Genomic DNA, 57671 nt, shown 5'->3' on the forward strand with positions numbered 1-57671 from the left:
GCTTCGCATCGGCGCCAGCCGGCGGAGCGGCTATCACTGCAGATTTCCAGTGGCTCTGGCGAGTGCGCTTCGCGCAGGACCAGATCGAATTTGGGAATTTTATGTATTTGCTGTGGGAGTGTAAGAGAGTGGAACTGATTTCGGTCCGTCTTTAATCGTCGTTTCATTGTCATTCCGAACGAAGTGAGGAATCCCTACGGACGCCGATGTACGTGAGGACTCCAAGGCGTACGTTCTGTTTCGGAGCGACAAGCTAAACCGGGAGGCTATCGCGAACATTTTCGTGTCAGTAGGGATTCCTCACTTCGTTCGGAATGACAAAGAAGAGCCATGTCCAACTCACTCTTTCCCGATCTTCGCGGTCTCTCCTGGGCCTACACGCTCACACCCACATTTTCGAGTGGCGTGCAGCAGGCCACGAGCGGACGTGAAGTCCGCGCGGAGTTCTGGAGCGCGCCGCTGTGGAAGATCTCGTTGAGCTACGAGTTCCTGCATGATGATGCCCATCACGTGGATCAGAACGGGAACTCGGAGTTGCAACAGCTTGTCGGATTCTTTCTCGCGCGGCAGGGACAGTTTGATTCTTTCCTGATCGACCTGGCGCAGCTTACACGCAAGCCGCTCGATTCCACACTGAGCGGACAGCCGATCGGAGTCGGCGACGGCAGCACGATAGGTTTCCAACTGGTGCGCAACATCGGTGGATATCTGGAGCAGGTGCAGAATCCGGCCGGTCAGAGCGCGACTGTTTATCTGTCCGGAGCGCGAAAGACGCAGGGTACGGACTACACCATCAGCCATGGCGTCGTCAGCTTCGCGTCGGCGCCCGCCAGCGGAGCGGCTATCACTGCAGATTTCCAGTGGCTCTGGCGAGTGCGCTTCGCGCAGGACCAGATCGAATTTGGGAATTTTATGTATTTGTTGTGGGAGTGCAAGAGACTGGAACTAGTGAGCGTGAGAGTATGAAGAAATCGGGTGATCGGGTGACCCCACCCCAGCAATCGCAACACCGGCGCTTGCCGGGGACCCCGGTGATCGGGTCATCTGGTGAAGTAAGAAGTGTGACTCCAGGGTTTACATCACCCGATCACGCGATCACCCAATTGTGAGAGCAATCGGCGTTCGGCCAGTACGCATTGTTCTTCTTCCCGAAAAGAACCGGTCGCTGGCCGAACGCCGATTGCCGACCGCTGACAGCCATTAGTATGAAAACCGCCGGTCCATCCTTCATCAACTTCCTCGCCGCGAACACAGAGTTCGTGATGGCCGAGCTCTACGACATAACGCTCGCCGATGGCATGCAGCTCCATTACACGACCTTCGACCGAAATCTGGTTGTGGGCGGCACGACATACCTCTCCGGACCACCGAACTTCAGGCGCGGCACAGTCGAGGAGGTTCTCGGGCTCTCCAAGATTGGCACTCTCACCCTCCAGATTCACGCGAATCCGTCCGACACCATCGGCGGAGTGCCGATCCTGCAGAGGATCGCGCGCGGTGACTTCGACAAGGCGCAGATCACGGTGCGTCGTTTGTTCATGGATCCGAATTTGGCGCAGCAGGGAACGGTGATCAGGTTTGTCGGCAACATCGGAGATCTCGACGAACTCTCACGCACGATGGCGAAGTTCACCTGTAAGAGCAAAGTCGAGGATCTGAACATTCAGCTTCCGCGAAATCTCCTGCAACCCACGTGCATTCATACGCTGTTCGATTCTGGCTGCACGCTGACTAAGGCGAGCTTTGCCGTGATTGGAACGGTTCAAGCTGGAAGCACAATCAACAAGCTGCTGACGACTTTAAGCCAGGCAGACGCTTACTTCGATAACGGCCAGCTTGTGTTCACCTCGGGTACAAACAACGGTCATCTGGTCGCTGTGAGGAGGTATCTGAATTCCGGCGGGACGGTGTTGTTCGTTGTTCCGTTACCGGCTATTCCCGGCACGGGAGATACATTCACGATCTACCCCGGCTGTGACAAGACTCAGGCAACGTGCGCGGCGAAGTTCTCGAACCTGGCGAACTTCGGCGGGTTCCCGTATGTGCCGGCTCCGGAGACAGCCATTTGAAATCGGGTGATCGGGTGATCGGGCCATCGGGTGAAGTAAGAACAGAAGCGTCCCACATTTGCTCTATCGCTCGTTCCTGGCTTGGAACTCCTTACCATCACATGGGCCGCGTCAAAGGCGCCGGTGTTGACTGTGCGATGTTTCCTCTGGAGGTTTATCGCGAGGCCGGACTGATCGGCCACATTGAAATTCCGTACTATCCCCCGGACTGGATGCTGCACCGGTCTGAAGAAATTTTTCTCCGCATTGTTCAGCAGCATGCGACGGAACGGCCTGCGGTAGCGGGCCGCGACTTGGAAACAGGGCCCGCCGCTACTCGCACCCCAGGGGCCGCAACTGCGGCGTTCGCCGGGGACCCCGTCGCAGCGGGTTCTGCTTTGCCTGGCGATTTCGTCATTTATCGCTTCGGGCGGTGCTTTGCCCATGGTGCGATTGTTCTCGAGTGGCCCACGGTGATTCATGCGGTCAACGGCAAAGGTGTGATTCTCTCCGACGGCCAACGCGAAGGAATCCTGGTCGGAAGAGCGAAGAGGTTTTTCAGCTTATGGGAATGAAGGAATTCATTGCAGACCTGGAAGCCAGAGCTGTGCTGCTTCCGGCGTCTGTGTTCCCGCATGAGGAATATGACTTCTGCCTGCACTGCAGCCAACCTTTATATAAAGGGCGCTCGAACTTTCTCTCCATAGAACTCAGCTTCGAAGGCCAGTACGTTTGCGAAGTATGCTATGAGTTGCACCAGGTTATGTGGGGACGAGTGCACTTCCTAAAAGCCCAAAATCAGTATTACCTGCAGCAAGGACGCAAAAGGCTGCTTTTTCCAGATAGCAACTACTTCGAAGGGGGATGCTAGAGCAGTTAACTAGCAGCTGAAGAGTTGTCCATCTTTTCGCGCCCCAGGCCGCTCGCAGCCCAAAATACCGTTCTGCATTCCTTGCGCGTGCAGACTGCGGCATATGGGCAGGCGATTCCGATCGTCTATGGGCAGAATCGCATTTCGGGGAAGTTGATCTGGTATGGAGATTTCACGCCGATTGCGCAGAGTTCGAAGCAGGCGAGCGGCGGTAAGGGACTTGGCGGAGGTACGACTCGAACTACGAGTTACACCTACACGGCAGCTGTGGCAATTGCTTTGTGCGAAGGGCCGATCGCGCAGCTTTGCAACGTGTGGGATACGAAGGGCACTTTGCTGCTGGTCTCTGCTTCCGAGAATTTCACTGTGCCTGGCGGAGGTGGAAGCTATCAGCTCTCGCAGCATGCGAACTACTTTGCGCATTACGGAGTTTCGCGGCTCGATGCTTATTCGGTTAGCGCCAATGATTATGGTTCGGATGGTCCGACTACGCTCAGCGGAAGCCAGAGCAAGCCGATGTCGCTGGTGGGATCCTTGCCGGGCGCAGGCCAGTACACGCTCAATCCAGCTAGCGCAACCTTCGCATTCTCAGCAGCCGATGCCGGCAAGCAGGTCTCGATCACCTATGTTTATGGCGTCCCAAATTCGAACTCGAATGGACAGCCGTTACAGCAGCTTGCCCTCACGCTCTTCACTGGATCGCGTCCGCAGACGCCGTGGCCGTATCTGACATCGAACCATCCCGGACAGGATCTCGGTTACAACGGTCTTGCCTACCTCGCCGCGAGCGCGATGGACCTGGGCAGTTCGGGATCGCTGCCGAACTACAGCTACGAGGTGCTTGGACTGCTGCCCTTCGGTGGCGGGATCACCGATGCCGAGCCGGGAGCGATCGTGAACGATCTGCTCACGAATGCGTTTTACGGCGTGGGCTGGCCGGGGTCGCTGATCGCAGATTACTCCAATTTCTCCAGCTACTGCATGGCGAATGGAATGTTTCTGTCGCCGGTGATCGATTCGCAGCAGACTGCGGCGGCGCTGATCGACGATCTTATCGATCTGTCCAATGGCGCAGCTGTGTGGTCGGAAGGTGTGGTGAAGCTGAAGAGTTACGGCGACACCACTGCCGTCGCGAATGGCGCGATCTTCGTTCCGAATACCACACCCGTGTACGACCTGAGCGACCGCGATTTTCTGCGCAAGGACAATGACGATCCGGTGAAGGTGCTTCGCAAGTCGCGTGCCGATATCCTCAATGCGATCAAGATCGAGTTTGTAAACCGCGCCAACAGCTACAACGTCGAGATCGCCGAGGACAAAGACGATGCGAACATCGCGCTCTATGGTTTGAAGGCGGGAAGTCCTCGACAGGCGCATGCGGTCTGCGACGCTGCCGTCGCCAAGAAAGTCGCGAATCACAGGCGGATGCGCTCTGTTTATATCGATGGAGGCAGTGCGTACCGATTTACCCTGGGATGGCAGTACATCCTGCTTGAGCCCATGGACCTGGTCACGATTACCGATTCCAATCTGGGACTCAGCAGGCATCCGGTTCGCATTACCTCGATCAAGGAAAACGACGGTGGCGAGCTGGACTTCGAGGCTGAGGAATTCCCGTGGGGCACAGCTACTCCGACGGCTTATCCTTACTCGGCGGGAGCGGGTTTTGCGCCCAATCAACAGGCCGATCCAGGAGGCGTGAATCCTCCGATTATCTTTGAGCCGAACAACCGGCTCACGGGAGGCGCGCAGACTGGATATGAGATTTGGATTGGCGTTTCAGGGTTGAGTTCCAATTGGGGAGGATGCAACGTTTGGATCTCGCTCGATAATGCGACTTATCGGCGTATCGGTACGATCCATGGCGCCGCGCGAATGGGCGTGCTTACCGCGGCGCTGGCTTCCGGGTCCGATCCCGATACGGCAAACACGCTTTCGGTAGACCTTTCGCAAAGCTTCGGCACGCTGAGTTCGGGTTCGGTTGCCGATGCAGATAACTGGAGAACCGCCTGTCTGATCTATGACGGCTCAGGAAATTACGAGGTCCTCGCCTATCAGACGATGACCCTGACCGCGCCGAACCGATACACATCCAATGCGTACCTCCGCCGCGGAGCGTTTTCAACTCCGATCGGCGCCCATGCGAACGGAGCACAGTTTCTGCGGCTGGATGAAGCGGTCTTCGATTGGTCGTACGATCCTACGCTCATCGGCCAGACGGTTTATTTCAAGTTCACGAGTTTCAACAAATTCGAGCTGATGGAGCAGAGTCTCGCGAATGTGAGCGCCTACACGTATATGGTGCTGGGGCAATCGACCAGCACGGGCCTGATTCATTCGCAGGTCGTCGGATTTTCGGGAAAGACGCTCGCGGCGGGAAGCTACATTGATGTAAACAATTTTTCTCTGGCGGGCATCCAGGCGAACGATCAGGTTGCGGTCGCGCCCATCGGGAATATCGCCGGAACCGGATGGGACACAGTCTCCGTCACGGCACAGGTGCCTGCCGCAGGGCAGTTCAACATCATTATTAATAATCCATCAGGTGTAGCGAAGACGCTGCCGTTGCAGTTGTTCACGTTGCGGTATTTCCATTGATAATCGAAACAGAGCGTCGGAGCGCGGTCGCCTTCGGTGATAGGCATCGCTCCTGGTAAATAGAGGATTCCTCGAACGGTGCCGCCCTTACAGAGCTCTTTTACCCAGGGCTTACGCCGCTGGGCTATCTTCTTTAGCGCCTCCGGCGCGGGTGCACGCCGAAGCTTTGCGTCGGAGTGCCAGCAATTAAGTACCACTGACGGCCGCGCGGCAAGTTTTCGTCATGCGGTGGCCATATTCACTGACCAGCTCTTTACGAATTCTCCCAAGCGATCGAGCGCCTTGGGGAAATTTTCTCCGGCGGCGGCAAAGCCCAGGCGGAAGTGCGACGGGGTATCGAAGCAATCGCCGGGAGCCAGCAGGATTCCACGTTCGGCGGCTGCCTGGCAGAACCTACGGTCGTTCTCTCCGCTTAGCAGCCAAGGGAATGCGGTCATGCCGCCTTGCGGAGGAATCCAGCCGAGTACGTCGCGATGGTTCGCCATGAAGCCCTCGAGGAGCTTGAGATTTCGCGTGGCGGCTTGCTGGGCCTTGCCGAGCACGATGTCACGTTTGCGGATCGCGATTTCCGAAAGAATTTCTCCAGTGGTGGAGTTTGAGACCGAGAAGTAGGCGCGCGCAGTCCAGTATTGCTGGCGTCGCCGGGAGTCGTGCTCGATCATCCATCCCGTGCGCACACCCGGAATCGAGAATGCCTTTGACAGGTCGGAGATCACGGTGGCGTGCGGCAGGCGCGCCGCCGATTTCGTTGGTCTTCCGTGGTAGATGGGATGATAGACCTCGTCACTGACCAACTGGATTCCGCGCTCGGCGGTGAAATCGTGCAGAGCTTCCATCTCGGCGTCAGCGATGGTCGCGCCCGTGGGACTGTGCGGGCTGTTGACCAGGATGAGTTTGGTCTTTGAGTCGGCGAGCCGCTTGATCTCGTCGGGATCGATACGAAAGCCGTTCTCGCGGCGCACACGATAGAAGCGAGTTTCGAGGCCAAGAGATTCCGGGAGCGCCGAGAACGTAGTGAATCCAGGCAGCGGGATGATTACGTTCGCGCCGGGCTCGGCGGCCAGCCACATCAGGGCAACGAGCGCCTCGGAGGCGCCGGTCACGATCTGCACGGCCTCTAGCGGGACACGCTGCATTTCAGCGATGGCTTCACGCAGGCTGTCGGCGCCGGCAGGATGACCGTAGACCAGCTTATGGTTCAGGAAGCGGTGGCGCGCTTCGTCGTCGGCAAGGCCGAGGATCTCGTTTACCGTCCACGTCGGTCCGGTGCTCGCAGCGAGGTTAAATTCTATGTCGTGTTCGTACTGGTCGAGCCAGGCATCGAGCAGAAAGGGTTTGAATCGCATGCGAGCACCTCGAAGAAGAAGTTCGTTGCTCTCATTGATTCTACGACTCGGCGCCGGGATGATTTTTTCGTTTACGAGGGATGAAAATCCAGCGCCTAAAGAAAAACGTAGGTTGGCCGGCCTCAACCCCTTAAATGCGAGGCCGCCAAGCACGTACCGCGAGCATAGATTTGTTCTGGCAGGAAAATGCGGATCATGATTGTTGCATTTGCGTCATAACGGTGCCGCCCCGCTGGGACTCGACGTGTTTTTGGCTGGCATAACGCAGGGCTTACGCCGCTGGGCTATCTTCTTTCGCGCCTCCGGCGCTGGTTAATTGCCGCGATCCGCATTTTCGATTGTTTTCACTGATTCGTTTAGCAGCTTAGGAGCTCCGAAGCTATTTCCCTACGAGCTTGCCGAAAATGCAGATCATGATTGTTGCATTTGCGTCATAGCGGTGCCGCCCCGCTGGGGCTCAACGTGTTTTTGGCTGGATAACCCAGGGCTTACGCCGCTGGGCTATCTTCTTTCGTCCCCGGCGCTGGTTAAGCGCCACGATCCGCCTTTTCGCTTGTCTTCACGGATTCACTTAGCAGCTTAGAAGCTCGGGAGCTATTTCCCTTGATGAACAAAATATTGGGAACATTCGCAGTCGTGTGTCTTGCTGTTGCTGCCAATGCACAGAACTGGACGACGGTCAGCGCTTCCAACATCACCGATCTGAATCAGCAGAAGCTTGCGGCGGGCACTCTGTGCTTCCTGATTACGGATCTGAACGACAACCCTATTAGCGTCAACATTGGAGGCGGTGGGCAGTCGTTGCAGCGTCCTTTTTGTTCGTCTGTCACGAATGGCTCGGCGGCGAGTTTCACTGTTCCGAATCCCGCCAATACGGCTCCGGCGAATATCTCCTATCGCGTGACTGCGACTGACTCAAGCACCGGGCAAATCGTTCTGCGATATACCGAAGTTCAGTTCACGGGTGGAACATTCAATTTCGATAACTACGTTCCCGGATTCAATCTTCCTCTGGGCAGCAGTGCGCCGGTGCTGAGCGTCGGCAGTTTGACCATCACGGGATCGTGCACTGGATGCGGATCGGGCGGAGGGGGAGGGTACGGCACGATCCAGAATGCCGGCACATCGTTGGCACAGCGGGCGACAGCCAATTTCTTCAGCGGCATCAGTTGCACTGATAACTCAGGATCGACGCGAACCGATTGCCAGATTGATCAGAGTTTCAATCCCACCTGGACTGGCACGCACACCTTCAATGGCACAGCAAACATCGCGGGAACATTCCAGATTGGCGGAGCGGCGCCGCAGGGGAAGATCCCAATCGGGAATGGCAGCAGCTATGTGCCTGGCGATCCACTGGTTCAGGGAACCCAAGCGGAGGGTTCGACTTCGACGGCCAATCCTGTTGTGATCGGCGGATACGACACTGCCGGAACGCCAGCTATTCATCGCGCTGTCACTCTGAACGGCGCGCCGGCGGGAACCGAGTACGGCATCGTCACACGTAATATTCCCGGCGGCACGCAGACCGTTACGGGAACGGTCACAGCCAACGTTGGCTCGAGCAACGGGGTCGCGCTCGACGCGACCCTCACCAGCGGAAGTCTCAAGGCGCAAGGCAATGTGGCGTCAGCCAGTGCCGATTCCGGCAATCCGGTCAAAGTTGGCGGTGTTTTCAATGCGACGCAACCGGCGGTCACGAATGCACAGCGGGTCGATGCGCAGTTCAGCAATCGTGGAGAGCTGCTCATCGCAAAAGGCGTAAGCGGCTTCTCCATCGACAATACCGGGTTCAACATAAACAACACTCCGGCCGTGAGCCAGTCTGGAAGCTGGACGGTTCAACCCGGCAATACCGCGAATACCACTCCATGGTTGGTTCAGGGGAACTTATCGAGCAATGGCGCTGGGGCTGGATCCAATCGAGTTGGCACGCTCGATGGTATTGCTCAAACCGATTTCAATAATGGGACGGCGGCAACTCAGGGGCGCGATGTCGCGCCGAACGTTGGCACCGATGGACTGCTTTGGACGGCACAGCTTCCGGCGATGCGTCCGGCCAGCTATGTTGGCAGCGCGAACTTCGCCGGGAGTTCGACTACAGACAACGCGTGTCTGCCAGGAAACGCTTCGAACACGGTGTTGCTGACCAGAGTCAAAGTCTCCTGCACGCAGACTACAGCCGGAATCGTGTTGATGAAGATCATCAAGCGCTCGACCGCCGATTCCGGTGGAACCTCTGCGGCAATCACTGCTGTAGGGGATGACTCGAACTACTCTGCTGCCGTGAGTGCCCCGTTGTCCTATACCGGAACTGGACCGACAGTAGGAACCGCACTCGGGTTTATCGATGAATACTATCTCGGCTGTCTCGCTTTAGGAACAGCCGCGCCCAATGACATCTACATCCTGAATCGTACGCAGAAGCCGATCGTGCTTCGCGGGACGGCACAGGAAGCATGCGTCAACTTCAATAACTCTGCTCTGACCGGCGGCAACTTGAATGTGACGTTCGAGTGGATTGAAACCAAGACGATCGCGCCGTAAGCACATGAAATCCCGATTCTGCCTTTTCGTGCTGTGGTCATCGTGTCTGGCTGCACAAACGTTCATCCAGGCAGCCCAGAATGGTGTGACTGCTTCCACAGCGGTGACCGTCAATATCAACACCAATTCCGGGAATGCTGTCGTGGTGTGGTGCACCCAAGGCGCGAACAACACTTCCACGCTGACGATCACCGACAGCGCCTCGCAAACCGGATGGGCGCAAACATCCAGCGGGTATGCGAGCCAGGGCACGAGCGATCGCTCAGCAATTTTCTACAAAAGCAACTCGGCTGCTCTAACCAGCGTTACCTGCACCTGGTCAGGATCGTTGAGTGCCACGCTGGGTGCGACGGTCTTTGAGCTTGCCGGCATTGCAAGTTCCGGAGCCGAAGATTCCAGCGTAAACAGTGGCCAAGCCACCACCACCACGGCTACAAGCGGTTCGCTGAGTACGACCAGCGCCAGGGACATTCTGTTGTTCGCAGTGCGTTGGAGCGGAGCGGTCACAAGTCCCACTGCGGGATCCGGTTACACACTTCCGGCAAACGCCACTTCCACGCGAACCACGATGGAATACAAGATCGTGAGCACTACGCAATCCGCAGTAACTACGACATTGACGTGGACCAACAGCGTGAACGACGCAAATATCTTCGCGGCATTCAAAGCTGCGACGGTAGCCCCGACAGGATTGAGCAAGCAACGCCGGTACGAGCAGGTGGATCGATGAGAAAGCTGTTCATAACTTTGGCGATCGCGTGTCTGGCGGTCAGCGCGCGCGCACAGAACTGGACTTCGGTTTCCAGCTCAAATCTGACAGACCTCAACCAGCAGAAGCTGGCTTCGGGAACGTTGTGCTTCCTGGGTACCGATCAGAACGATATTCCCATTAGCTTCCAGGTAGGCGGCGGCGGACAGGTGCTGGCGCGTCCTTTCTGTGTCTCTGTAACCAACGGCGCAAGCGCAGCATTGTTGGTTCCGAATCCGCAGAACACGCAACCGCAGGGAATCTACTACCGTGTGACAGTGACGGACTCCGCCACCAGCCAGCCAGTGCTGAAGTACACGGCGGTTACTTTCAGCGGCGCATCGTTCAATCTGGATCAATATGCGCCGCAGTATCCAGGACTCGTGAGCGCTCCCGGGGCAACGAGCACTTCGGGCAATTTTACGGTCAACGGGAATCTTAGTGTGACCGGTGCTGTGAGCGGCACGTACGTGTTTGGATCAGCTCCCTTTTCGGGATTGCCCGGCTCGGCTGCTTACGGCACGCTCCAGGTGGTAAGCGATGAACAGCGCGGCCCGTTCATTCAGAACTATCTTCAGACCCACTGGATTCCGATTTCGCCGTGGCTAAACCTTGATCAGTTCACGAAGGGCGATGCCGTCTATCTGAACTCTGCCTGCAACTCGACCAATGCCAGCTACTCGGTCATTTGCACGGGGGCTAACTTCAGCAGTACCGATGTGGGAAAGCTGGTTGTGCTCTTCGGTGCTCGGGCAAACGGATCAGGCGCAACGGCAACAACTACGCTCTCCGGCGGCGCGATCGCTACGCCGAGTGTCACTGCCGCGGGGTCGGGGTACCTAACGCGCCCGACTGCAACAATCAGCGGCCTGACGTGCACTTATATCCCCGAACTCAGAGTCAACTTGTCGGGATCGAACTATGCGACCGGCAACACCGTGGCATCGATCAGCGTGATCTACGCCGGATCGGGATGCACCGGAACTCCAAGCATCACGATTACTTCTGGTCCGCCTCTCGCGCTGGCAGGAACAATCGCGAGTGTGGCCAACGCGACCACGATTGTTCTGACGACGAACATCGCGCCATCTCTGACCCGGAGCGGCCTTTCCATCCTCTATGGATCGGATGATACCTCGAATATCAACTCGGCTTTGCAGGCACTCGCACCGAACACCGATCAGGGGCTGAATCCCATTTCGGTTTACTGCGGGCGTCTGTACATGACCTCGGCCGCGATCAATATTCAGAACAAAGCGGTCGAGCTGACCTCTCCTGGACCGGGAAACCTGAGTTCTGCGGCGGCGCAACAGGGCTGCGGATTTTTCCTGGTCAATACCAATTATTCCAGCCCGACGGATGCGCTCTATATCGCGGGCGCGCAGTTCAGCAGCCTGAAGGGCATACACATCTTCGGCGTTTCGGGCAACAAGCAGCGCGCGGCCGTGCGGCTGCAGCAGGCTGCTTCGGGCCAGAATCACAATACGCAGTACAACCGCTTTTTCGACAACCTGATTGGTCCCTGGTACACCGGCGGCGCTAACGGCAGCGATCCTGAGGCGAATAGTTGTTTCACCGGCTCGTTCACGCTAAATCAGTGTGCGCAGTTCCAGTATGGCTTCTTCTTCGACCAGCCCAACGCAAATAACGACCAGATGATGTTTGCGAACGACATGGTAGTTGGAGCAGATATCGGCTTCTACCAGTTCGCCAACCAGTCCGCGGAACTGCTGCTCGATCGCTACATGTGTTTCGGCTGCGCCGTCGGAATCAAAGCGAATGCCAACATTATCGTGCGTGACTCGGACATCTCGAATGCCTCTGACTGTGACATCGTGCTTGGAGACACGACTTACAGCGGAACGAATCTGGGAATCGTTCTCGATCTGCAACATTACTCTTCCGAAGGGGGCCATCGTTTTCTTTGTGGGGACGCGCAGACCTCGGCGGTCGATAACATCTCCATCTTCCTTCATGGGCAAATCAACTGGCAGGTAACCAGCAGCACAATTAAGAGCGGCCAGATCATCGACTTCAGCGGCATGAACTTCGGTCCGAACATCTCCGTTGCCGGCGATCAGAACGTGATGCCTAATGTCCTCGGAGTCGTGCCGGCGACGACCGCTCCGATCAACATGAACTGGTATGTGGCGGGAGCAGCGAATGGTCCGAACCTGGTGCAGAACGGAGCGGATGTTTCGGCGAATGTTCCCGATCCACCGATGGCAAATTTCAAGAACCTGCAACTGACGTACCCCGACTTCCGGCATTCGCAGTGGGTGAAGCGCGATTGGACGTTGAACGTCGGACAAGGGCAACGCTGCCACACCGACATGGTTTACTTCGGCGGCGATCCCGATTCGATTGAGTGCAACAACACAACCATTCTGGGAAAGAGTCGGATCTTCGGCGAGCTGCTGGTGAACTCGATTGGCGCGCCGTCTTCGCCGACGTGTGCGAAGCTTTCCGGGTCGGGCACGACCACGTACTTCTACAAGATCGCCGGCCTCGTGAGTGGAATCATCGGACCCGCATCTGCTGAGACGAGCTGTGCGGCTCAAGCGGCATCGCTCTTGAGTTCAGCTGTGAATCAAGCTTGTGCGGTCCCGGTGGCTGGAGCGCAGCAGTACGCAATCTACGAATCAACAACTACCGGCACGGAGAAGTTGCTTGCGACAGTTCCAGCTGACCAAATGGTGCCGGGTCCAAGCAATACGGTTTGCTACAACGATCAGACAGGTAGCGCGGCGGGCGCTAATCCGTTCAATATAGATTCAACTGGCGGCGCGATTTTCCAGGGCCCAGTCACAGCGCAAGGATTGACGCTTACGGGAAGCAACGCGCTTGCGGTTCCCAGTTTGAACATTAACGGCGATGGGAACATGACGAAGAATCCGAGAATCGCATGGAATGGATACCTCGGAGCCACCAGCAATAATCCCAACATCGTGTTCGCACAATGGAGCAACAGCACACCGCTGAAGATCACAACGATCAATGTCATCGCCCTTTCTGCGGCCGCAGGTTGTACGACAGCGACGCAGTTCTTTGTTCATGACGTAGCGGCCAGCAGCAACAGCACAGCGGCAACTGTGCCGAACGGCTCTGGCTCGGGATCTGCTACCGGTCTTAACTTCGCGGTCAATGCTGGTGACACCATTCAGCTGATGTATACGGCTGCCGGCTGTACTACGCAGGCACAGCTGATCAATGCGACAGTCGAAGTCGAGCCGCAGTAAACCAGGGGATAGTCGCAGTGGCAGCTCCTGCTTTGGCGCGACGAATCTGTTTTTCATCTCAGCAAACTTCCTTCCGTAGAAGTCAAAAGCAGATCCCTCGCGCCACAAACCGGCGCTTCGGGATGACAGTAATGTTTTCGGGAAATCAGTGCTGGAGTAATCGGCTGACGCTCTGCTCGCATTTCTTGTCACGCCTCTTGCCCGCTGTGTGAATTTCACGAGGTTAGGAGCTGAAAATGTCCGTTACAACGAGGAAGGATCTATCCAGTCGTGGCGAACGCCGCTTCCAGCTGTTTGGCGGCTGGTTGAAGGTGAATGCGCATACGGTGGTTGTCGTGGGAGTGCTTCTTGGCGGATGGATTGCGAACTTCGCCACGCTATCGGCGCGCATGACCGATGTGGAACGCGTTGAGGGCAGGTTGGAGCAGCGCTTCGATCGCGATGTTGTGCCGCGACAGGAGCAGGAGGTGCGTGATCGCATGCTCGATCAGCGGCTCGAGCAAATGCAGCGCAGCCTTGATGCCATCCAGCAGGAGTTGCGACGACAGTCGCGTTGAACACAAAGCCATGGCGAACTTTGAAGAAGCTCTTGTCTTCGTGCTGCGCAATGAAGATCCGCATTTGAGCGGCGTGGTCACGAACGATTCGGGGGGACGAACGCGCTTTGGCATCGCCGAACGCTTTCATCCGCAACTGGGCGACGAGTTCTATAACGGGTCCTCGGAGTCAGCTGTGGAGCGCGCTCGTGAGATCTACCGATCAGAGTACTGGCGGGCGATTCGCGGCGATGAGATTAGTGACCAGGCGATCGCGACCAAACTTCTCGATATGGCCGTGAACATGGGTGCACGCCAGGCAATCGTTCTCTGCCAGCAGGCACTTAACGCGATGGAATTCCAACTGCGTGAAGACGGAATCTACGGAGCACGCACCCTCGCGGCAATCAATCGAGCGAACGGTGCGCTTTTGGCTGTTCACCTTCGCGAATCATGCGCCAGCTTTTATCAGCATCTTGCAGCCGTACGCCCGGATGCTGAGCAGTATCTTCACGGCTGGCTCGCTAGAGCTAAAGCCTAGGTCTCCTGCTTCACAAACAACGACGTGTTGTGGCACAGCCCCGCCGCTGTGTCCGACGCGCCGTACACAGGCGAGGGCGCCTGTGCCACAAGTTCTGAGGATTCCGATGAACCTTCACAAGCTCTATCTCAGTTTGTTTCTCATTCTCTGTCTTGGAACTGTGATTGTGGGCGCCGCATGGCGCGATCACGTTCGTGAGGATGCTCATCGCGATGCTGTCATCGAAACGCAGCAGTCGGATATCAGCGGATTGGAGCAACGAATTGCGGCCGCGCGCAACGATGCGCTTGCTCAGATCGCCGCGCTGGACAACCAGCGGAAGGCACTTGCGTCCACTCCGCAGCGGGCGCGTGAGGTGATCCGTGAACTCGTGCCCATGCAGTCACCGATTCAGCAAATGGCGCCGCTTACACCGAAGTCTCCGCCGGATGCGCCTAGCGCGCTCCTTACGAAACAGCAGGAGATCGAACTGGCACAGTACGCCATCTCCTGCAAGCAATGCTCCGTGGAGCGAGATCAGATCGAGAGCGAACTCAAAGATCAGCAGGAGATCATCTCGCGCCAGAAGGTTGAGCTCAATGCGGCGAAAAAGTCGGCAAAGGGCGGCTCCATTTGGCAGAGAACAGTGCGGATTGCAAAATGGGGAGCGATTTTTGGCGGACTGGGATATGCAGTTGGGAGGACTCAACGATGACCAAGCTCACGGAAGCAGTTCAGGAATTGCTTGGCACCTTCAACGCCGCAGTGGGAGTGTTGAACGGAGTCCACACGAACGTATGGGCAATATTGCTTGTACTCTCCGCCATGAGTCTCTATCACGAGGGAAAAGACAGCGCTGCTCTGGCCATCACAACCGGAGCATTTGCAATGTTGCAATCAGGAAGGACAGTGTCTGGCGATAAGTAAATGTAATATCTAATAGATATATATTTAGGCAGCCACTACATCTTGTGGATTGACGAACAAAAGGCGAATAACTAAGCTGCTGGTCATGGCGGAGCGCTCCTGGCGAAGCGTTTCGCAGACAAGGCACGCCCAGCAATGCGGTGCAGAACGGGCCGGCGTTCTCTCCGGCCGGAAGGGCAGACCAGACCATGCATGACTCACTCCACCCAGAACTCACCTTTGCCGAAGCTGCCGACGTGTGGCTTAACTCGCGGACTATGTCGCCGGGCAGCCGGGCTCGTTACATCTCTCCTCGAACTCTGATGGACCTGCTGCAATACATTCGAGCGCTCAACCGCAAGTTCGGCACCGTGCCGCTGAACAACATTGATATTGGCTTATTGCGCGAGTATCAACGCGAACGCGCCGAGACATGCGGCGCAAACAAGATCAATCAAGAAGTCGGCACTCTCGTAAGGATCATGAAGCGTGCTGGCGTGTGGAGTCAGCAGCTGGAGCAATGCTATGAGCGGCTGCAGCCCGAGCAAGCTGATGTCGCTCGGGCGATGACGCCGGAAGAGCAGAAGATGTTTCTTGGTGCAGTGTCAAGCCGGGCGGAGTGGCAGTTGGTGTACTGGTATTCGCTGCTGGCGCTTGCGACCTCGGCCTCGAATTGCGAGATGCGCGGCATTCGTCTGGGCGATATCAATCTCTACAGTAAGACCCTGCACATTCGCCGCGAGCACGCGAAGAATCGCTATCGCATCCGCACCATCCCGATGCACGACGAAGCAGTGTGGGCCGTTACCAGGCTCATTGAGCGTGCGCGAAGCCTGGGCGCTGTGAGTCCTCATCATCATTTAATGCCATTCCGTGTATCGCCGATCCGGTGGGATCTCGAGCGGCCGATGTCGAACAGCGGCATCCGCAAGGCTTGGGAAGCGGTGCGGCAGGCTGCGGGGGTGCCCTGGCTGCGAATTCACGATCTGCGACACACTGCGATCACGCGCATGGCCGAAGCCGGCGTTCCCATTCCGGTAATCCTCAGCATGGCGGGACACATCAGCACGCGGATGCAGCAGCACTACACCTCAGTCAGCGACTTCGCCAAACGACGGGCGGTGGAAGCGGCGTTCGGCGCGGGGAATTACATGGTCTCAGGCGGGCGACTGCTTGGCGATGATCCACGGCCGCGATGCACGGCGCCGCGAAGAAGAAAAGTAGAAGCGCAGCATGCTGCTTCTTGCGAGGAGGCGTCCAGGCCCAAGCCTGCGGGGTGCTGCGATTGAGGATGGTAGAGACGCAGCATGCTGCTCTTCTACCAAATGTTTTTCGGCCGTCCGCATCGTGCGGGCGGCCTTTTTTGTTTGCGCAACGATTTACACTGCTGGCGTATGCGCTGCCGTCTTCTGAGCTGCCTTCTGGCTATCCTGCCGGTTTTTTCTTTTTGTACGACCCCGAGCGGCATTCCTCGTGAGTTGGCGCAGGAGCGGGCGCGCCTCATCTCCGATCTGCATTACCGGCTGCAGTTCACACTCGTCCCGCACGCCTCCACGACTGCCGGACATGAGGACCTGACATTCCGATTACAGTCGGCTGCACCCCTGCTGATTGATTATCGCGAAGGTACGGTGCATAAGCTGCTGATCAATGACAGGGATACGCCGATACAGGCGGAGAACGGACACATTCTGCTGCCGCAAGAGAAGCTGCGAGGAGGCGAGAATCACATTGCATTCGATTTCGAGTCACCGGTTGCCCCTGCAGGCAAGGCGATCACTCGATACGAAGACAAGGATGATGGCAGCGAGTACCTCTACACGCTCTTTGTGCCGATGGATGCAAGCATGGCATTTCCTTGTTTCGACCAGCCGGATCTGAAGGGGCGGTTCACTCTAACCCTAGACATTGCAAACAACTGGATCGCTGTTTCGAATACTTCATCCAAAAGCTGGGATCGCATTCCCGGCAATCGGACAGAGATTTTTTCCGAAACCGAGCCGATCAGCACCTACCTCTTTGCCTTCGCCGCTGGTCCGTTCCGCAAAGTGCATGAGACAGCCGGATTGCCTGGCGTCTATGTGCGCAACTCGCAATATGAACGAGCGGTCGCTGAGGCTCCCGAGCTGCAACAGATCACCGCCGAGGGCATGAAATTCCTCGGCGACTACTTTGCTCAGCCCTTTCCTTTTCCCAAATACGATCTGGTGCTGATTCCGGGATTTGCGTATGGCGGCATGGAGCACGCGGGAGCGACGTTTCTCCGGGAAGAGTCTGTCTTGTTTCGCACGGCACCCACGCACAGTGATTTGATTGGCCGCGACCTGCTCAGCCTCCACGAGCTGACGCATCAATGGTTCGGCGACTTCACTACCATGCGTTGGTTCGACGATCTATGGTTGAAGGAGGGTTTCGCGCAGTATATGGCGTATCGCGCGCTCGATCGGCTCAAACCAGAGGAACACGTCTGGCAGCGCTTCTACCTGGCCATGAAGCCCGCGGCTTATGCTATCGATTCCACTCTCGGAACCACTCCGATCTACCAGGACATCGATAATTTGCAGAATGCAAAGTCCGCGTATGGAGCCATCGTGTATTCCAAAGCGCCGGGATTGCTGCGGCAACTCGCCTTCATCGTGGGCGATGAGCATTTCCGTGGCGGATTGCGGATCTATCTGAAAGAGCACCAGTATGGGAACGCCGCGTGGAGCGATCTGGTGAAGGCTCTGGAGAGGGCCTCGGGAAGATCGCTGGAGGAATGGGCGCGCGCCTGGATTCGCCGACGCGGCATGCCGCAGGTGGATGTTTTCTGGAGCTGTAAATCGGGACGAATTGAACATTTTTCTCTCAGCCAGCACGATGTGCTGAACGAGGGCGGTGTATGGCCGATCGCGACCCAGATTCTGCTGAGCGATCACCATGCTCCACCGTTACGCATTCGCGCAGAGCTCGCCGGGGCAAAGGCAGAGATTTCGGAGGCTATCGGCAAGCCTTGTCCTGCGCTCGTTTTCGCCAACGAGGAAGACTACGCATATGGGCGGTTTCTCCTTGATCGTGAGAGCCGACGAATCGTTGAAAACCGAATTGGGAATATCGCAAATCTGTTCGAGCGGACGGTCTTATGGGGATCGTTGTGGGATTCAGTGCGCGAAGTTCAAATGGCCCCCTGGGACTACCTGTCCCTGACTCGTCATTTTCTTCCCGGCGAGCAAGACGAATCTTTAGCCCAGTCGCTCACTGCCCGCACTGTTACTGCACTGCATCGCTATGTAAGTTCACAAACGCGTGCCGAATTCGTTGCAAGCTTCGAAACCATGGCCGCGGATCGAATGCAACACGCGCCGGACCAAGGAATGCGCATTATTTGGTTCCGATTCTTTCGAGCTGTGGCCGAAACTCCATCGGGCCGAAGCGGACTGAAGCAATTGCTCTCCGGGTCCAGCCAGGTTCCTGGTGTGCAACTTCGTCCTCTTGATCGCTGGAATATGGTGACTTCGTTGATCGCGCTCTCGGATGGTGACGGAGAAAAAGTCCTTTTGTCAGAAAAAGAGCGCGACCATTCAGGCGATGGCCTGAAGTACGCCTATGTTGCCGACGCCGCGCGTCCCGACGGGGCAGCTAAAAAGAAATATTTCGACGATTATCTGCACAATGCCAACCGCCCAGAGGATTGGGTTGAGCAAAGTTTGCCGGCATTCAACTACTGGAATCAATCCGAGCTGACGTCGTCGTACTTAAATCCCGCGCTCGAGGCTTTGCCGCAGGTGAAGCGGGAGCGCAAGATCTTCTTCCTGCTCGCCTGGCTCGGAGCATTCATCGGAGGACAGCAATCCGCCGCGGCCGATGCTGAAGTTCACGATTGGTTGAAGACGGGAAGCCTCGATCGTGATCTGCGGTTGAAGGTGCTTGAGGTAGTGGATGAGCTCGATCGCACCGTAAGGATTCGCCAGCGGTATCCGTAGCCTGGATCTTCAGTTGGGCTGTGGAAATGCGGGTGAAGTTTGATTTCTAGAACAACGGATTATGAGACCGTCGCTCTATGTTGGCCAATCCGTTGCTCTAGATTCGCTTCTGCTTAGCCACGCGATCGAGGTAATTGGTCGCAGGCATCATCACGCCAGGAAAAGGGCCGCGTCAAGCATGCATCCGTCGTTCGCTGTGGAAAATGTCCAAGACCGCAACCTCCTGCAATCGGATTAAAGTCGCAAATACCCCCATGATGGCCAGTAAACCCCAAATATGTTGGAAATCCAAGGGTTTGCGCCCTAATTGGTCGCGCCTCTAGTGCCCCTCTGCACGCGGAAAAGGTTGAGTTCACGTAAACTCACCCCCTAGGAATTCGTCCATATCAAGTGACAGGGAGTTCATCCGAAACGATGAATATGCTGCAAGCGGCGGCGCCGGCGGGGGCGAAGACGGAAGCGGAGTCGCCATTCGCCGATTTTGACGAGGTCATACGCTTGTACCAGCAGAGGGTGTACCGCCTTGTGCTGGCGCAGACGGGGGAGCCTGACTTGGCGGAAGAGCTTACGCAGGAATGCTTTATCCGCGCTTTCCAGAAGCAGAAGGGCTTTCGCGGCGAGTGTCAGGTATTCACCTGGCTGGCGCGGATTGCGATCAACCTCGTCCGCGATCATTTTCGCAATCGCCGCTTTGCGCTATGGCGCAAGCTGATTCGCTTTGATGCTTCTGAGACGGAGCAGAACCAGGCCGAACAGGTGCCGGATCCGGCTTCGACGCCAGAGGAGCATCTGCTTCGGCGCGAACGCCTGGAGCGCGTATCGCAGCGCGTTCAGCGACTCACTACGCCGCAACGCGAGGCACTGTTGCTAAGTGCCGTAGAAGGAATGTCCATCGAAGAAATCTCCCAGGCCACGAACCGCCGACCTGGGACAGTGAAGTCCCACTTGCACCGCGCGATGATGAATATGCGCACTTGGCGGGAAGGAGAATAGCAGTGATTTCCATTCACCTCAGCGACGAAGAGCTTACCGCGGCAGCAACCGGCGAACGGAATCCGCGGACTGCGGGTCACCTGGAGATATGTTCGGAGTGTTGGGAGCAGATGTCTATCTATCGCGAGAAGCTCGCGAGCCTCAAACAGGACGTTTGCTACAGCGGAGGCCGCTCTGCCCTTGATTGGGGACGGCAGTCGCGCAGCATTCAGCAGCGAATTCTAGAAGCCCAGATCAAAAAGACCGCCGGGCGGAATATCGGTTTTGCGCTGGCGACTTCAGCGCTTGCGCTGATTCTCGTAATCTTCCTGGTTTTGAATTTCAGGAGCGCCCCAGCAACAGACTCAGCATCTGCGAAGCCCACGATTTCGGACGCAGCATTGATTAGCGACATTGAAGCCCGGCTCGATCAGGATTTGCCAGAGGCGCTGCAACCCGCCAGCCTGCTGGTGGGCGAGATGGGCGGCCTCGACGAAGGTACGACTCACAGCACTTCTCACGCACGCACAAGGACCCAACAATGAAAAAACTGTCTTACTTTTTAAGCCTGGTTTTGCTAACGGCTGCAATTGCTGTCGCTCAGACGGAAAATCCAGGACCACCCGATAAGGGCGTCCGCGAACACAAAATGGGGATGATGGGCATGGGCGGTATGCCTGGCATGCCGGCCTTGGGACATGATTGGTGGCGCAATTCCGAGATTGCGCAGGCTATTAATCTCACCGACCCGCAAAAGCAGCAGCTCAATCAGATCTTCGCCAACCATCGCACGAAGTTGATTCAGGCTCGGGGTGACGTCGAGATCGAAGAAGGAAAGCTGAGCGACCTTTTAGAGCAAGATCAGCCAGATCAGGGAGCCGTGCTTCAGCAGCTTTCAATCCTTCAGCAAAAACGCAATGCAATGGAAAACGAATTTACCGTGATGTCGCTCGCGTTCCGCGGTGTTCTCCAGCCTGACCAGTGGAAAAAATTGCAAGCCGTGACAAAGGAAAGAATGCAGAAGATGTTCTTCAAGCACCATGAAGGCGAGCCGGGACCAATGCCGCCGCCACCGCAATAGACCAAGTTTGCACTGCCCCTTGGCCCTGCCTCGCAAGCAGGGCCGTTTTTATTGTCGAATACAAACAGCGCGGCGCTACGTTTGTCGAAACTGTCATTCAATCCAATCCATAGACCTCGTCACGGCTTTTTTCCAATTGCTGTAGAGGTTTTCGCGAGTGCTGGAGTCCATCTGCGGATTCCAGCGGCGGTCGATGGACCAGGTGGCGCGAAGTTCGTCAAGATCTTTAAAGAATCCGACCGCGAGTCCTGCGGCGAAGGCCGCACCCAGGGCGGTTGTCTCCCTTACGCGGGGCAATACGATCTCGCGATTCAGGATATCGGCCTGGAATTGCATGAGCAGGTCGTTCGCCACCATGCCTCCATCCACCCGCACAGTGTCGACCAGCTTTCCGCTGTCCTGTTCCATGGCTTCTACGACTTCGCGAGTCTGAAAGGCAGTAGCCTCGAGTACTGCGCGCGCAAGGTGACTCTTGTTGGCGTAGCGCGTGAGCCCGGCGATTACGCCGCGGGCGTTTGCTTTCCAGTAGGGAGCAAACAGACCGGAGAAGGCGGGTACAAAGTAGACTCCGCCGTTGTCGTTTACGGTGCGCGCAAGGGTTTCGATATCGGCGCTGGACTGGATCAGCCCCAGGTTGTCACGCATCCACTGCACCAGAGCGCCTGTAATCGCCACGCTGCCTTCGAGGGCGTATCGTGGCGGTTCCTTCCCCAATTGGTACGCAATGGTAGTGAGCAGCCCGTGCTTGGACAATACGGGTTCTGTGCCGGTGTTCAGGAGCAAGAAGCATCCGGTGCCGTAGGTATTTTTTGCCTCGCCGCGACGAAAGCAGGTTTGGCCGACGAGCGCCGCCTGCTGATCGCCGAGAACTCCGGCCAGCGGGACTCCGTCGAGGACCTTGAAGCACACTGTGCCGTACTGTTTCGAACTGGGACAAATCTGCGGCAGGATTTGCCGAGGGATATCGAACGTCTGAAGGAGTTCGTCATCCCACGCACACGTACGCAGATTCAGCAGTTGCGTGCGGCTGCCGTTCGTGACATCCGTGATGTGTGTGCCCCCGTGAGCTCCGCCGGTCAGGCGCCATGCCAGAAATGTGTCCACGGTGCCGAACAGAATGTCCCCTGATGCAGCCCTGCTACGCAGGCCTGCGACATTGTCGAGCAGCCACCGTATTTTCAGGCTGCTGAAGTAGGTTGAGAGCGGCAATCCCGTTTTACGCCGGACCGAATCCTCGCTGGCGGCGAACTGAGCGAGATATTGCTCCGTGCGCGTGTCCTGCCAAACAATCGCGTTCGCTACGGGAGCGCCCGTCTTGCGGTCCCACAGCACGGTGGTCTCACGCTGATTGGTAATTCCGATTCCAGCGAAGTCCTTGGCGCGCAGTGCGCGTTCGGCCATGGCTTCTTCGATCACCTGCAAAGTGCGGCGCCAGATTTCTTCAGCGTCGTGTTCGACCCACCCTGGCCGGGGGTAGATCTGTTCGTGCTCTTTCTGCGCCGAGGCAACGATGCGTCCGGAGCGGTCGAAGACAATGAAACGGGTGCTCGTCGTGCCCTGGTCGATGGCACCGATGTAGTTGGACATAGTGGGACAGAATACAACCAGGATTAAGGACCGACTCAGGCTGAGTTGGCGGGAGGAGCCTAATTTCCTTCTTGGCCGAATCGCTGCAGCAGTCCCAGTGGGGCGGGCACAACGGCTCCACGCGGCCTTTTGTAAAAGGCCCAGAGAAGCGAAGGCTGGACATACTTCACCGGCTTAGCAGAATCGAGAGGGCGCGATCCAACCATTACCAGAGCTTCGAATCTGGTGCCATTCGTAAATTCAATATTGGCCTGTGCGCAAAGCGGAATGGAGTCGCTGTACCTGCGACGAGTGCGGCAGTCATTCACTTCCCACCGCAATCGGGAGTAAGCACCCGCCGCTCGTGGGATCCAATATCCAGCCGATTGATGAGGGAGCGAGGAATCGAGCATCGAAACCGGCGCACTCTTTGCGTAATTGATGATCTCCCTTTCGTCGGCAGAACGGTCCCTCGGGGTTATCTCAAAGGCGATTCCAGAGGCGTTGTTTTCAGGGAGGGGAGATGCCGCAGGAGTTGGCGGAGGAGCGCTGGCGTAAGTTGGAGCTGCGGCGCTTGCCTCTGCGGCACTCGACTGACCACTGGCCTGACGCAGCATGAATATACCGACGGCAATCCCCACTACGGTAAGCGCCAGAAGTGTTTGATCGCGACTCACAGGGATGATTATTGTGCTGTTGCTCGGAGTGACGGAAGTTACTAACGGGAATCGTCGAGTATGGCCGGTACCTCTATGGGAACCTGAACCTTGGGGTATTCATTTTAGTGAAATACCGGCCAATTTTCGGATGTTCGCGGACCTGTCCGCCCGCGGGTGCTCCATATTTTTTAGGGGTGTAACTTTCTTGTTACAGGCAAAATCGCGCCGGAGCAGCGCTGAACAAAGTGGCTCGCACGGCGCTCGCTTAATCAGCTTGAGCCGTTGCGACTGCGCCTCCGGAACGTTCTTTCTGCTCGTCGATCGACGCCAGCATCGCCTCATCCTCAGAAAACTTGAACCATGCAACGCCTCTGGCACGAGCTTGTTCTTCTTCCGCTTTCGCCAGGTGCTCGAGGTCTGACTTGCCGACAACGCGAACGCCCTTCGATTCAATCGCCCGCTTGATCTCAGCGGGAGTGGCCGATACCTTTTCGGGAACGCCTTCCAGGTATTTGAGGACGTGTACTGCGCCGACCTCCGCGTCATGTCGTGCGATGCCGACTAATCCTTCGCTGGCTTTGCGTGCCCAACCTACGACGTAAATGCCTTCCATCGCGCAGCTCCGCTCCTGGTCATAAACCTCGTAAGCAGCGCGGTGTGGATCAGTAGTATCGGGATTGATGAGATATCCTTCAGGTCCACAGGGCAGGCCAACACCAGGATCTGCGGCATCTCCGATAGCGAAAATCATCGTGTCCACATCGAGATCTGCAGTTTGTTCGGTAGCCTTGCAGGCCATGTTGCCATCGCGCTGAACTAAGATGTTCTCGGTTATCCGGAGTCGGTCGATTCGACCATTCGCGTTGGTATGGATCGAGGATGGTGAGCTCAGGAAGCGAAACAGCAGTCGACTTGATCCTGGAGGGTCGGCATATTGTTTTGCCAAAATGGGAAACGTCTCTTCAGCAACTTTGTTGATGTCCTGACCTACGGCTTCCAGTTGAGGCTGAATTCGAAGCAACTCCTGCCGGAAGGCTTCGCGGTCGAGATATTTATCTACAAATGCGAACTCTTTCTGGTCGAACTTCGCTTCGAAGGGCCCTCGCCGCGCTACGATGATCGCCTCATCCGGTTTCTCGGGTGCGTCGACAAGAAACCAATGGGCAAGATCGATGGCTACATTTCCCATGCCGATCACCGCGACGCGTTTTCCGGTCGAGAAGTCCTGTGACGCAAATGGGGGTAGCTGGTTGTAGTAGTAGACGAAGTCTTTGGCAGAATACACGCCGCGCGCAGAACTGCCCTCAAGCCCCAGCTTTTTCGTTCCCTGCGCACCTACCGCAAAAACTATCGCCGAGGGATTGAACTGGCGGAGCTCATCGATGCAGAGGCACCCGTGCTCGGCAACACAAACATGCCCGAGGTAGTGCACATTGGGCAGAGCCAGCACTTTGGCAAACTGCTTGCGCAGCCCAACTTTCATCTTGTCTTTGGTGGGATAAATTCCGTATTCGGCCAAGCCGCCGGGTTTGATGTCGCGGTTGAGGATTACAACCTGATGCCCAGCTTGCGCAATTTTTTGTGCCGCGAAGAGTCCTGCCGGTCCCGCGCCTACGACGAATACCGTCTTCATTCGTGGGTTTTCCTTGGTCAGCCTACCCGTTGGTTCGTAAGAACGTGCTTTGACGGTATTGTCACCGATCTCGACTGCGTTTTTCCAGCGAGACGCTTCGCAAATTATCTACGTTCCATCGCCAGCCGCAGCCCAAAAACCACCAAAACCGCGCCGGTAAATGCCTCAAGTTTGCGTCTCACCGAAGGTCGGGTGAGCACCGCGCTCATTCGGTCCAGCAACATCGCGTAACTGCAGAGCCAGGTCAATCCCATAAGAACGTGAATGCTCGCGAGGAACAGCGACTTGTGGAGCACGTTCTCTCCCGGTGCGATGAACTGCGGCAGGAAAGTCAGATAGAAAACGGCAACTTTTGGGTTCAGGAGGTTGGTAAACAATCCCTCGACGAAGCTAACCCAGACTCCACGGCGTTCCTTAACTGCGAAGGCGATTCCATGCTCGACACCATAAGGCGTCCGCGCTGCCCACAGAGCTCGAGCTCCGATGTAGACCAGATATCCGGCGCCAATGAGCTTTACCCACTCATAGACGCGAGGGGATTCACGAAGTACAACTGACAACCCCAACGCAGATGCGGTTGCGTGGCATAGGCAGCCTAAACAGATACCGAAGGTCGTAAAGAATGCAGCAGTACGCCCGCGCGCGATTGCGTTTTTGGTGACTAGCCCGGTGTCGGCTCCCGGAATGATGGTCAGCAGGGCGGCGATGCCAAGGAAGGCTAAGAAGCGAGAATCCATTCAGGTTTTTCTCGACTACCCGACAGTGGATGGTCAGAAAAGCGCTGGAGCTTCTTTAATTGTTTGTGGAACGCATTGCCGCGATATCAGCTCTGTTTAGGTTTCCACGTGTCGAGGAACCTTACGATCACTTGAGGATCGGTACTCCGCGCCGACTCGAATTCGCCGGTGGTGTACAGTGTGTGGCCCTTGGTGTCGAGGACAGCCAGCGAGGGTATGCCTTTCTCGATCGGTATGTTGTACTTCTTCACAAGATCTTCGTTCTTGTCGTTGCGGCCGATGTCCACGTGCACGACGTGGTAGTTCTTGTCCAGGATCGGCTGAATCCCCGTCTGGTGGAAGCGGTAATCCAGGGCAAAGCAGTCAAAGCACCAATTGGCGCCGAAGACCAGCAGCACGTGCTTGTGGTCCTTAGCAGCCGCCGCAAGCGCTTCGGCGATCTCCTTCTTTGCATCGGCATTCTCGGGATAGAGCTCCCGCAACTTTGACGACACTTGGTCGTTGCTAAAGGGCTGGGACTGCTGTGCCGCGGCCAAACTGGAAACGAGAAGCAGAAGAACGCCGGCAATTCGAGTTATGGGCATGCGAACAATATAGATGCAGAGAGGCGGCAATAAGCAACAGGTGAGACGCAATAGGCAAAACCGATTGTGCTCTTACCCTAGCGCCTGCTGCATGTCGCCTGTTGCCCTATACTAACTTGTTCCCCATCAACAGCGATTTTCATCTGTTGTGGCGACTGAAATGAGCAGCAGCACGTCTACACCAGCGAATAAGGTTTGGAGTCTTAGGTTCAAGGCTTTGCCTGCCTTTCGTAGCGGGGAGCTTTGGTACTACTTCGGACCAGCATTCGTTGCTAGCGTCGCGTACATCGATCCAGGAAACTTCGCCACCAACATCGAAGGCGGGACGCGATTTGGGTATTCGCTGCTTTGGGTATTGCTGTGGTCGAACGCCATGGCGATTCTGATTCAGTACCTATCGGCAAAACTTGGCATCGCCACCGGACGAACGCTTCCCCAGAACTGTCGGGACAATTTCTCTTGGGGAATGAATCTGTTTCTGTGGGTTGCGGCTGAGCTGGCGGCGCTAGCCACTGACCTGGCTGAATTCCTAGGAGCTGCGCTGGGATTTTACCTCCTCGTCGGACCTTGGCTGCTGGCGCATGGCCTGGAAAAATCTACTGTTCTGATGGTTGCGGCACTTGCAACCGCGGTTCTCGTCTTCCTGATACTGGCTTTAGAGCTCTATGGATTTAGGAAGCTCGAGATGGGGATCATGACATTCGTCTTTGGCATAGCCGCCTGTTACGCCATCGAGATCTTCCTGGCAAAACCAAATTGGGCACAGGTGGGCTATCACATCCTTGTGCCGCAGATCGGGTCAGAGAGCATTTACATTGCAGTGGGCATGCTGGGGGCGACGGTGATGCCGCACGTGGTGTATTTGCATTCCGCATTAGTGCAGGACCGCGCGCGCAAGGCGCTCGAAGGATGTCCGACCAGCCAGAGACTGCAGCGACTGAAGCACCTGCAGTTCGAAATCATCGATGTGTTTGCCGCGATGAACGGTGCATGGCTGATCAACACAGCGATGATCGTGATGGCTGCTGCAGTGTTCTTTACGCATGGCCAGCATGTAACCTCCATCGAAGACGCGCACCAGACACTCGCCCCGCTCTTGGGTGGAGTCTCGGCCATGGCGTTTGCTTTGGCTTTGTTGCTCTCCGGGCTCTCGTCATCAACCGTAGGAACGATGGCAGGTCAGGTAATCATCGAAGGCTTTCTGAACATTCGCTTCAGCGTCTTCCTGCGCCGGCTGATCACGATGATCCCCGCGCTGATTGTGATTGCCATGAAGCTCGATCCGCTGAAGATCCTGGTGCTCTCGCAAGTGGGGCTAAGTTTCGCGTTGCCGTTTGCGCTGGTGCCGCTGATCCTACTCACGCGGCGCACGAAGGTTATGGGAGAGCTGGCAAACGGCCGCAGCACAAATGTGCTGGCCTATGCGACCGTCACGGTGATCATTGGGTTGAACCTGCTGCTGATTTATCAGTCGTTCGGTGGAAAGTTTTGAAGAAAGCTTCGAAGCTGCGCAGCTTTGAAGCTTCGTAGCTTCTCTTGGAACATCTAATTGCTAGGTGGTAATCATGAATTCATTTGGCGCGCGCGCAACTCTGCGCGTTGGCGATCGGCAGTACGAGATTTACCGGATCAACGTTCTCGATAAACAGTGCGGATCGACGCAGCACCTTCCATATTCTCTGCGCGTATTGCTGGAGAACCTGCTGCGTACAGAAAACGGCAAGTCAGTCACGCAAGATGACATTCGCTTTCTCGCGCAGTGGCAAGCGACGGCTGCGCCTTCGCGAGAAATCGCCTTCACTCCTGCCCGCGTGTTGATGCAGGATTTTACCGGCGTGCCTGCAGTTGTTGATCTGGCTGCGATGCGCGATGCAATGAAGAGGCTTGGGGGCAATCCAAACGCGATCAATCCCTTGCAGCCTGCTGAATTGGTGATTGACCACTCTGTGCAGGTGGACGAATTCGGAACTCCCAACGCTTTCCATACGAATGCGCTTCTTGAGTTCGAACGCAACCGTGAGCGCTATGCCTTTCTCCGCTGGGGACAGACAGCGTTCAACAATTTCTCCGTAGTTCCGCCCGATATGGGAATTGTCCACCAGATCAACCTGGAATACCTGGCGCGCGTCATCTTTTCGCAAGTCGTTGATGGAGTCCAGCAGGCTTATCCTGACACTCTGGTTGGCACCGATTCGCATACCACGATGGTGAACGGTCTGGGAGTGCTCGGCTGGGGAGTAGGCGGAATTGAGGCAGAGGCGGCGATGTTGGGTCAGCCAGTATCGATGCTCTTACCGCAGGTCGTCGGGTTCAAACTCATCGGCAAACTCAAGGAAGGCTCGACCGCTACGGATCTAGTCCTCACGGTCACCCAGATGCTGCGCAAGACCGGCGTTGTCGGAAAGTTCGTGGAGTTCTTCGGCGAGGGCCTATCAGAGCTGCCTCTCGCCGATCGCGCGACGATCGCAAACATGGCGCCTGAGTACGGCGCAACTTGCGGTATTTTCCCGGTTGACGGAGAAACACTCCGTTACCTGCGCATGACCGGGCGCAGCGATGAGCAAATCGCGCTGGTCGAGGCTTACTGCAAAGAACAGGGCTTGTTCCATACCAAAGGGTCACCGCAGGCCACCTATTCCGAAGTCGTGGAGCTTGATCTCTCGACCGTTGAGCCCAGCGTCGCCGGACCCCGCCGTCCCCAAGATCGCGTTCGCCTCTCGCAAGCGGCGGAGAATTTCAAGCATGAGTTGCCGTCATTGCTGGGACCGGCAGTTGCAAGAGCTGCGGCAAGGCAAGTAATGCGGTGGGAAGGTGAAGGCGGCAATCCGACAGCAACCGGCTCTGAAGGCACTAAGCCAGATGTGGCGGAGCCGGTTGCGGCAAAGCACCACGTCGATGTCAGCAAATATCTTGACCATGGCTCCGTCGTCATCGCTGCCATCACGAGCTGCACGAATACTTCAAACCCCTACGTGATGATGGCGGCCGGAATCCTGGCGAAGAATGCGGTCGAGCGTGGTCTCTCGACGCCGCCCTGGGTGAAGACGTCGGTTGCTCCCGGATCGCGCGTCGTGACCGAGTATTACAAGAAGGCTGGGCTGATGGAGTTCCTCGACCGTCTCCGCTTCAGCATCGCCGGATATGGATGCACAACCTGCATCGGCAATTCCGGCCCGCTGCCTGCAGATGTGTCCAAAGCCATCGACGATCATCAGCTCGTGGTTGTCTCGGTGCTTTCCGGCAATCGCAACTTCGAAGGGCGCATCAACTCTGAGGTTCGCGCTAACTACCTGATGTCGCCGCCACTGGTCGTGGCATACGCGCTGGCCGGACGCATCGACCACGATCTGCTCACCGAGCCTCTTGGTAAAGACCATCAGGGGAAGGAAGTTTATCTTCGTGATATCTGGCCGAGCCAGAAAGAAGTCGATGAAGTTGTGCGCAAATGCATAGACTCCTCTATGTTTCGCGACAACTACGCAAGTATCGCCGAGGGCGACGAGCACTGGAAGAGGCTGAAAGTCCCGAAAGGGGACACGTACGCGTGGGAGAAAGACTCAACCTATATCAAGAAAGCTCCATACTTCGACGACATGCCGGTAAATCCGCCTCCGGTGAAAGACATTGTCGGAGCGCGCGTGCTGGCATGGCTGGGCGACAGCGTGACCACTGACCACATCTCGCCAGCCGGCTCGATTAAGCAGAACAGCCCTGCCGGCAGGTATCTGATTGAGCATGGCGTGAAGCCGCACGACTTCAACTCCTATGGTTCCCGGCGCGGGAATCATGAAGTGATGGTTCGCGGAACCTTCGCCAACGTTCGGCTTCGCAACAAGCTCGCCCCCGGCACCGAGGGCGGAGTCACGCGCTATCTGCCGACGAATGAGGTGATGTCAATCTTCGATGCCTCGATGAAGTACCAGGACGACGGAGTGCCACTCATCATTCTCGCCGGAAAAGAGTACGGATCGGGATCGTCGCGCGACTGGGCCGCCAAAGGACCAAAATTGCTCGGTGTTCATGCGGTCATTGCGCAGAGCTACGAGCGCATTCACCGCTCGAACCTGGTAGGAATGGGAATTCTCCCGCTGCAGCTCCTGTCCGAAGAGGATCCCGAGGCGCTTGGTCTTACTGGGGAAGAGATGTACGCGATAACAGGGTTGCGCGAGCTACTCGATTCGAAGTTCGCTTCGGGACGTCATGTGAGCGTGCATGCCCAACGAGGCGACGGCACGATCAAAGAATTCGAAGCTAGCGTGCGCATCGATACGCCGCAAGAGATTCTTTACTATCAACATGGTGGGATTTTGCAGTTTGTTCTGCGGCAATTGCTGGCAGGATGGGAGAGGCCTCACGTGGTCAGTCGTGGGATGAGTACTGTGGCTGATCCGAGTACTGGGAGCAGTATTACGTAGCAGTTCTTTGTTCTGTCATTCTGAAGGGCCGTTTTTGGGGCCGAGGAATCCCTATAGTGCCGACGAGTTTTCGTGGATCGATTGTCTCATTACGTAAAGAACAATGGAGTCGGTAGGGATTCCTCGCCGCAAAACCGCGGCCTCGGAATGACACAAAGAACGAAGAACTAGATCCCCACGCCGTATTCCGTACCGTTGAGCATCCGATCTTCGCCGGCGTGGCTGTAGCTCTCATAGGGCATGCGCTTCGCTAGACGCTGCTTGCGAAGTTCGTTTCCAAGATAGAGCGCCCCGGCGATGACGCCGAGTCCGATGCCTGTCCACATGAGTATCAAGAGTGGGCGACGGATAGTGAAACTCATATCAGCGGTCCTTCCCTCCATCTTTACAGGAACTACCCTCTTCAAGAATTCCAGCCGTCTCACAAGCGCTAGAGCCATCAATAGTAGGATGCTCCGACATGCCCGACGTTTGCCGAATTTGTTCAGAGACGAGGTTACCAAAGTGAGACGTTGGGGACTAGCTCGAAAAGATGTGAAGCTATTGCACCAGCAGAGGCGCAGCATGCTGCGTTTCTACGGTCGCGGGATTAAGCGGGAAGAGAATGGCTCTCGCTGCTCGCATCTGGCGTCGCGCGAATCTCCTTCACGCGCTCACCCACGGCATATTTCAGCTTTTGGATCCCTTCACCGCTTACCGCCGAAATGGCCATCAATGGCAGCTTACGGCGCGAGCAGAAGCGTTTCAGCCTGGCCAGCTTTTCGGAATTGGCACTGTCGATCTTCGAGGCAACAACAATCATCGGCTTCTGCTCAAGCCCCGTGCCCCAGGTTTCAAGCTCATTCATGATTACCTTGAAGTCCTGCGTGGGATCGGGGCGGCCGCTCGCGTCGGAGACATCGATGAGGTGCAGAAGGAGCCGCGTACGTTCGATGTGGCGGAGAAACTGCGTTCCTAGCCCATGGCCCGAACTGGCGCCCTCTATCAAGCCAGGGATGTCGGCAACTACGTAACTGTCGTCGTCCGGAAGCTCACCGACGCTTACCACGCCTAGATTCGGCTCGAGCGTGGTGAAAGGATAGTCGGCGATCTTGGGTCGCGCAGCTGAGATGCGCGAGATCAGAGTGGACTTACCTGCATTCGGATATCCCACCAGGCCAACATCGGCCAACAGCTTCAGCTCCAGCCTGTAGTTTCGCTCTTCCCCCGGACGTCCAAGTTCGTGTTCGCGCGGAGCCTGGTGAGTGGGAGTAGCGAAATGCTGATTGCCACGTCCGCCACGTCCACCGCGCGCGATTACGAGACGCTCATCGGCACGTGAGAAATCGTGGATGCGTTCACCAGTATCCGCGTCGTACAGAATTGTTCCGACAGGAACCTTCAAGATGACATCACTTCCTTCCTGTCCCGTTCGGTTAGAGCCTTCGCCGTGCCGCCCGCGTTCAGCTTTGTATTCCGGATTGAAGCGAAAATGCACGAGCGTGTTGTGACGCTCGCTGGATTCCATGACGACGTCGCCGCCCCGTCCGCCGTCGCCGCCCGAAGGTCCCCCGCGCGGGACAAACTTCTCCCTCCGAAAGGCCATGCAGCCATTACCGCCGTCTCCGGCTTTTACGCGAATTTTGGCTTCATCGATGAACATCAGCTTCTAAGCTGTTAGCTACTAAGCTTGGATCCCCCACACGACTCGAGATTGCAGCAACATTCTTGGATCTTGGTGCGCCGAAAACAAGAAGGCCCCGAAGCTCGGGGCCTTGCCTCTAAGCAATCTTCAGGGAACCCAAAAAGCCTAGGCTTCTGCGGGTTCCACGTGCACGAAACGGCCCAAGTTGCCGCGATCGACAAATCGAATCACACCATTGACCTTCGCGAAGAGCGTGTCGTCTTTGCCGCGACCAACGTTCTTGCCGGGTTTCAGACGCGTGCCCCGCTGGCGGACGATGATCGAGCCACCGCTCACAAGCTGTCCGCCGAAGGCTTTTACTCCAAGCCGCTGGGCATTCGAGTCACGTCCATTTTTGGAACTACCTAACCCTTTTTTGTGTGCCATATCTTTGAGTATCCTTAACTGCTTGTTCGGGCTCTGATTTAAGCTGCGCGACCTCGAAGCTTCGCAGCTCCGAAAGCTACTACTTCTTTTTCTGCGCGGCGCGAGCGGTGCCCTTATCCGTGCGCTTCTTGCTGCTCTTGGACGCCTTGCCTTCGGCTCCAGTGCGGGCCTTCTTACCTGCCTTCTGCTCCGTCTGCTTGCTAGCCATCTCTTTCTTCTCCTTTTTCGGCTTGGATGCCGGCAGGTCAGGAGCGGTAAACTTCTGTCCGTCGAAAGAAATTTCGGTAATGCGGACGGCGGTGTAGGGCTGGCGATGTCCCTGGAGCTTCTTATACTGCTTCTTGCGCTTGAAATGGAAGACCAGGATCTTGTCGCCGCGGCCTTCCTCTACTACGCTACCAACGACGCGGGCACCGCTCTGCGGCTTCACGATGGTTCCAGGCTCGCCGGAAACCGCGAGCACATCGGTAAACTCGATATTGCCGTTCTCAGCCGGCTTCTGGTCAACTTTGATTACGTCTCCGGGTGCGACGCGAAACTGCCTTCCCCCGGCGCGGATCACCGCGTACATAGGCTTTTCCTTCTTTGTAGAAGTTGCTTGCTGATTCCTACCAGCCGCTCAGAAGGCGACCGCAATCCTCAGACGAGGACGACGAGGACAGACAAACTCAATAATTTTAACGTGTTGCATCCAATGCGGTCAATTCCGCACGGGATCGCTGAGGAGCTCCAGCAATCGGGTGATCGGGCGACGTAAAACCGATCTGCCAACACTCTATATCTGAGCAGCCCGGGTTTCGATCAGACCTCGAACGCGCGCGGTGAAATCGTCAACCTTCATCTTGCCTTCATCACCCTTGCCCCGAACCCGAACGCTCACTTCTCCCGCTTCAGCTTCCTTATCTCCCACCACGAGCAGGAACGGCACCTTCTGCAACGTGTGTTCGCGGATCTTGGCATTCATCTTTTCGTTCCTGGCATCTACGTGGACGCGTACTCCGGCGGCTTTTAACTTCTCGGCCACCTGTTCCGCATACGCAGCGTGGCGCTCGGAGATTGGGACCATTACTGTCTGCGTTGGTGAGAGCCATACCGGGAAGTTGCCGGCATAGTGTTCGATCAGCACGCCGAAAAAGCGCTCGATCGATCCGTAGAGTGCGCGGTGCACCATTAGCGGCTGCTTGCGCGAGCCGTCTTCAGCCACGTATTCGAGCTTGAAGCGCTCGGGAAGCGTGAAGTCAAATTGAACGGTCGAGAGTTGCCACAGCCGGCCAATCGCGTCCACTAGCTTCACATCGATTTTTGGACCGTAAAACGCCGCCTCGCCAGCAATCGTTTTGTAAGGAATGTTGCGGCGCTGCATTGCTTTTTCCAGCGAGGCAATGGCTTGCTCCCAGTTCTCTTTGGATCCGATGTATTTGCTGGTGTCATTGGGGTCCCAGATTGAGAGTTCGACTTCGTACTTCTCGAAGCCATAGGTATTGAGCACGGTAAGGGCAAAATCGATGCAGCTGACGATCTCGTCTTCGATTTGCTCAGGCGTGCAAAAAATATGGGCATCGTCCTGAGTAAAACCACGCACGCGCAGCAGGCCGTGCATAACTCCCGAACGCTCGTAGCGATAAACCGTGCCAAGTTCGCCGAGACGCACTGGCAGGTCGCGATAGGAACGGAGCGTGTTCTGGTAGATGAGGATGTGCCCGGGACAGTTCATTGGCTTGAGCTGGTACTCGGCATCGTCGAGTTCCATGGGTGTGAACATGTTCTGCGCGTAATAGCCCGTGTGGCCGCTGGTCTTCCACAGATCCGTGCGCATTACGTGCGGCGTGAAGACCAGCGAGTATCCGCGCTTCAGATACTCTGAGCGCAGCCAGTCTTCCATCTCCTTGCGAATGATTCCGCCTTTGGGATGCCAGAAGATCAGGCCTGGTCCTGCCAATTCCTGGATGGAGAAGAGATCGAGCTGCTGTCCCAGCACGCGATGATCGCGTTTCTTCGCCTCCTCGATCGCCTTGAGATACTGCTCGAGGTCCTTCTTCGAGTAAAACGAAGTCCCATAAATCCGTTGGAGCTGCGGGTTCTTCTCGTCATTCAGCCAGTAGGCGCCGGCGAGGTTCAGGAGTTTGAAGGCCTTGATTCGTCCCGTACTAGGAATGTGAGGTCCCCGGCAGAAGTCGACGAACTTGCCGTTGCGATAGAAAGAAACCTGGTTTTCACCTTCAGTGTGCTTCTGAATGAAGTGCACCTTCATCCAATCGTTTTCAGACTCGTACTGACGGATCGCCTTGTCTCGCGGCACGTATTCACGGACAAACTTCTCGTCCCGATCAACAACCTCCTGCATGCGCTGCTCAATGCGCTGCAGGTCCTCGGGAGTGAACTGCGTTCGACGATAGAAGTCGTAGAAGAAGCCGGATTCAGTCGGTGGACCATGCCCAAGCTTCGTCTCGGGGAACAACTCGGTGACGGCGGTTGCCAATACGTGAGCCGAGGAATGCCGGAACACCTCAAGCGACTCGGGATCCTTCTCCGTGAGAATCCGCACTTCGGCGTTTTCTTCGATAGGCCGATTCAGATCGACGACTTTGCCGTTCACCTTGGCGGCAAGAGCGGCATCGGAGAGGCGAGGCGAGATCGACTTGGCTACATCGTATGGCGTCGTCCCACGGGGCAGTTCACGCGAGGATCCATCGGGCAGAGTGATCTTTAGAATGCTGGGTGCTTCTGCTACGTCAGGCATTGATTGAACCTGCTTGAGACGTTGTAAACATTCAGAATAACGCAAGCATTCAGGTTCTCGCCTGATGTGCGCGGCTGAACAGTTCCTAAGTCACTCCGCTTGGGCTGCGAACAATTCTAGAGGCTGACTAGGCACATCCGCCTAGTTACAGCTAAGCGAGGCTGCGGAGGACGCGGAGAGACGGGCGGCGTAGCGATGCAATCCAACGCAGCAGATGTGGCGTTTTCCCTGTTAATGCGATAACAGCGAATTTAACAGCGAATTTAACAGCGAATTTTTTTACCCGGGACAGGCGAGCAACGGATATTCCGAGTAACTCCCGGTCTGGCAATCGCTTGCAACAGTCGATCATTTTCCAGCACAGTCCGGAACAGTGAATAACAGTGAATAAGCAGTGAATTGTGCCGCATTCAATCCGTTGCTCGCCTTCAGCACTTTTTCTGAAGGGACCGTCGCACCCGGCACTCTCGTCTAAGAATTGTTTGGCTCTTGCTCACGATCCGTGGTAGCAGCGAACTATGTTCGCTGCGAGCTGCTACTTATTGTGCTGCGATACCGACAACACGTTCCCATCCGGATCCTTGAACCAGGCAACGCGGGCCTCGCCGGGGAAGGTGCAGATTCCGCTTTTATCCTGCGGCATTCCCGGATAGCGCTCGAAGACTACACCTCTGCGCACCAGTTCGGCGACGGCCGCCTCGATGTCTTCCACTTCCCATCCCAGCACGGTGAACTGTGCTGGCGTGAACTGCTTCAGCTTGCTCACCCGCAGCATGGTCCCATGCGCGTCGAAGACCAGAGCAAAGCCGTCGTCTTTCACGAAAGGAAAGCCGAGTGTCTTGGTATAGAAGGCCTTCGCTTTTTCCGGTTGAGTGGTGATGGTGAATCCGACGATTTTCGACAATCGGAAGGTCGATGCTTTCTGTGGCTTGGGAGCAGGCATCGGAAACCTCCTTGGTAGGTTGGGGAGTGTAGCACTGTCGGTACTGATTTCAATGCCGCGCGATGACTCGCGCCATTTCGCGTGGATTTTTCAAGCGGCGCTGTTGACCAGGCCCGAAGGGCCGAAAGAAGCCGAGCCCAGTGGCGTAAGTCCTGGGTGGAATCCCATTTCGATGAATTGTGGCACAGCCGCCCTCGGCTGTGGCTCTTGACTCTTGTTGCTTGGCCCTTACTCTCTCCACAGCCATCGATAATCTTCAGGGTATTTGCACAAGCCAGCATCGATCGGGTTCGTAAGGATATAGAAGCGTCTGTTGTTCATCTCCTCGTCAGATTCGATTACGTGATCAAAGGACTCATCCTGCCAAAGATGGCCGCTCCGCGCGAGCAATTTGTTGATGCTGTGAGCTGAAGGTCCTTTGATTCCGTTCATGATTTTTGCAAGACGAAAAGATTGACCGTCTTTATCTCGTAAAGGCGTGAATAACAAGTGCACATGCGTGGGCATGATCACAAAAGAGTGCATGTGAACCAGCACCATGTGATCGTGCAAGCAGTGCTGGTACGCGAGATCTCGCGCTTCAGGAGGAAGGACGAAATCTTCGTAGGTGCGGAACGTGACGAAAACCGGAGTGTCGTCTACCTGGAAGTGTGGCAGGTTTCGGCGGTACATGAAATGTACAAGACTGCCACAGGGCAGCGCACTGTGCACTGGAATCCACAGCGTGACTCGCCGGCGGCTTGAGAAACAAAAGTCAAAAGCCACAGCCGAGGGCGGCTGTGCCACAATTCATCAAAATGGGATTCCACTCAGGGCTCACGGCACTGGGACTACCCGAGTTCCGCGCTTCGCGCTCACTTATCGGCTCCGCTGGTCTTCGGTCTGTCCTAAATTTATCGTCCTCCACTTACTTGCGTCTGAGGCCGCTCTCCATGCAACGCGATCGCCGGTCCGGCGTACAGCGTGTTGGCTCCGGTATCTGCCGCCATCTTGTTGAATTTGCCAACGTCATCTGACAACAGGGCATTGAAGCTGCGCACTTGCTCGTCTACCTGACTCCGCACCGCAGCCATTTCGCTTGTCTGCTCTTCCGAAGGAGCGCGGTCGTAGTCTTCGTTGATGCGAGAGAGCAGGCGCTGCATGCGGTCGTTGAGTCTTGCCAGATAATGCAGGTAGTACTTGGGATCATTCTGGACTGCGGGGTTGTAGACCGCTTCCTGCCACTTGCTCAGCTTTCCATCGAGCTGTTGGGCGCTGTCGAGGAGCTTGGCGTAGCGATCGCCATCCTGGCGCTCGGGGCCGCCGAGGACCGTTCTCATTGATTTGATTTGCGCTCGCAGTTCTCCGTTCCGATTCAGGGCCTGGTTCAGCGCTGAGAGTTGGTCGCGCACTTCGAGCGCGGCACGGAGTTGCGCCTGGGCTGCCTGCTGATCGAATGGGAAGCGTGGATCAGGACCGACTTCTACATTGCGTGACTCGGTGTGCCCATTCGCGGTGAGCGTGACTTTGTACGTGCCCGGCAGCGCCGTTGGTCCGCCGGCGCGGCGGAAGCCTTCTTCGCCGCCGCTCTCGGTGGCGCCTTCATTCTCGCTTTCACCGCGCCCGGTGCGCAGCGAGGTCGGCGGATCCAAGCGCAGATCCCAGGCGATGCGATTCACGCCCGCGCGGGCTGGGCCGTGCAGAGTGCGGACTGTTTGGCCATCTGGCCCTGTAATCACGATTTTGACCGGCGGCATCGTGGGCTGGCTGTCGGCACTCTTCCGGCTCTCGATCGATTGCTTCAGGTAGTAGTTGATCAGAGCTCCCGCAGGACGATTTGGTGCTGAAAATCCGCCACTGCGGCCGTAACGGCTGAACATGCTCGACAGGTGCGCGGGCGTTACTTCGAAGAGGTGCAGGTCGGCGTTTTGCACTTCTGCCGTCAATTGCTCGAGAGGACTGATGTCGTCGAGAACGAACAATCCTCTGCCATGCGTGCCGATCACAAGGTCGTGCTTCCGCTTTTCAAACTTCAGGTCATAGACCGGAGTCGCCGGGAAACCGCTCTTCAGGGCAGTCCAATGCTCGCCTTCGTCTACGGAGTAGTAAAGTCCCGTTTCGGTACCAAGGACCAGGAGGCCGCGCCGGTTCGGGTCCTCGCGCACGACATGGGCTGCCTGACTCGGCAGGCCGCGATTGATCGCGGTCCAGGTCTTGCCGAAATCGTGCGTTTTGAAAACATAAGGCCGGTGATCGTCCACCTCGTGGAAATCGACAGCGACGTAGGCTGTTCCGGCGGTAGCAGGTGACGCCTCGATCTGCCGGATTCGTCCCCACTGCGGCAGCTGCGCGATATTGCTCGCGACGTTCGACCAGTGCTGTCCTCCATCCTGCGTGACTTGAATGTTGCCGTCGTCAGTGCCGACCCAGATCACTTTTGCATCCAGCGGCGAAAGCGAGATCGCCAGGATCGTGTCGTAGTTCTCGGCGCTGCTGAGGTCTTTGAGAATGTCGCCGCCAGTGACAACCTGCTTTGACTTGTCGTTGCGCGTGAGGTCGGGACTGATCGGCGTCCAGTGCTCGCCGGCATCAGTGGAGTGGAACAGTACGTTAGCCCCGAGGTACACATCTTTGTCGTTCGCAGGTGAGACCGCGATGGGCGCAGTCCAGTTGAAGCGGTACTTTAGTTCGGAAATGGGCATATCGCCCTGATTGTGCAGATAGGGACGAATATGCCGCTGCTGTCCGGCTTCGCGGTCGAGTACTTCGATTTCGCCATCCTGCGAGTCGGAGTAGATCAACTTCGACGCAGTCAGGCCAGGAACGACGTATTGACCATCCCCGCCGACCGTAGTCCACCATTCGTTATTGGCAATCGGACCGCGCGCGAGCGTGTGTGATGGTCCACACCATCCACTGTTGTCCTGCAGGCCGCCGCAGATGGTGTAGGGCACGCGATCGTCGAGGGCTATGCTGTAAAACTGTTCGATCGGGAGCGAATCGCGAAATTGCCAGGTTTGGCCGCCGTTCCAGGAGGTGTAGACGCCGCCATCGTTGCCTTCGATCAGGCGATTGGGATCACGCGGATCGATCCACAATGCGTGATGATCCGGATGTACGCCGCGGCTGATGATGCGCGCGGTCTTGCCCCCGTCGTTGGAAAGCACGACGTCGAACGAGAGGAAATAGATCTTGTTCTCGTCATTGGGCGCAACCAAGAGATGCCCGAAATAGAACGGACGCGCGTTCAGCAGGTAGTTGTCGCTGACCTTTGTCCAATGCTCGCCGTAGTCGGCGGAATCCCACAGCACTCCTTCTTTCGATTCGACCAACGCATACACATGCTTGGGATTGCTGGGTGCAACCGCCAACCCAATTCGTCCGAGCGGCGGCTTGGGTAAGCCACCACTCAGCTTCTGCCATGTCTCGCCGCCGTCGCTCGAGCGGTAGAGTCCGCTGCTGTTTCCGCCGCTGATCATCATCCAGGGATAGCGCTGCGCCTGCCACATGCCCGCGTACAGGATCATCGGATTGGCAGGATCCATGACCAAATCGCTGGCGCCGGTCTTGTCGTCGATGTACAGGACTTTTTTCCACGTGCGACCGCCGTCGGTGCTGCGGAAGACTCCGCGCTCGGCGTTGGGAGCCCATGCATGTCCGAAGGCAGCGACGAAGACCACTTCGGGATTCGCGGGGCTCACGATAATGGTCGCAATCTGCCCGACATCCTGAAGCCCCATCGAACGCCAGCTGGCGCCCGCATCGGGAGAGAAGAACACACCACCTCCGGGTGAGATGTCATTGCGCAGATTCGCCTCGCCTGTTCCCACCCAAACCAGATTGGGATTGCTTGGAGCGATCGCCATAGCGCCCACCGAGGGCACCGGGACCTGGCTTGAGACATACCTCCATGTCGTCGCACCGTCTTCTGACTTGAACACTCCACCCGCCGCAGAGCCGGCATAGTAGATCTCAGGATGGTTCGGCACGCCGACCACGGCAGTAATGCGTCCGCCAGCGACGGCGGGGCCGAGGTTGCGGAATTGAAGGTTGTTCAGATACTCGTTCTGGGTTGCAGATGGCGCCGTGCTTTGAGAGAACGCGCTCTTGCCGGTTGCGACCTGTGCGGCTGCGCCAAAACTGAAGATGATCAACGCTGTGAGTGCGAGGCGAAGAAGGATTTGGGTGCGCATAATGCTCCTGCCGAATGCGCGATGCTGGGTTCATCGTGCGGCAAGAGTATAGTCCGAGGCTTCATTTCGTCGCGAGTCAGGGGGCTGGCCTGCGAAGAGAGTGGAATTCAGCTTTTTGTCATTGGTGCCGGGAGGGGGGGTCGAACCCCCACGAGGGGTAAACCTCGGCGGATTTTGAGTCCGCTGCGTCTGCCAGTTCCGCCATCCCGGCTTTAGGTGGGCACAATCAGGTTAGCATGCGGCGAGGAGTTCGCTGAAATGCGACACTGCTCTGACCCGGGAAAAACGCTCAAGAGAGCGACAATTTTCAGACTGCCATGCCTCGCGCTCTTGCGCGGGGGATTTGCTGTTCGGTGACTCAGAAACAGCAGGTTCCCCACTCCGCACTGGAATTATTCACACTTGAGACAGCTTCGCTGCGGAGTGAGGATGACAGCGTTTTGGCAAAGCAGAGTCCAAGGTCGAAGCGAACGTTAACGCGAATCAGCAGCCACGATCACGAATTCGATCTTCAGTTCGTCTTTTGCCTTAACCGTGCCTCCGGCGGCGCTCACCGGCTTAATGCCGAATTGGGACTGCCTGATGACGGCTTGTCCGGCGTAAGCGTTATTTCCAACGTGAACGTCCGCGGTCACCGGATTGGTTTTCCCATGCAGGCTCAGATTGCCTGCCACCGACCACGTACCCTCAGCGATTTTTCTGATCGCGGTGGACTCGAAGCGGATCTGTGGAAAGGTTGCGATCTCAAGAACCTTCTCCTGCATGTCTTTCTGAACAGCAGCCTGATCCTTTTCGGGAAGCACTTGCATCTTCGCCGTCTCCACGCGAAACCAAACGCGGCCGACGCCGGAGTCGTCGAATGCTCCCTCCGCAATCGGAGCGCTGACTTCATGTTCGTGGCCTGCAGCCGAAAACAGGCCACTCTTGCCGACGTGAATCGTGATCTTGCTGCGCGCCGTGTCGATAGCATGATCTTTGCCGAGAAGAGCAGGAGAAAAGAGCAGCATTAACACAATGGCAATAAAGGTCTTGTGCATGGGACTTCGACTCCTGTCATTTAACTCACCGTACATCGTACATTCGTGTTACGCGGACGCAACTTTCACACCGGCGTAGCGTTTCACTCACAAGTAGAGTTCAGCAGAGTTGAGCTCTTCGAGGAGAGACATGGGTAACTTTAGATTAGAAGCGGCGGCCACCAGCATCCTGGCCAGCCTGCTCGTATTCGGCAGTGCTGCAAGCGCACAATCTACAGGCACTTCAGCAACGACTCCCACCCCAGCTAATCAATCCGATATCAAGAGCGATCGTCGCGATCTGCGCCATGACAAGCGCGATGTTCGCCAGGACCGCCGGGATATCGCAAACGACAAACAAGACATCCGCGGCGACCGCAAGGACGTGCGGCAAGACCAGAAGGACATCAACCAGGACCGGCATGACCGCAATCAGGACGTTCGCGAACTGAATGCAGATCGCCGCGACCGCAACAAGGACGAAGGCCAGCTGGACAAGGCGCAAGCCAAGTACCGCAGGGACCTCAAGAGTGGCGACACGGACGATCTGGCGAAGGACAAGGCCAGAATCGCGAAGGATCGCGGCGAGCTCAAAGAAGACAACAAGGAGATTGCCGGCGAGAAGCGCGACATTCGTCACGATCAGGCCGACATCAATCATGACAAGGCCGACATCCACAACGATCGCAAGGACTTGCGGAGCGACTACCGCGGCGTCCATCACGATCGCAAGGACGTCAAGGCGGACAAGAAGGACATCCGCCACGATCGCCGGGATCTGAGACGGGACAAGCGCGGCAAGTAGATGAGATTTTGCTCAATCGCGAGCCTTCGGGTTCGCGATTTTTTTGTCCGATCAGGTAAACGAGTCCAGGGCCGATGGGAATCAATTTGCGATGGAGGGCCGCCGCCGGTCCCGCAAGTCATGACAAATAGCTTCGCGGTACTCGCTTGCTGATATTGCAGAGAACTTCGTACGCGATGGTTTGCGTAGTTGCAGCCAAGTCGGCCGCGGAGAGCTTGCTCCCATTCTGCTCACCGATCAGCAGGACTTCATCGCCAATCTGAGCGGTAGGAATTTTCGTTACGTCGATGGTCGTCACATCCATGGAAACCTTGCCAACGATCGCAGCGAACTCGCCCCGTATAAGAACGCGGCCTTGGTTTGAAAGCGCGCGATTCAGGCCGTCACCATAGCCAACCGCCAAGGTAGCAATGCGCGACGCCGCGCCGGCTACGAAGGTGAGGTTATATCCAACTCCCTGGCCAGCTTCGATGTCGCGGATGTCGATGATGCGAGTCTTCCAGGAGAGCACTGGCTTCACCGAAGGTCGTTCCGTTTCGGAAACGGCGCCAGCAGCGGTGACGAAAGGCAAATAGTAGCCATATAGAGAGATTCCCGGCCGAACCAGCGCTGTCGACTGGTTCAGGTGCTGCCATGACTCCCTGCGAACAACGATGGCGGCGCTATTGGCGAGATGTAAACACGCAGGTCGGATGTGCGCCGCAGCGAGTTGCTCGAGAGCCCGCTTGTATGCCGCCAATTGAGCCTCGACCTCAGGTGCATCGACCACCTCCGCCGACGCAAGGTGCGAATGCAGTCCTTCGATACAGATTGATTTCGCCTTGCGTGCAGCTTCCAGCACATAACCAAGATTCGCAGCGGAAACACCCTGCCTCGCCATTCCGGTGTCGACCTCGATATGCACGGGGAATCGCTCTCTACGCAGTTTTTCTGCCGCGTTATTCGCTTCGGAGATCTGCTCGGCACTCCACACTGCCGGCGTGAGGCTGTGCTCAACCACCGCTTCTCCTTCTCCGCGCCAGATTCCACTCATGAGAAGGATGCGTCCGGCGATGCCTGCACGCCGCAGCTCAATACCCTCGTCCGCCGATGTGACTCCGAACCATGAGGCGCCCGCGACCTCTAACGCGCGAGCGCACTCGATGGCGCCATGTCCATAAGCGTCACACTTCACAACCGCACAAACCGTCGCGTGCGGAGCAACGAAATCACGAATCAGTTTGTAATTGTTAACCAGAGTGGGGAGCGAGACCTCGGCCCAAGTGGGTCGCGTCGGCATGAGTTCAGTCTAGCGGGAAAGCGACTCTGGGCGCGAGAAACCGGCTGTCGGCGCGAGAAACCGGCTGTCGGCACTCGGCACTCGGCTTTCGGCTCACAGCCAAAGCAACAGCAGATTCCCAGCGCCAAAATGAGACAAGAAGAACGACAGCATTTGAAGAGGAGGAATGACGGTTTTTAAAGAGAATGAGAATGACTTCGAGAATGGAGGGTTCTTAGAAACTGTTGGCTGGCCGAAAGCCGACAGCCTCTTTCAATCCTCATCCAGCTTCTTCAACCGGCGGCTCTCCGCCAGTAGTCCCATGTTGTGACTTAGGTTCTGAAGTGTCACGATGCCGACCAGTTTCTGCTGATCGACTACCGGGATCATGGTCAATCCTCGAATTGTGATTTTGCGGAAGGCGGTCGCGAGCGATTCGCCTTTCTGGCACACCTCGAGTACGCGGTTCATTACCGACTGCACGTAGCCATTGCCTTCTGTCCGAATGGCGTCCAGGATCTTTTGTCGCGTAATGGTGCCGACCAGGTCACCGCTACGCACGACGGGGAAGTCGTCTTGCAGAGTATGCAGTGCTTTCTCGAGGGCATCCTGCAGGGTGTCTGCCGGAGAGAGCACGGCAAAGTCGGTGAGCATGATTTCTTCCATGCGCACGCTGGAGACAACCGACTGGAACAGCATGCTGCGGTCTTCCAGATGAGCCGCGATGAAGACGCAGAAGCCCACGACGATGGCCCAGATGTTGCCCGCGAAGAAACCCATCACGGTGAGCAGCATTGAGAAGCCTTGTCCGTAGCTGACGGACTTGCGCGTCGCTTCCTCCCAGGCGTTGGGCACGTCCTTTGCTGAGCTTTGCGCCAGCCATACTCGCAGCACGCGGCCGGCAGCCAACGGATACGCAGGAACAAGGTTCAGCAATCCCAGCAAGACATTGATCCAGACCAGACTGCGTGCCAAGTGTCCGGAATGAATGTAAGGCGAGACAATCAGTTTCTGCTGTGCCACCGTAACCAGAATTGCAGCGGCCATGCCGGCAACCAGCAGGTTGGCAACCGGTCCGGCCAAAGCGCTTCGTGTTTCTTGTGCGACCGTGGTGTGCGAGGTGGCGCCGTGTTCGGAGGTTTCGCCCAGCACAACGCCGCCGATGGGCAGCAAGACCAGACGCTGCAATCGATCACGCTTGCCATGCCTGAAGAGCGCGCGTGCCGTCTCCTGCACTACGACCGCCGCCAGCATCATGAAAAACAACGCCACGCCCCGAACCGGGTCCATTCCTGCCTGCTTCGTCTGTGTGACCAGCAGAGCCAGCAGCAGGAAAAACGTGAGATGCAGACGCACCTCTGTGCCAAAGAACCTGCCGACCGGAATGGACCAAGCGCGAATCAATGATTTGAAAAGTATCCTCTGAGGCAATTCTTCATTGTAAGAAATGGATTCGGGTTCTGTACATTGAGGTTTCTATGCGTGTCATAGCCGGGCAGTATCGCAGCCGCAGATTAATGGCACCTCCAGGCACAGATACCCGTCCGACCTCGGACCGGCTGCGCGAAACGCTGTTCAATGTCCTCTCAGCTGGAATCCCCGAGAGCGTCTGGTTCGACCTCTTTGCCGGCTCTGGCGCTGTCGGAATCGAAGCCTTAAGCCGCGGCGCACGCATGGTGTACTTCGTCGAGAGCGCTGCAAGGGCCGCCCAAACAATCCGTGCGAACCTTCGCAATCTGTCGATCACCGAAGGATTTGAAGTGCAGGAGCGAGAGGCGTTTCAAGCGTTGCGTGCGCTCGACGCTGCCGCGGTCGTCTGCGATTTCTGCTTTATCGATCCTCCTTATGCCGAAGAAGCAGCTTACGAGCAGAGCCTGGGCTTCCTGTCTCAATCGAGGCTGCTGACGCAGAAGAGCATCGTGATCGCAGAGCATGACAAGCACTCCGATCTCGCGGAGCGCTATGGAGCATTGCAAAGATTTAGGCGATTGCAGCAGGGAGATGCGGTGCTGAGCTTTTACAGGCTGGGATAGAGATGCTGGAGCTGGAACCTTGGAACAAGTTGCGTTTCTTCCCTGAAGCCATGCCCCTTCAAAACGCTTTTCTGTAAGCGAATTTGTACAACAGACGCAGTCCACGGCAGCGGATGTCTCTACCCTGCACATTCGGGGAGCGAAGTCTCCTACATGAACAATTCGCGCGTCGTGTTTGCGATCGGATGCTGCATTACGTCGAGCTCGTTTTTCACCATATTGAGCCCGCAGACGCAATCTTCGAAGCGCTCGGCGAGTTTGCCGAATAGCGGCGCAGCCCCGGCGTATTCGTAAAGATCAAACTTGGAGACAATGTAGTAGCTCTCTTTGCCTGCCTTAATGAAGTCAATCAGGCTGTCGAGGCGCTGACGGCGCAGTCGCGTCGAGTTCAGGCTGTCGGGAAACATGCCGGCAAAGAATAGGGTGTAGTCGCCGATGTGTTTGCGAATTTCGCGCTCACGGTCAAAGGAAGGAGCAGAGCCAAAAATGGGATCTGACTCGAGGAGCATCTCGCCAACGTCCGCCAGCGGACGTCCGGCAGCATTGCGGATTTTGTACAGCTCCTCAGACTGGCAGAAATTTGCCAGCATCTCTGAGATGTAGTGGGTTAAGCCGGCATCTCGAAGTCCGATCGTCGAGGCAAACGTCTCGGTGATCAGACCGCCAAAGAAGTCCTGCAACAGCTTCGATCCTGAGTTCACCTGCACTCCTCCCCACGATCCGCTGCTCACTTTCAGTACGCGTTCGCGGCTACAGTTGGACGGCTGTAAAGGAAGTACTGTTTATAAGAACACTACTTACAACGACAGGTTTCCTTGTGCAACTGCAAATCGTGCAGGTACCAAAGTTTGTTAGCAGTCCCACATCGAGAGTGCGAATCAGCGAACTGCTAGAGCGAATGTGAGTTGCGGGCGCGCGAGCGTTTAGAATGGCGTGCCACCGACAATGTCACGCACTAATTACTCAAGTGGTACACCTTGGGAGCCGGTCATCGGCTATTCGCGCGCAGTGAAAGTTGGCCGGCAGATCTGGCTTTCCGGAACTACTGCAACAAACGAAGCCGGAGAGATCGTTGGACTGGGCGATGCGCCTGCTCAAGCTCGCCAGACGATTCGCAATATCGAGCGCGCGCTGCAAAAGGCAGGAGCCTCGCTCAAACACGTCGTGCGCACGCGCATGTTCGTCGTTCGTCATGAAGATGCCGAAGCAGTAACGCTCGTACACGGCGAATTCTTCGCAGACATTCGACCGGCTACATCTCTGCTCGTTATTAAAGCGCTGCTCGATCCCCGCATGCTGGTTGAGATCGAAGCGGAAGCCATACTTCCCGAATATTCGGAGGCAAAAGGATGAAATGTCTGCAAGCGCTGTTCTTGCTAATAGCAGTTGCAGGTATCGCTCAAACCGCTCCCACAACAACCGGCACGATGGGAACGCACGCCACGTCGGAAGCTAAGACCATCGTCATACGCGCCGGCACACTGATCGATGGGACCAGCGCACAACCGAAACGGAACCAGGTAATCATCGTTCGCGGCAATCGCATCGTCAGCGTCGGCGATGGCACTTCAGCGCAAGCTCCGGCGGACGCGCAGACGATCGATCTGAGTCGGGCAACCGTCCTTCCCGGATTGATCGACACCCACACGCATATCTTCCTGCAAGGCGAGGATCCGGCCGAAGGCGGATATGACATCCAGTTGCTGAAGTATCCAGCGTCTTTTCGTGCAGCTCGCGCGACGATGTCTTGTAGACGCGCGCTCGAGCAAGGCTTCACCACTCTGCGCGACCTTGAAACCGAAGGCGCAGGCTACGGCGATGTTGGGATCAAGGAAGCTATCGAGGGCGGATACATTCCCGGTCCGCGCCTGTTCGTGGTCACCCGCGCGATCTCAACGACTGGAGGATATCCGCTGGAGGGCTATGCGCCGGAGATCAACGTTCCCAAAGGCGCACAGTTGATCGACGGTCCAGTGGAAGCCCGCAAAGCCGCGCGCGAGCAACTCGACAACGGAGCGGACTGGATCAAGGTCTACATGACGCATCGCTCCTGGCTCGACGACAAAGGCAACCTCGTCTCGCAACCCACTCTGACACTGGATGAGATAAAGGCGATCGTCGATGAAACTCACGGCTGGCATAAAAAGGTCGCATGCCACGCCTACAACGGCATTGGACTGCAGCGCGCTCTTGATGGCGGATGCGATTCCATCGAGCATGGTCTCGAAATCAGCGACGCGCAGATCGCGCAAATGGTGAAGCAGGGAACATGGTATGTGCCGACGATGTCGGTCTACTACTCCCATTGGGCTCCGGAAAACACCGATGATGGACGCCGCGATCGCAAGCGCGCCGCCGTCCACGGCACCTCCTTCAACAAAGCCTTGAAAGCCGGAGTGAAGATGGCTTTCGGCACCGACGCCGGCGGATTCTCCTGGAACCAGCCCATCGCAGAGGAGTTCGCCCGCGAAGTGGAGTTCGGCATGACTCCAATGCAGGCCATTCAAAGCGCCACCTCGCGCGCCGCCGAGTTGCTCGACAAACAAGGCAAGCTTGGAGTGATTGCACCCGGCGCGTACGCAGATGTAATCGCCGTGAATGAAGATCCTCTACGCGACGTGAATGCACTGAAGAATGTCACCTTCGTCATGAAGGATGGAGAAGTGTACAAGCCGACGCCGACGAGTCGGTGATAGATTTCCAGACAAGGTGATGCAAACGGTTCTTAGATAACGTAGTGAGCTTTAGGGAAGGCACCGGCTTCAGCCGTGCCGTAAATGGTCGAGTCGCACTGGGCTGTAGCCCTGCGGTCGGTGGAGTGTACGAGCAACTCTGACCCCAGCGGCTAAAACCAACAGACGTTCCGAGTTTGTTCGGCCCGGCTGAAGCCGCTGCCCCTCCCTACGCCATTGCTACTTACAAAGCTTCGAAACCGTATTCCCCATTACATGTCCGCCTCCAAAAAACTTCGCGTAGGCGTGCTCTTCGGTGGTCGTAGCGGAGAGCACGAGGTCTCGCTGCTCTCAGCAGCGTCGGTGCTGAAGGCAATTGATCGCAATAAGTATGACGTGGTTCCCATCGGCATTAATAAAGAAGGTCGCTGGCTAACCTCCGGCGAATCGCAGAAGTTGCTGGGCGGCGACGGATCGCAAGGCAATCCACGGCATCTTCGCGCTGGCGATCCTGAAGACACGGTGGGAGCGGCTGTGCTTGCGCGCGGCGATGCCGTCATCGTACCTCCGGAGCCGAGGGGACAGCATCACTCGCTGATTCCATTCGAAAGCGGATCCGCGCCGGAAGTTCGCCAAGCACACCAGGCAATTGATGTCGATGTGATCTTCCCCGTGCTTCATGGAACCTTCGGAGAAGACGGGACTATTCAAGGCCTTCTCGAACTCGCCGGAATTCCTTACGTCGGCGCAGGAGTGCTCGGCTCCGCTGCCGGCATGGATAAAGATGTGATGAAGCGTCTCTTCGCCGTCGCGGGCCTGCCGATGGTGAAGCATGTAACCGTACTCCGCAGCCAATGGCAGACAGAGCCCAAGAAGGTTACAAAAGAGGTTGAGTCCAAGCTGAAATATCCCGTCTTCGTGAAGCCCGCGAACCTCGGCTCGTCAGTCGGCATTTCCAAGGCGCATGACCGCAAGGAACTCGGCCCAGCCATGAATCTGGCCGCCAGCTATGATCGCAAGATCATCATCGAGCAAGGCGTTGGAGGGAAGAAGAAGAAAGCCCGCGAGATCGAGTGTTCCGTATTGGGAAACGATGATCCGCAGGCCAGCGTTGCCGGGGAGATCGTCCCAGTGAAGGAGTTTTACGATTACGCAGCCAAATATCTCGACGAGGGCTCGGAGCTGCTGATACCGGCCCAGCTGTCGAAGAAGCTTAGTAAGGAAGTGCGGGAGATGGCGATTGCTGCGTTTAAAGCCATCGATTGCGCGGGACTGGCCCGCGTCGATTTCCTGCTCGATCCGACCAGCGAAAAGCTCTACCTGAACGAGATCAACACTATGCCTGGCTTTACCGCGATCAGCATGTATCCAAAACTGTGGGCAGCGACGGGATTGGAGTATCCCAGGCTGATCGATCGCTTGATCGCGTTGGCACTAGAGCGCCACGCGGAAAAGAGCAAGAACACGTATAGCCGGTAATTCGATCTTAGAGATGATTTGATTACGTGGTTCCAGCCCTCGGCCGGTACAGAGCGTGCGATTCCCATTGCGATTGCGTTCACTATTCAGACTGAAATTTTAACTTCGAATCCACAAAATCAACTGCAAAGAGCCTGGCCGAGGGCGGCCGGAACCACGCACACAAAATCGGCAGAACGTGAATCCCAGGTTGGGACAAATCAAACATTCTTCTTCCCCGAGACGAACGCATTCCCGGCAATCAGATATCTCAACGGCATCTCGTGTGATTTGGTGATGCCGATGCGCAACGTCTCGCGAATCTGGCCCACGCGCCAACCATCATCCAAAATCTTTAGAGGCGAATCGCCCGTATAGAGCCTTTGACCGTTCAATTTTGGGCGCGTGATCTCTAATGCCTGGCATACCCGCCCGGGACCGCTCGTCAACATTTTCAATCCCGAAATAGAACTCAATCGCTCTGGCGACAGTCCACGCGCTGCGGCCATTTCCTTCAGGCCTTCCACTGGTTCAAGAGCCCGCAGCAGCACACACCCTGCCTGTCCTTCAGGCATACAGGAAAAATTCAGGCAATAGTGCACACCGTATATGAAATAGACATAAGCATGACCGGGAGCACCAAAGAGCACCTGGTTCCGCTCGGTTTGGCCCGCAGCCGAGTGTGCAGCGAGATCGCCTTCCCCGAGATAGACCTCAACTTCAACAATCCGCCCCGAGAGTCTCTTCCGTGCACGACCGGACAATGTACGGACGAGAATTTTGCCCAGCAACTCTCGTGCTACGATTCGTGGGTCACGCGCATAGAACTTCTGCGGTAGAACAACGCCGCGTTCGCTGCTGGCTGCCATTTACGCTTTAGATTACCTGCAACCATTCACGGCAGTATTCGGCTCACAATTAGGGTGACCAGCCACTCGCGTCGATGACGATCTCAGGAGGGGAGATGAAAGGCAAAATCGCTTTGAATCTTGCAACTGTATTTGCGTTCGCGATGTCGCTGAGCGCCACCACACTTCCGGCCGGCACAAACGTAACTGTGCGCACCGGAGCTACTCTGTCCTCTAAAAGCGCGAGGGCAGGCAAGACGATTCCCTGTTCCGTCGCGCGGGATGTTGTCTTGCACGGAAAAAAGTTAGCCAAAGTTGGCGATCCCGCGAAGTGCCGGGTCACCGGCGTTAAGCATAGCGGACGGCTGCATGCTCCCGGCTTGCTCTCGATACGCCTTGCCGAAGTGAACGGACAGGCCGTAGCCACTGGGTCACACACTTTTAAAGGCAAGGGCCACACCAAGAGCAACGTCACCAAGATCGGCGGCGGAGCCGCGGCTGGTGCGTTGATCGGAGGTCTCGCTGGTGGGGGCAAGGGAGCGCTGATTGGAACCGCTGCGGGCGGTGCCGCTGGCACCGGAGTCGCAGCAACTACCGGCAAGGAAGAAGTTGTAGTCCCGGCCGAGACCGCAATGACGTTCACAATTCACGGCGCTACGAAGCAAAATCGGTAGATTGGAAGTGCGTTCAGAGTGCCCGGCTTTGGCCGGGCATTCTATTTTCTGGCTCGAGGTTGATCCTCGGACTGCGACTTTACGTTGAATTTTTCGCGAGTTGCTGAATTAGTTTTTCGCATCCTACGCTGCCATCTTGCCACGATTCGTACTTAGCTCGTATTATCGTCAGTCCGCCCTTCCATCTCAGTCATGAACACCCAAAGCACAAAGCCACAGATCGTTCTGCGCGAAAAAACGCGCCTGATGTCGGCCTCGGAGATCGAGCGTACGCTGGTTCGTCTGGCGCATGAGATCGTCGAGAAGAACAATGGTGTGGAGCGACTCGGTTTTGTCGGCATCAAACGCCGGGGAGTTCCGCTGGCCAAGCGGTTAGCCGGGCTGGTCAGCAAGATTGAGAAGTCGCCGATCGACGTGGGCACACTCGATATCAATCTGTATCGTGACGATCTCTCGACCACTGGGCCAAAGCCGATCGTGAACAAAATGGACATCGGCTTCGACGTCACTGATAAAAACATCATCCTGGTGGATGATGTCCTGTACACCGGCAGAACCATCCGCGCAGCGCTCGACGCTTTATTCGACCATGGACGTCCCAGCCGCGTGCAATTGCTGGTGCTGATCGATCGCGGACATCGCGAACTTCCTATCGAAGCCGCCTTCATCGGGCGCACCGTGCAGACCACGCAAAACGAGATCATCGAAGTAAAACTGCAAGAGACCGATCCCAGCGAACAAGTGCTCCTGGTGGAGAAGGTATTGGCATGATCTCAGGGGAGAACCCCCGCAGCCGATCCCAAACATTCCGCCGCAGTATTCGTTCTGCTTCGCTCCGTAAGGAGCGCTTCTCCCATTCCGCGCGCTCGTTGCTCGACATCGAGTCACTCAGCGACAGCGATATTGACTCTCTTCTGAAGGAAGCCGGACGTTTCAAAGTGAGCCCGAAAAAGTCTCCTCTGGTGCGCCGCCATGTCGCGCTCCTCTTCTACGAGGCCAGCACCAGGACGCGCTGCTCATTCGAGCTTGCGGCGAAGTCATTGGGCGCATCCACTACGCTGGTGAGCACGACGGCATCCAGCATCGAAAAAGGTGAATCCCTCGTCGATACGGGTGCAACGTTAGCGGCGATGGGAGCCGAATGCATTGTGATCCGCCATCCTTCTTCGGGAGCGCCCCATGTGCTGGCTCGTCATCTTACGATCCCGATTGTGAACGCTGGGGACGGAATGCACGAACATCCGTCGCAAGCTCTGCTCGACTGCTTCACAATCTTGCAGCATCGTCGCTCGTTACAGGGCCTGGGGCTGCTGCTGGTGGGGGACATCTTTCATAGCCGTGTTGCCCGCTCCAATGCGTTGCTGCTGACCAGACTCGGAGCGCAAGTCACATTTTGCGGGCCTCCGGCTCTCTTGCCCGATGTCGCGGAAACTATCGCTCCAAACGTGCGCATCACGCGAGATTTTGACGCCGCTCTGCCAACTGCTGATGTGATCATGATGTTGCGAGTTCAGAAGGAGCGATTGGCGGGCCTGCAACTCTCGGTTGACGATTACATTCGCGACTATCAGTTAACCTCGGAACGCCTGACACTGGCGCCAGCTGACGCGCTGGTAATGCATCCTGGACCAATGGTTCGCGGTATGGAGCTCACCAGTGAAGTCGCCGACAGTGCCCGCTCCCTCGTACTCGAGCAGGTACGCAACGGAGTTGCCGTGCGCCGCGCCATTCTGTTGCGAGCGCTTGGAGGACACGCTTGAGCCGCAAGCTAAGCTACATAAGTACGCGCGCCTTACTGATCAGCGGCGGCTCTCTCATTACGGAGAGTGGGGAGGTGCAAAAAGGTGACCTACTGATTGAAAACGGGCGCATCGCCGCAATCGATCAGATCGGCAAGATTCCTGAGCGCGGTCAAACCGTGCTCGAAGCGCGTGGATTGATCGTGTCACCGGGATTCATCGATCTGCACGTACATTTACGCGAGCCTGGGCAGAGCCATAAAGAGACAATCGCGACCGGGACAGCCGCCGCAGCGGTTGGTGGTTTCACTACAGTCTGCCCCATGCCGAACACTACGCCCGTGAATGACTCGCCCGAGATTACGCGTTGGATGCAGCAGCCCCAGCGCAGAGCAGCGGCCAAAGTTCATCCCATCGCTGCCGCCACCATCAGCAGCAATGGTGAACGACTGACGGACTTCAAAGCATTGGTGGAAGCTGGCGCAGTGGCCGTGACCGATGATGGCCGTCCCATTTTGGGAGATAGTATCATGCGAGAGGCATTGCAGGCCGCCCGCGAGCTCGGGATTCCAGTGATTCAGCATGCTGAAGACACGCGCATGAGCCAGGGCTGTACTATGCACGAAGGTCCAACTTCCTTCCGACTTGGTCTGCGAGGCGTGAAGGCGGAGGCTGAGGCCTCGATCGTCGCGCGCGATATTGAACTCGCAGCCGAGACCAAGGCGCGTCTTCATGTGGCCCACTTATCCACTGATGCAGCGCTTAAACAGGTTCGCCAAGCTCGAGAGCAGGGAGTGCAGGTGACCTGTGAAGTTACGCCACATCATCTCCTGCTCACTGACGAAGAGGTCGGTGACTACGACACCAACTGCAAGATGAACCCACCGCTCCGCGCCGAATCCGATCGACAGGCAATGTGGGATGGCCTTCGCGACGGCAGCATCGATTGCATTGCCACTGATCACGCTCCCCATGCCGCTCACGAAAAAGATCAGGAGTTCGAACGCGCGCCATTTGGCGTCACCGGACTTGAAACTGCGCTGCCGATCGCGCTAATGGTTGCAGCGGGCGATCCGCAACTCGTGGTACGTTGGCTCTCCTGCAATCCTGCCAGCGTGATGGGCTGGAAAGATGCCGGAGTGCTTCGCGTCGGCGCTTCCGCCGACATAACCATATTCGATCCCGCAGAAGAATGGACATTCACCGCGAGCGAGTCCAAATCAAAATCGAAGAACTCCCCATTCATCGGCAAACGTTTGCGGGGACGTGTGCAATACACGATTGTGGATGGATGCGTTATGTGGTCGTTGTGAGTGTGCTCTTAGTCCGAAGGAACCGCGATTGGATAGCGTTGATGACTTCGAGCCGCTTCAACGCAGAAAAAGTTAACACGATAGTGCACAACATCGTAGCAAGGAAGAAGGGTGCGAATGGAACGAGCAGCCAGTAAGCGGTTGTGCGGGCAGCAGAGTCAGGCGGTTCGTTTCCGTCATGGTTCGGTGCAGAAATCCCCTGTAATTTCCGTCAGAATTCTCTGGTGCTTCCAAAATCCCCAGTGTTCACGCGGGTTTCAGAATGAGAATTTTTTTGTACGGGAAGATTTCCCTCCGGTCTTCCCGGAGGCAGGGAAAAATTCTACTCGGGCATTCTGGCGCGGATTGGCCTAAAGAATGCTCATCCTTGCCTCAGCCTCGCCGCGCCGCGCGGAACTCCTGAGAAACGCCGGCATCTCCTTTTCAATACAACCGGCAAATGTTCACGAAGAGCGTCGGGCGGGAGAAACTCCCGAGGGGTGCGTGCGCAGGCTTGCGCGCGAGAAGGCCGAGGCCATTGCACGTGGAGTTGAGGATGATGCTGTAATTCTTGCTGCAGATACTGAAGTAGTCCTGGATTTGAAGACCGGAACTCCGCTGGGCAAACCAAGGGATTCACGCGACGCGGTCCAAATGTTGAAGACTCTGAGCGGCCGCAGCCATTACGTCATCACGGGCGTGTGCCTGGCGTGGAAAGAAAAGAACCACTGGCAATTCAAGGATTCTGCAGAAACAACTCTCGTCCAGATGCAGAAAATCAGTGATCAGGAGATCGAAGAATATGTCGCGAGTGGTGAACCCATGGATAAGGCGGGCGCATATGCGATCCAAGGCAAAGCTTCACGCTGGATTCCGCGTATCGAAGGCTGCTATTTCAATGTCGTGGGTTTGCCGGTACCGCTGATCTATTGCATGCTGCGGGAGAATGTTCCACAAGCGCTGGAGTTTAACCAGGTCTCCGGAGCCCGGTCACGATGAGCGCGGGAGTGGAGAACGAAGGCTACGGAAGGCGATTACTGCTTCTTCTCTTCCGTCCCTTGCTCGCCTTCTTTTACTGCGCTCTTGAAATTCTTAATACCTTCTCCGAGACCTTTGCCGAAATCAGCCAGCTTGCCCGGTCCAAAGATCAGAAGCGCAATGCCGAGCAACAACAACAGCTCGGGTATCCCTAACTTGCCACCAAACATAAAACCCCCATTAAGATGCCGATCGATTGATGATAGGCCGTTAATCAGCCCACGTCAAAATGATGGGCAAGCTAGAGCGAGGCGATTAGGCCAGCCAGAAGCGCCACCCTCGGCGCGATGTGTTCAATGAGAATGGATTCGTGCACAGCGTGAGCACCTTCACCTACCGCTCCGAGACCATCTAGAGTAGGAACTCCGAGCGCGGCGGTGAAATTCCCGTCGGAGCCACCCCCAGTGGATTGCTCGTCGATTTTCAATCCCAACGATTCGCCGACCTTCGCTGCCCGCCGATACAGCATTGCCACTCTCTCCGTGCGCTCCATCGGAGGACGATTGATCCCTCCTGTAACTTCCACTTTGCACCGCGAATCCTGGGCTTGGAGTGAATGCATCTTTTCATCGATTAACTTGGCGTCTTCCATCGTCTTTACCCGCACATCCACTTCAGCCCATGCCTCAGCGGCCACGACGTTGCTGCGCGTTCCGCCTTTAATAATGCCGGCATTCACGCTAAGGCCGCGCTTGAAATCAATAAACGAAGTCAGCGTTTCGATCTGATGCGCCAATTCATGAATCGCGCTGGCGCCTTGTCCTGGCTCCACGCCTGCATGTGCGGCCACTCCCGTGACCTTAATCTCGTAAACACCTACACCCTTTCGCGACGTCTTGACCGCTCCTTCGAGGCCTTGTCCCGGTTCCAAAACGAGAACCGCTTGCGATTCCAGTGCGAGACGTTGCGTAATCGATCGCGAAGAATGGCTTCCAACCTCTTCGTCAGAAACAAACAGCATGCGTACGGGAGCATGCGGGACGTTGTTTTCCCGCAGCAGTCCAAGAGCGTGCATCGCGATGGCGATACCTGCCTTCATGTCGAGCACACCAGGGCCCCACACCTTGCCGTCGCCAATGCGAAACGGCATCTGCTTAAGTGTTCCAAGTTCCCAAACCGTATCGGTATGTCCAAGGAGAAGGACTGGCTTGGCTTCCGATATCCCAGTGAAATCCGCCTGCACGTGATTGCCGAAGTCAGTTACGCGGTGAATTTGCGCCTGCGCGCCCAAATGTTCGAGTCTGGCAGCAAGGAAATCGGCAAGATGATCCACGGCTGCCTTGCTGCTGCTGGGAGACTCAATCTCGACCAGCGCCTTTAGATCAGATAGCAGTTGTGGCTCCCGTCCGCGAGCTTCCGCCACCGTTATCATCGCCCTGAAGCTTACCATCGGCAGTGAATTCGCCAACGGCGCGGGCGAGAAACTATAATTTTCAGCTTCAAGACATGAGCGCAGAAGAACAAACGAGCGTCACCACAATGGAACCCGAGCAAACGGCGACGGAAAAAAGAACCTTGGATATCACCGAGATCCAGGCGATCCTGCCGCATCGTTATCCGTTTCTGCTCATCGATCGCGTGATTGAGATTGAGCGCAAGAAGCGCATTGTTGCGATCAAAAACGTAACTGCAAACGAACCCCATTTTGCTGGGCATTTTCCCGGTTATCCGATCATGCCGGGCGTGCTCATTGTGGAGGCTATCGCGCAGGCGGGTGGGGCGTTGCTGCTCACTGAAATCCCGGATCGCGATCAGAAGTTGATGGTCTTCACCGGCATTGAACGCGCGAAGTTCCGTAAACCGGTAACACCCGGCGATCAGCTACGCGTCGAAGTCGATGTGCTTGCATGGCGTACAACCGCGGTGCGGATGCAGGGCAATGTCTGGGTAGACGGCAAACTTGCCTGTGAAGCGGTGGTCACGTGTCAGTTGGTGAGCCGGCCGGCGTGAGCTCGCGCGTTCATC

52 protein-coding genes and 1 tRNA gene (1 of these 53 running past the window's edge) are annotated in these 57671 nt (G+C 56.6%); 31 read left to right on the forward strand and 22 right to left on the reverse strand.

Annotation, left to right across the window (positions count from 1 at the left end; genetic code table 11):
• From DMG62_08180 to DMG62_08205, 6 genes are all read left to right on the forward strand, one after another.
• On the forward strand, nucleotides 1–155 hold a 155-nt coding region (locus DMG62_08180), incomplete at its 5' end, for a hypothetical protein (GenBank protein PYY23342.1).
• Nucleotides 156–330: 175 nt separating this feature from the next.
• On the forward strand, nucleotides 331–966 hold the full coding sequence (locus DMG62_08185) for a hypothetical protein (GenBank protein PYY23343.1): 636 nt from the start codon (nucleotides 331–333) through the stop codon (nucleotides 964–966).
• 239 nt (nucleotides 967–1205) lie between these two features.
• Nucleotides 1206–2069 carry a hypothetical protein gene (locus DMG62_08190; GenBank protein ID PYY23344.1) on the forward strand — a complete coding sequence of 288 codons (864 nt, stop codon included), beginning with the start codon at nucleotides 1206–1208 and terminating at the stop codon, nucleotides 2067–2069.
• A gap of 101 nt (nucleotides 2070–2170) precedes the next feature.
• Nucleotides 2171–2623, forward strand: a complete 453-nt coding sequence (locus tag DMG62_08195; GenBank protein ID PYY23345.1) for a hydrolase — start codon at nucleotides 2171–2173, stop codon at nucleotides 2621–2623.
• The gene (locus tag DMG62_08200) at nucleotides 2620–2919 is read left to right on the forward strand and encodes a hypothetical protein (GenBank protein PYY23346.1); all 300 of its coding nucleotides are present in this window, start codon (nucleotides 2620–2622) and stop codon (nucleotides 2917–2919) included. Before DMG62_08195 ends, DMG62_08200 begins: the two co-directional genes overlap by 4 nt.
• A gap of 24 nt (nucleotides 2920–2943) precedes the next feature.
• Nucleotides 2944–5517, forward strand: coding sequence for a hypothetical protein (locus DMG62_08205; GenBank protein ID PYY23347.1), 2574 nt, complete (start codon nucleotides 2944–2946; stop codon nucleotides 5515–5517).
• Between the two features lie 221 nt (nucleotides 5518–5738).
• On the opposite strand, the gene DMG62_08210 is transcribed toward DMG62_08205, so the two are convergent.
• Nucleotides 5739–6863 (reverse strand): aminotransferase, encoded by a 1125-nt coding sequence (locus tag DMG62_08210; GenBank protein PYY23348.1) that lies wholly within the window; start codon nucleotides 6861–6863, stop codon nucleotides 5739–5741.
• Between the two features lie 606 nt (nucleotides 6864–7469).
• Between DMG62_08210 and DMG62_08215 the strand changes: the two genes are divergently transcribed.
• The 11 genes from DMG62_08215 (at nucleotide 7470) to DMG62_08265 (ending at nucleotide 21374) form a co-directional block, all read left to right on the forward strand.
• Nucleotides 7470–9410, forward strand: a complete 1941-nt coding sequence (locus DMG62_08215; GenBank protein PYY23349.1) for a hypothetical protein — start codon at nucleotides 7470–7472, stop codon at nucleotides 9408–9410.
• Between the two features lie 4 nt (nucleotides 9411–9414).
• Nucleotides 9415–10140: a hypothetical protein gene (locus DMG62_08220; GenBank protein PYY23350.1), complete on the forward strand. Its 726-nt coding sequence runs from the start codon at nucleotides 9415–9417 to the stop codon at nucleotides 10138–10140.
• Nucleotides 10137–13397 carry a hypothetical protein gene (locus DMG62_08225; protein ID PYY23351.1) on the forward strand — a complete coding sequence of 1087 codons (3261 nt, stop codon included), beginning with the start codon at nucleotides 10137–10139 and terminating at the stop codon, nucleotides 13395–13397. Before DMG62_08220 ends, DMG62_08225 begins: the two co-directional genes overlap by 4 nt.
• Nucleotides 13398–13793: 396 nt before the next feature.
• Nucleotides 13794–14474, forward strand: a complete 681-nt coding sequence (locus tag DMG62_08230) for a hypothetical protein (GenBank protein PYY23352.1) — start codon at nucleotides 13794–13796, stop codon at nucleotides 14472–14474.
• Between the two features lie 106 nt (nucleotides 14475–14580).
• A complete protein-coding gene (locus DMG62_08235; GenBank protein ID PYY23353.1) occupies nucleotides 14581–15168 on the forward strand; it encodes a hypothetical protein in 588 nt (195 codons plus the stop codon).
• Nucleotides 15165–15380 (forward strand): hypothetical protein, encoded by a 216-nt coding sequence (locus tag DMG62_08240; GenBank protein ID PYY23354.1) that lies wholly within the window; start codon nucleotides 15165–15167, stop codon nucleotides 15378–15380. The genes DMG62_08235 and DMG62_08240 overlap by 4 nt, the downstream gene beginning before the upstream one ends.
• 140 nt (nucleotides 15381–15520) lie before the next feature.
• Nucleotides 15521–16648: a hypothetical protein gene (locus DMG62_08245; GenBank protein ID PYY23355.1), complete on the forward strand. Its 1128-nt coding sequence runs from the start codon at nucleotides 15521–15523 to the stop codon at nucleotides 16646–16648.
• A gap of 105 nt (nucleotides 16649–16753) precedes the next feature.
• Nucleotides 16754–19321 (forward strand): peptidase M1, encoded by a 2568-nt coding sequence (locus DMG62_08250; protein ID PYY23456.1) that lies wholly within the window; start codon nucleotides 16754–16756, stop codon nucleotides 19319–19321.
• 414 nt (nucleotides 19322–19735) lie between these two features.
• Nucleotides 19736–20314 carry an RNA polymerase subunit sigma-70 gene (locus DMG62_08255; GenBank protein ID PYY23356.1) on the forward strand — a complete coding sequence of 193 codons (579 nt, stop codon included), beginning with the start codon at nucleotides 19736–19738 and terminating at the stop codon, nucleotides 20312–20314.
• Nucleotides 20315–20316: 2 nt separating this feature from the next.
• Nucleotides 20317–20838, forward strand: coding sequence for a hypothetical protein (locus DMG62_08260; protein PYY23357.1), 522 nt, complete (start codon nucleotides 20317–20319; stop codon nucleotides 20836–20838).
• The gene (locus DMG62_08265) at nucleotides 20835–21374 is read left to right on the forward strand and encodes a hypothetical protein (GenBank protein PYY23358.1); all 540 of its coding nucleotides are present in this window, start codon (nucleotides 20835–20837) and stop codon (nucleotides 21372–21374) included. Before DMG62_08260 ends, DMG62_08265 begins: the two co-directional genes overlap by 4 nt.
• A 93-nt stretch (nucleotides 21375–21467) precedes the next feature.
• Here DMG62_08265 and glpK read toward each other — a convergent pair whose 3' ends face one another.
• The 5 genes from glpK to DMG62_08290 form a co-directional block, all read right to left on the reverse strand.
• Nucleotides 21468–22961, reverse strand: coding sequence for a glycerol kinase (glpK, locus tag DMG62_08270; protein PYY23359.1), 1494 nt, complete (start codon nucleotides 22959–22961; stop codon nucleotides 21468–21470).
• Nucleotides 22962–23020: 59 nt separating this feature from the next.
• Nucleotides 23021–23557, reverse strand: a complete 537-nt coding sequence (locus DMG62_08275) for a hypothetical protein (protein ID PYY23360.1) — start codon at nucleotides 23555–23557, stop codon at nucleotides 23021–23023.
• A 307-nt stretch (nucleotides 23558–23864) separates the two neighbouring features.
• Nucleotides 23865–25232 carry a hypothetical protein gene (locus DMG62_08280; GenBank protein PYY23361.1) on the reverse strand — a complete coding sequence of 456 codons (1368 nt, stop codon included), beginning with the start codon at nucleotides 25230–25232 and terminating at the stop codon, nucleotides 23865–23867.
• Nucleotides 25233–25336: 104 nt separating this feature from the next.
• Nucleotides 25337–25969 carry a threonine transporter RhtB gene (locus DMG62_08285; GenBank protein ID PYY23362.1) on the reverse strand — a complete coding sequence of 211 codons (633 nt, stop codon included), beginning with the start codon at nucleotides 25967–25969 and terminating at the stop codon, nucleotides 25337–25339.
• Nucleotides 25970–26055: 86 nt separating this feature from the next.
• Nucleotides 26056–26553 (reverse strand): thioredoxin family protein, encoded by a 498-nt coding sequence (locus tag DMG62_08290; GenBank protein PYY23363.1) that lies wholly within the window; start codon nucleotides 26551–26553, stop codon nucleotides 26056–26058.
• A gap of 160 nt (nucleotides 26554–26713) precedes the next feature.
• Between DMG62_08290 and DMG62_08295 the strand changes: the two genes are divergently transcribed.
• Together DMG62_08295 and acnA are read left to right on the forward strand one after the other, a co-directional pair.
• Nucleotides 26714–28045, forward strand: a complete 1332-nt coding sequence (locus DMG62_08295; protein PYY23364.1) for a divalent metal cation transporter — start codon at nucleotides 26714–26716, stop codon at nucleotides 28043–28045.
• A 73-nt stretch (nucleotides 28046–28118) separates the two neighbouring features.
• Nucleotides 28119–30968, forward strand: coding sequence for an aconitate hydratase AcnA (acnA, locus tag DMG62_08300; GenBank protein ID PYY23365.1), 2850 nt, complete (start codon nucleotides 28119–28121; stop codon nucleotides 30966–30968).
• Between the two features lie 167 nt (nucleotides 30969–31135).
• Here acnA and DMG62_08305 read toward each other — a convergent pair whose 3' ends face one another.
• The 10 genes from DMG62_08305 to DMG62_08350 all read right to left on the reverse strand — a co-directional run bounded on the left by DMG62_08305 (nucleotide 31136) and on the right by DMG62_08350 (nucleotide 41946).
• The gene (locus DMG62_08305; protein ID PYY23366.1) at nucleotides 31136–31408 is read right to left on the reverse strand and encodes a hypothetical protein; all 273 of its coding nucleotides are present in this window, start codon (nucleotides 31406–31408) and stop codon (nucleotides 31136–31138) included.
• 149 nt (nucleotides 31409–31557) lie between these two features.
• Nucleotides 31558–32610, reverse strand: coding sequence for a GTPase ObgE (locus DMG62_08310; GenBank protein PYY23367.1), 1053 nt, complete (start codon nucleotides 32608–32610; stop codon nucleotides 31558–31560).
• A 147-nt stretch (nucleotides 32611–32757) separates the two neighbouring features.
• Nucleotides 32758–33018, reverse strand: a complete 261-nt coding sequence (locus tag DMG62_08315) for a 50S ribosomal protein L27 (GenBank protein ID PYY23368.1) — start codon at nucleotides 33016–33018, stop codon at nucleotides 32758–32760.
• Nucleotides 33019–33097: 79 nt separating this feature from the next.
• Nucleotides 33098–33589 (reverse strand): 50S ribosomal protein L21, encoded by a 492-nt coding sequence (gene rplU / locus DMG62_08320; GenBank protein ID PYY23369.1) that lies wholly within the window; start codon nucleotides 33587–33589, stop codon nucleotides 33098–33100.
• 204 nt (nucleotides 33590–33793) lie between these two features.
• Complete coding sequence (locus DMG62_08325) at nucleotides 33794–35758, reverse strand: threonine--tRNA ligase (protein ID PYY23370.1); 1965 nt, start codon at nucleotides 35756–35758, stop codon at nucleotides 33794–33796.
• Between the two features lie 535 nt (nucleotides 35759–36293).
• Nucleotides 36294–36701: a glyoxalase gene (locus DMG62_08330; protein PYY23371.1), complete on the reverse strand. Its 408-nt coding sequence runs from the start codon at nucleotides 36699–36701 to the stop codon at nucleotides 36294–36296.
• Nucleotides 36702–36929: 228 nt separating this feature from the next.
• Nucleotides 36930–37373: a transposase gene (locus DMG62_08335; GenBank protein ID PYY23372.1), complete on the reverse strand. Its 444-nt coding sequence runs from the start codon at nucleotides 37371–37373 to the stop codon at nucleotides 36930–36932.
• A 221-nt stretch (nucleotides 37374–37594) separates the two neighbouring features.
• A complete protein-coding gene (locus DMG62_08340) occupies nucleotides 37595–40873 on the reverse strand; it encodes a hypothetical protein (GenBank protein ID PYY23373.1) in 3279 nt (1092 codons plus the stop codon).
• A 122-nt stretch (nucleotides 40874–40995) separates the two neighbouring features.
• Nucleotides 40996–41084: transfer RNA gene (locus tag DMG62_08345), tRNA-Leu, on the reverse strand.
• A gap of 262 nt (nucleotides 41085–41346) precedes the next feature.
• Nucleotides 41347–41946 carry a hypothetical protein gene (locus DMG62_08350; protein ID PYY23374.1) on the reverse strand — a complete coding sequence of 200 codons (600 nt, stop codon included), beginning with the start codon at nucleotides 41944–41946 and terminating at the stop codon, nucleotides 41347–41349.
• Nucleotides 41947–42040: 94 nt separating this feature from the next.
• Here DMG62_08350 and DMG62_08355 point away from each other — a divergent pair, with 94 nt between their 5' ends.
• Entirely contained in the window at nucleotides 42041–42694 is a 654-nt protein-coding gene (locus tag DMG62_08355) for a hypothetical protein (protein ID PYY23375.1), read from the forward strand.
• Nucleotides 42695–42812: 118 nt separating this feature from the next.
• Here the strand turns inward: DMG62_08355 and alr are convergent, their stop codons facing one another.
• Together alr and DMG62_08365 are read right to left on the reverse strand one after the other, a co-directional pair.
• Nucleotides 42813–43973: an alanine racemase gene (alr, locus tag DMG62_08360; GenBank protein ID PYY23376.1), complete on the reverse strand. Its 1161-nt coding sequence runs from the start codon at nucleotides 43971–43973 to the stop codon at nucleotides 42813–42815.
• Between the two features lie 252 nt (nucleotides 43974–44225).
• Entirely contained in the window at nucleotides 44226–45356 is a 1131-nt protein-coding gene (locus tag DMG62_08365; GenBank protein PYY23377.1) for a peptidase M50, read from the reverse strand.
• A 74-nt stretch (nucleotides 45357–45430) separates the two neighbouring features.
• Here DMG62_08365 and rsmD point away from each other — a divergent pair, with 74 nt between their 5' ends.
• Entirely contained in the window at nucleotides 45431–45985 is a 555-nt protein-coding gene (gene rsmD / locus DMG62_08370; protein PYY23378.1) for a 16S rRNA (guanine(966)-N(2))-methyltransferase RsmD, read from the forward strand.
• Between the two features lie 149 nt (nucleotides 45986–46134).
• On the opposite strand, the gene DMG62_08375 is transcribed toward rsmD, so the two are convergent.
• Nucleotides 46135–46716 carry a hypothetical protein gene (locus DMG62_08375; GenBank protein PYY23379.1) on the reverse strand — a complete coding sequence of 194 codons (582 nt, stop codon included), beginning with the start codon at nucleotides 46714–46716 and terminating at the stop codon, nucleotides 46135–46137.
• A gap of 214 nt (nucleotides 46717–46930) precedes the next feature.
• Between DMG62_08375 and DMG62_08380 the strand changes: the two genes are divergently transcribed.
• The 3 genes from DMG62_08380 (at nucleotide 46931) to DMG62_08390 (ending at nucleotide 50136) form a co-directional block, all read left to right on the forward strand.
• Nucleotides 46931–47338, forward strand: coding sequence for a hypothetical protein (locus tag DMG62_08380; protein ID PYY23380.1), 408 nt, complete (start codon nucleotides 46931–46933; stop codon nucleotides 47336–47338).
• Entirely contained in the window at nucleotides 47335–48678 is a 1344-nt protein-coding gene (locus DMG62_08385; protein ID PYY23381.1) for an amidohydrolase, read from the forward strand. Before DMG62_08380 ends, DMG62_08385 begins: the two co-directional genes overlap by 4 nt.
• Nucleotides 48679–48933: 255 nt before the next feature.
• Entirely contained in the window at nucleotides 48934–50136 is a 1203-nt protein-coding gene (locus DMG62_08390; protein ID PYY23382.1) for a D-alanine--D-alanine ligase A, read from the forward strand.
• 200 nt (nucleotides 50137–50336) lie between these two features.
• On the opposite strand, the gene DMG62_08395 is transcribed toward DMG62_08390, so the two are convergent.
• Nucleotides 50337–50984 (reverse strand): DNA-3-methyladenine glycosylase, encoded by a 648-nt coding sequence (locus DMG62_08395; protein PYY23383.1) that lies wholly within the window; start codon nucleotides 50982–50984, stop codon nucleotides 50337–50339.
• Between the two features lie 95 nt (nucleotides 50985–51079).
• Between DMG62_08395 and DMG62_08400 the strand changes: the two genes are divergently transcribed.
• The 5 genes from DMG62_08400 to maf all read left to right on the forward strand — a co-directional run bounded on the left by DMG62_08400 (nucleotide 51080) and on the right by maf (nucleotide 55667).
• A complete protein-coding gene (locus DMG62_08400) occupies nucleotides 51080–51637 on the forward strand; it encodes a hypothetical protein (protein ID PYY23384.1) in 558 nt (185 codons plus the stop codon).
• Nucleotides 51638–51883: 246 nt separating this feature from the next.
• Complete coding sequence (locus tag DMG62_08405; GenBank protein PYY23457.1) at nucleotides 51884–52408, forward strand: bifunctional pyr operon transcriptional regulator/uracil phosphoribosyltransferase PyrR; 525 nt, start codon at nucleotides 51884–51886, stop codon at nucleotides 52406–52408.
• On the forward strand, nucleotides 52405–53397 hold the full coding sequence (locus DMG62_08410; GenBank protein ID PYY23385.1) for an aspartate carbamoyltransferase: 993 nt from the start codon (nucleotides 52405–52407) through the stop codon (nucleotides 53395–53397). Before DMG62_08405 ends, DMG62_08410 begins: the two co-directional genes overlap by 4 nt.
• Nucleotides 53398–53414: 17 nt before the next feature.
• Nucleotides 53415–54689, forward strand: a complete 1275-nt coding sequence (locus tag DMG62_08415) for a dihydroorotase (protein ID PYY23458.1) — start codon at nucleotides 53415–53417, stop codon at nucleotides 54687–54689.
• A gap of 357 nt (nucleotides 54690–55046) precedes the next feature.
• Nucleotides 55047–55667 carry a septum formation protein Maf gene (gene maf / locus DMG62_08420; GenBank protein ID PYY23386.1) on the forward strand — a complete coding sequence of 207 codons (621 nt, stop codon included), beginning with the start codon at nucleotides 55047–55049 and terminating at the stop codon, nucleotides 55665–55667.
• Nucleotides 55668–55702: 35 nt separating this feature from the next.
• On the opposite strand, the gene DMG62_08425 is transcribed toward maf, so the two are convergent.
• Both DMG62_08425 and DMG62_08430 read right to left on the reverse strand, forming a co-directional pair.
• The gene (locus DMG62_08425) at nucleotides 55703–55876 is read right to left on the reverse strand and encodes a twin-arginine translocase TatA/TatE family subunit (GenBank protein ID PYY23387.1); all 174 of its coding nucleotides are present in this window, start codon (nucleotides 55874–55876) and stop codon (nucleotides 55703–55705) included.
• 71 nt (nucleotides 55877–55947) lie between these two features.
• Complete coding sequence (locus tag DMG62_08430; GenBank protein PYY23459.1) at nucleotides 55948–57078, reverse strand: peptidase M20; 1131 nt, start codon at nucleotides 57076–57078, stop codon at nucleotides 55948–55950.
• Nucleotides 57079–57185: 107 nt separating this feature from the next.
• On the opposite strand from DMG62_08430, the gene fabZ reads away from it, so the two are divergent.
• Nucleotides 57186–57656 (forward strand): 3-hydroxyacyl-[acyl-carrier-protein] dehydratase FabZ, encoded by a 471-nt coding sequence (fabZ, locus tag DMG62_08435; protein PYY23460.1) that lies wholly within the window; start codon nucleotides 57186–57188, stop codon nucleotides 57654–57656.
• A protein-coding gene (locus tag DMG62_08440) for an acyl-[acyl-carrier-protein]--UDP-N-acetylglucosamine O-acyltransferase (protein ID PYY23388.1) crosses the window boundary here: on the forward strand, nucleotides 57653–57671 show its 5' portion. 764 nt of this gene lie beyond the right edge of the window; only the first 19 of its 783 coding nucleotides appear in the window; the start codon lies at nucleotides 57653–57655; its stop codon lies beyond the right edge, outside the window. Before fabZ ends, DMG62_08440 begins: the two co-directional genes overlap by 4 nt.

The sequence above is a fragment of the Acidobacteriota bacterium genome (assembly GCA_003225175.1).
In the GTDB taxonomy this organism is placed as follows: Bacteria; Acidobacteriota; Terriglobia; order Terriglobales; family Acidobacteriaceae; genus Gp1-AA112.

Coding starts and splice junctions, on each gene's coding strand:
- DMG62_08185 (PYY23343.1), top strand. CDS start 331: ATGTCCAACTCACTCTTTCCCGATCTTCGCGGTCTCTCCTGGGCCTAC.
- DMG62_08190 (PYY23344.1), top strand. CDS start 1,206: ATGAAAACCGCCGGTCCATCCTTCATCAACTTCCTCGCCGCGAACACA.
- DMG62_08195 (PYY23345.1), top strand. CDS start 2,171: ATGGGCCGCGTCAAAGGCGCCGGTGTTGACTGTGCGATGTTTCCTCTG.
- DMG62_08200 (PYY23346.1), top strand. CDS start 2,620: ATGAAGGAATTCATTGCAGACCTGGAAGCCAGAGCTGTGCTGCTTCCG.
- DMG62_08210 (PYY23348.1), bottom strand. CDS start 6,863: ATGCGATTCAAACCCTTTCTGCTCGATGCCTGGCTCGACCAGTACGAA.
- DMG62_08215 (PYY23349.1), top strand. CDS start 7,470: ATGAACAAAATATTGGGAACATTCGCAGTCGTGTGTCTTGCTGTTGCT.
- DMG62_08220 (PYY23350.1), top strand. CDS start 9,415: ATGAAATCCCGATTCTGCCTTTTCGTGCTGTGGTCATCGTGTCTGGCT.
- DMG62_08225 (PYY23351.1), top strand. CDS start 10,137: ATGAGAAAGCTGTTCATAACTTTGGCGATCGCGTGTCTGGCGGTCAGC.
- DMG62_08230 (PYY23352.1), top strand. CDS start 13,794: ATGTGGAACGCGTTGAGGGCAGGTTGGAGCAGCGCTTCGATCGCGATG.
- DMG62_08235 (PYY23353.1), top strand. CDS start 14,581: ATGAACCTTCACAAGCTCTATCTCAGTTTGTTTCTCATTCTCTGTCTT.
- DMG62_08240 (PYY23354.1), top strand. CDS start 15,165: ATGACCAAGCTCACGGAAGCAGTTCAGGAATTGCTTGGCACCTTCAAC.
- DMG62_08250 (PYY23456.1), top strand. CDS start 16,754: ATGCGCTGCCGTCTTCTGAGCTGCCTTCTGGCTATCCTGCCGGTTTTT.
- DMG62_08255 (PYY23356.1), top strand. CDS start 19,736: ATGAATATGCTGCAAGCGGCGGCGCCGGCGGGGGCGAAGACGGAAGCG.
- DMG62_08265 (PYY23358.1), top strand. CDS start 20,835: ATGAAAAAACTGTCTTACTTTTTAAGCCTGGTTTTGCTAACGGCTGCA.
- glpK (PYY23359.1), bottom strand. CDS start 22,961: ATGTCCAACTACATCGGTGCCATCGACCAGGGCACGACGAGCACCCGT.
- DMG62_08275 (PYY23360.1), bottom strand. CDS start 23,557: ATGCTGCGTCAGGCCAGTGGTCAGTCGAGTGCCGCAGAGGCAAGCGCC.
- DMG62_08280 (PYY23361.1), bottom strand. CDS start 25,232: ATGAAGACGGTATTCGTCGTAGGCGCGGGACCGGCAGGACTCTTCGCG.
- DMG62_08285 (PYY23362.1), bottom strand. CDS start 25,969: ATGGATTCTCGCTTCTTAGCCTTCCTTGGCATCGCCGCCCTGCTGACC.
- DMG62_08290 (PYY23363.1), bottom strand. CDS start 26,553: ATGCCCATAACTCGAATTGCCGGCGTTCTTCTGCTTCTCGTTTCCAGT.
- DMG62_08295 (PYY23364.1), top strand. CDS start 26,714: ATGAGCAGCAGCACGTCTACACCAGCGAATAAGGTTTGGAGTCTTAGG.
- acnA (PYY23365.1), top strand. CDS start 28,119: ATGAATTCATTTGGCGCGCGCGCAACTCTGCGCGTTGGCGATCGGCAG.
- DMG62_08305 (PYY23366.1), bottom strand. CDS start 31,408: ATGGCTCTAGCGCTTGTGAGACGGCTGGAATTCTTGAAGAGGGTAGTT.
- DMG62_08310 (PYY23367.1), bottom strand. CDS start 32,610: ATGTTCATCGATGAAGCCAAAATTCGCGTAAAAGCCGGAGACGGCGGT.
- DMG62_08315 (PYY23368.1), bottom strand. CDS start 33,018: ATGGCACACAAAAAAGGGTTAGGTAGTTCCAAAAATGGACGTGACTCG.
- rplU (PYY23369.1), bottom strand. CDS start 33,589: ATGTACGCGGTGATCCGCGCCGGGGGAAGGCAGTTTCGCGTCGCACCC.
- DMG62_08325 (PYY23370.1), bottom strand. CDS start 35,758: ATGCCTGACGTAGCAGAAGCACCCAGCATTCTAAAGATCACTCTGCCC.
- DMG62_08330 (PYY23371.1), bottom strand. CDS start 36,701: ATGCCTGCTCCCAAGCCACAGAAAGCATCGACCTTCCGATTGTCGAAA.
- DMG62_08335 (PYY23372.1), bottom strand. CDS start 37,373: ATGTACCGCCGAAACCTGCCACACTTCCAGGTAGACGACACTCCGGTT.
- DMG62_08340 (PYY23373.1), bottom strand. CDS start 40,873: ATGCGCACCCAAATCCTTCTTCGCCTCGCACTCACAGCGTTGATCATC.
- DMG62_08350 (PYY23374.1), bottom strand. CDS start 41,946: ATGTACGGTGAGTTAAATGACAGGAGTCGAAGTCCCATGCACAAGACC.
- DMG62_08355 (PYY23375.1), top strand. CDS start 42,041: ATGGGTAACTTTAGATTAGAAGCGGCGGCCACCAGCATCCTGGCCAGC.
- alr (PYY23376.1), bottom strand. CDS start 43,973: ATGCCGACGCGACCCACTTGGGCCGAGGTCTCGCTCCCCACTCTGGTT.
- rsmD (PYY23378.1), top strand. CDS start 45,431: ATGCGTGTCATAGCCGGGCAGTATCGCAGCCGCAGATTAATGGCACCT.
- DMG62_08380 (PYY23380.1), top strand. CDS start 46,931: ATGTCACGCACTAATTACTCAAGTGGTACACCTTGGGAGCCGGTCATC.
- DMG62_08385 (PYY23381.1), top strand. CDS start 47,335: ATGAAATGTCTGCAAGCGCTGTTCTTGCTAATAGCAGTTGCAGGTATC.
- DMG62_08390 (PYY23382.1), top strand. CDS start 48,934: ATGTCCGCCTCCAAAAAACTTCGCGTAGGCGTGCTCTTCGGTGGTCGT.
- DMG62_08395 (PYY23383.1), bottom strand. CDS start 50,984: ATGGCAGCCAGCAGCGAACGCGGCGTTGTTCTACCGCAGAAGTTCTAT.
- DMG62_08400 (PYY23384.1), top strand. CDS start 51,080: ATGAAAGGCAAAATCGCTTTGAATCTTGCAACTGTATTTGCGTTCGCG.
- DMG62_08405 (PYY23457.1), top strand. CDS start 51,884: ATGTCGGCCTCGGAGATCGAGCGTACGCTGGTTCGTCTGGCGCATGAG.
- DMG62_08410 (PYY23385.1), top strand. CDS start 52,405: ATGATCTCAGGGGAGAACCCCCGCAGCCGATCCCAAACATTCCGCCGC.
- maf (PYY23386.1), top strand. CDS start 55,047: ATGCTCATCCTTGCCTCAGCCTCGCCGCGCCGCGCGGAACTCCTGAGA.
- DMG62_08425 (PYY23387.1), bottom strand. CDS start 55,876: ATGTTTGGTGGCAAGTTAGGGATACCCGAGCTGTTGTTGTTGCTCGGC.
- DMG62_08430 (PYY23459.1), bottom strand. CDS start 57,078: ATGATAACGGTGGCGGAAGCTCGCGGACGGGAGCCACAACTGCTATCT.
- fabZ (PYY23460.1), top strand. CDS start 57,186: ATGGAACCCGAGCAAACGGCGACGGAAAAAAGAACCTTGGATATCACC.